This window comes from Mycobacterium sp. MS1601, assembly GCF_001984215.1.
In the GTDB taxonomy this organism is placed as follows: domain Bacteria; phylum Actinomycetota; class Actinomycetes; order Mycobacteriales; family Mycobacteriaceae; genus Mycobacterium.
The window spans coordinates 1-57671 of sequence record NZ_CP019422.1; the positions used below are offsets into that span (position 1 = coordinate 1).

A 57671-nucleotide genomic window follows, 5' to 3' on the forward strand; every position below is an offset into this window, starting at 1 on the left:
CTGGCGGCGGCCTGTCCGGCTTGGTGAGGTGGTCTGGTGGCGGTGCGACCGTGCTGACGATCTCGCGGCTGAGTCGCTGGAGCATCGGCTACTACAACGACACCGCCAATCAAGCCCGGCAAGCCTCGATGGACCGTCAGGCCGCAGGCGGCGGCCTGGGCGAGTACTACTCCGAAGGCGACACCCGGGTCCCGACCTGGGTCGTGGTCGGCGACAAGGCCACCGTCGGTGAGGCCACCGGACTCGACGGCGCCGCGCTCGACGGCGGGTTTGCTGACACCGGGGTAGCGGAACGGTGGCTCGACGACGGCGTGACCCCCAACGGGGAGGCCGGACGGGCGTTCGGGACCAACGGGGTGCACGGGTTTGACCTGATGTTCGCCGCGCCCAAGAGTGTGTCGCTGCTGCGGTCGCTGACCGACGACGTGGCCGAAAAAGTCATGCAGAACGCCCACGTCAAAGCAGTCGAAGCCGCGATGACCTACCTGCACGAGCACGCCGGGTACACGCGGGTGCACAACCCGCTGACCAGCAACAAAGACCTCCAGCGGCTGCCCGGGCTCGTCGCGATCGCCTACCAGCACGAGACGAGCCGCTGCGGGGACCCGCACCTGCACACCCACGTCATCGTGCCGAATCGCCAGGTCAGAGCTGATGGGCGGCTGGTGTCGATCGACTCCAAGTCGCTGTATCACGAAGCCAAAGCCGCCGGGATCATCTACCAAGCCACGCTGCGCCACGAGTTGCACGCCGAGCGGGGCTTCGAATGGCAGCCCGTCGACGAGCATTCCGGCATGGCCGAGATCGCCGGCGTCACCGCGGCGAGCATCAAGGCGTGGTCTCAGCGTTCGACGCGGCTGCGGGAATGGGCCAAAGACAACCTGGTCGTCGTCGACGGTGAGCCGACCGCCGCGCAGTTGGCGACCGCGCAGAAGGCCACCCGGCCCACCAAACCCGAGCAGCTCGCCTGGGACGAACTCAAAGCGATGTGGCGCGCCGACGCGCGCGGTCTGGATCTGGACCGCGACGCGCATTTCGCCGCGCGCGAGGCGCGGCGCGCACAGGCGCGCACTCCCCTGGACCGAGCGCGCATCGCGCACATGGCAGCGCGCATCGACAAGGCCGCGTTCACGCGCGCGGACATGGTGGAGATCGTCGGCGCGCAGCTGCCCGTCGGCGCGGTCGGGGAACCGCGCGCGCTCATCGAAGCGTTCGTCGACGACATCGGTGTGCGCATCAGCGCGCCGCGCGAAGCGCACCACCGCGAGGGGCACGAGAAGTACACCGTCGACGCGATCATGCTCGAGGAGTCCCGCATCCTCGACATGGTCGATACCTCCGACAACCGCAGTCGACTCGATGTGCGCGCTGCCGATCTCGGGGACCTCTCCGCCGACCAAGAGCGCGCCATCCGCAACATCGCCGTCTCCCCGTTTCTGGTGCAGCCCTTGCAGGCGCCGGCCGGTGCTGGCAAAACTCACTCACTGAAAGCGTTGCGCGCCGCCGCGCACCGGGCGAACAAAGAAGTGCTCGTGCTCGCGCCCACCGGCAAAGCCGTCGACGAGGCGATGCAGGAGGAAGCCGGCGACCGCGGCCTGACCGTGGCCAAGGCGCTCAAACTCATCGAGGACAACAATCTGGCCATCGACCGGCGCACCGTGGTCGTCGTCGACGAAGCCTCCATGGTCGGCACCCCCGAGCTGAAAAAACTGCTGTCGGCCGCGGTGGCCGGGCGCGCGAAGATGGTGCTCGTCGGGGACCCCTACCAGCTGGCGCCGGTGAAAGCCCGCGGCGGCATGTTCGAGCATCTCTGCGGGGACCTGCCCTGGTCGCAGCGCCTGGGCGAAGTGTGGCGGATGCGCAGCGCCGAGGAGCGCGACGCCTCCCTGGCGTTGCGGTCCGGGCACGGCAATCGCCTGCGCAAGGCGGTCGGCTGGTATCGCAGTCACGGCCGCCTGCACACCGGCGACCCGATCGCGATGGCCAAAGACGCCGGCGATGCCTACCTGGCTGACCGGGCCGCCGGGAAAGACTCACTGATGGTCTGCGACTCCTGGGAGATGGCCGACGCGCTCAACCAGCGCGTTCACAACGCCCTCGTCGGCGACGGGCCGTCCGTGCGGGCCGCCCGCGACCAGCGCATCGCCGTCGGCGACATCATCATCAGCCGCGAAAACGACATCAGCATCCCCGTGCACCCCGGGGCCGAGCACCCCGTCGGCCAGGCCGTCGACCAAGTACGCAACGGCAACCGGTGGCGCGTGGCCGGCATCGACGAAAAGACCAATCGGGTGGCCGCCGAACGGCTCACCGACAAGGCGCGCGTCGTCTTCGACGGCGACTACCTCCGCCAGAACGTCACCCTCGGCTACGCGGTGACCGTGCACTCCGCCCAGGGAGTCACCGTGGGCAACAAAACCACTCCCGGTGTGTGCCACTCCATCCTGGCCGACACCTCCAGCCGAGCCATGGCCTATGTCGGCATGACCCGCGCCAAAGATGAAAACCATGCCTACGTCTACCAACGGATCAGCGGCGAAGCCGACCACGAACACTCACGCCTGGTCGCCGGGGCTGACATTCACGTCCTGCGGCGCGGCAACAAATGGGCTGCCGCCCACCACTTCCGCACCATCCTGGCCAACGACGACCGGCCCCGCACCATGCACGCCGAAGCTGAACGCACCGAACGTGACCTACTCCCCCAACCCGTCAGCGACCTGCTGATCGCCCAAGAGCAGCGCCGCAGCGCCCGCAGCGCGGTATGGCGCGAGCACAGCGCCGCCGGCCGGGCCGCGGCCGCGGCCTACCAGCGGATGGCCACCGTCGCCGAGACCGTCGCCGAACGCGACCGTGACCGGGGGCGCGACATCGACGGCCTCGAACTCTGATCTGCTGACGCACAGTGCCACCAACGCGCGATAGCGTCAGAACCTGACCGGTTGCTGCGGGGAGCCAGCGGCCAACGACGCAAGGAGTGCACCAGGTGAAGATCACGACCGTGTTGGCGACAACCGCAGCGGCCGCCGGGATCGGTGTCTTGAGCGCACCAATCGCGCTGGCCGACAACCCCACTCCGAACCTGGTGACGTTGGGCCAGCCAGCTGAACTGATCAACGGGCCGGTGGTGCAGGCCTGGACAATCAGCGAGCTCAAGCCCAGCAGCGACGTCATCCCCTGGCATGTTCGCGGAACGCTGTGGGAAGCCACCGCCACCAACACGGCGGTCGCGGGCACCGTTCAGCCCATCGTGTCCGACCTCAACGCGCGGGCCCGCAACGGCGACACTTACCGAACGCTGTTCCTGGTCGCCACCCCCCAGGGGGTCAACCCGGCCGCGCTCGCCCAAGGGCAGCAGACCTCAGGAAAAATCTACTTCGACGTGACCGGCGCCCAGCCCGACAGCGTCGTCTACAACGACGGTGGCCGCGACCTCGCGGTCTGGCTGACCCCGCCGCCCGCACCGCCAGCCCCCGCGGCCGGCGGCTCGGCCCCCTACCGGGGAACCCCCAGTGCCAGCTCGCCAGCGCAAGATACCGAAGCCGCCCCGGCGGCGGTCCCGCCGGCAGCCGAAACGCCCATCACGCCCGCACCCGCCAGCGTGGGCACACCACTGACCCCCGGCAGTGTCGGTACACCCTGCCCACCGGCAGCGCGGGAACTCCCCTGCCGACCGGCGACGCCGTAGCCCCCGGCGGCACCCCAACCCCAGCGGGTAGCCCATCGGTCACGACAACCCCCGACATCAGCACAGGAACCCCGCTGCCGGCCGAGACCCCCGCACCCGCCACCGCCGCCGCTCCCGCGCCGACCGCGACGCCCGCGGGTAGCGCCGGCACCCCCCTGCCCGCGCCCGAGGTAGCCCCGGCCGCCGGTGCGGGAACGCCGGCGGCGCCCGTCACCACCACGCCGGTACCGATGCCCTGATCGGTCAGAAGACGCGGTGGCGCATCTGTTTGGTGTAGTCGGTGACGCGCTGCAGCGCGGCCGACACGCGGTGTATTGACCCGCCGAACAAGCCCGCCTGCAGCGGCGGCCAGTCGTCACCGGCGTCGTTCACCTCAGCCAGCACCGCGCCGTAGCGGCTGTCCTCCAGGCGGACGGTGTGGCTGGCGTCGGTGACGAACAAACCCAGCCACGGCTCGGTGAATACGCGGTCCTGCGCCATCTGGTCGGCCACGACGAGGGAAAACATGATCTCGGTCTCGTCGAACAGCTCGCCGTAGCGCGTCAGACCGTAGAGGCCGGCGAAGTGCGGTTGCAGCGCGTCGAACAGGTACGACGAGGCGACAAACGGCGGCTTACGCCGTCGATGCTGGGCGATGTCGCCCAGCAGGTGCTCCAATTCCGCGTCGTCGCCGGCGACTTGGGCCGCCCGCAGCGTCAACGCCAAGCTGTCCTCGCGCGACAGCGCCTCCCACGGGCCCACCCTCTCGATCACCGTCACCCGCAAATTGGGGTGCGTAAGAGACCACGGCACGGTGGCGTCGGTGGTCAGCGCCCGCAGGGCACCGAAGTTTCGTCCCTGGACCGCAGAGATCGAGCCCGCGTAGAGCGCCAGCGTGGCCGGTAGCAGGGCCAACGCCTGGAGGCGTTCGTCGCGGCCTTCCACGATCAACGCTTGGGTGGCGCCGACCCGCATCTGCCCGGTTACCGTGTCGCTCAACGGTGCCGGCTGGGCCAGCGCGGCCATCGTGTCCGCCCAGGTGCGCTCGTGGTCGGCGTTGGGCCATGCGCATGCGGTGATGAGCTGATCCAGCAGCGGGGCGGTGAGCTCCTGGTAGCTCTGCGCCATCGCCAGGTACTGGCGCAGCTGCTCCACCGGCTGGCGGCTGGCGAATGTGTTCGGGAAGACCTGCGGGTCAGCACGGGCTGCCTGCAGCTGCTGGACCGTGGCGCGCATCAGCCTGGCAACCGCCAGCGGGTTGCCCTGCTCCACCGCGTCGCGGAACTGCTCGCCCAGCGGGCGGGGCGGATCTTGGAGCAGCCGGTCCTGCAGCATGATCAGCTCACGGTGTGTTGCGGGAGCGGAGCTGGCCACGCCGCGGTGAAACACCGTGCCCGACCGGCTCTTGTCGTAGGTGGTGACCAGCGAATGGATTCGGTCGCCGAGACGCGGCGCGGCGACGGTGAACACCGCAACGTCATGGCCGTCGACCTCGACGTAGTCCATCGTCCAGTGCGGGCCATCCACGTAGGGCCGCAGCTTGTCGTGCAGCGCGGCCGCATCAACGCGCTCGACGCCGACGAGCTGGCCCGGCGCGGCGCCGACCACAAGATAGGCCTCCCCGCCGCAGTCACTGGCCGCGGAACCCGGATCGCGGTTGGCAAAGGCGATGATGGCGCGCGCCGCGGCAAAACGATCAGCCTTGGACCCGAAATCCAGCGTGCTCTTCCACTCGACCCAGTGGGTTTCCTGGCTGCCCACCGGAGCGCGCCGAATCGCTTCAACCAAAGCGGTCACGCTCTGCGGTGACCGCAGCGGAGCCGACGTATCGAAGTCCAGAGCCATAGTTGCCAGCCTATGGGCGCGCCGCGACAGCCCCCGGACACAACAGGCCCTTCGCGGGCAACAGCGGCGCGCTGGCGGCAAGCGCCACAGAGTCCCGCACGGTGGCGCGCCAGTATGGACCCATGATCACCGAGCCGATCGACCTCAGTGGCTTCACGGGCTGGGTGCCGTTCGCAGAGCTGCCCAACACCGACGTGCCGACCTCCCCCGGCGTGTATGTGGTCGTACGGCCGACCGACGACCCACCCACGTTCCTGGACACCTCCCCGGCCGGCCACTTCAAAGGCAAAGACCCCACCGTGCCGGTCGACGAGCTCCACGCGCTCTGGGTGCCGGGAACCCGCATCATCTACATCGGGAAAGCCAACGCCGGGCGCACCGGTCGCCGTGGTCTACGCAAACGGCTCGATGAGTTCCGCCGCTCGGGCGCCGGCCAACCCGTGGGCCACAGCGGCGGGCGGCGGATCTGGCAACTCAGCGACCACGCCCAACTGCGCGTCGGCTGGCAGGTAACCGACGACACCGCCGCGGCCGCCACCGAAACAGCGTTGATCGCCCAGTTTCACGCCCACCACGGACGGCGCCCCTTCGCCAACATGCGGAACTAACGAGCCCTGTTACCCGCCCCGGCCCGACTTCCCTGCGATATTGCGTTCCGCGTTTAGGGTGACTTCGAGCTTCAGCGAAAGGAGTTAGACGGGTGGCGACGTCGGTGCATGAGGTGTTCGAGGTTTTTCGGCGTGCCCCTAGCAATTACGAACGCGGCTTGAAATTCGAGCAGCTCATGGCGCAGTACCTGCCGCTGGATTCCGTCTACGGCCGACTGTTTAAGCAGGTCTGGTTATGGAAGGACTGGCCTGGGCGCGGCGGCAAGATCGACACCGGAATTGACCTCGTCGCTGAGGAGATCGACACCGGTGACCTATGGGCCATCCAATGCAAGTTCTACGAACCCGATCACGTGCTGGGAAAACCGGACGTCGACTCCTTCCTGTCCGCGTCAGGAAAGCATCCCTTCGCACACCGGCTAATCATCTCCACCACGGATAAGTGGGGGAAAAATGCTGAAGACGCGGTGGATAACCAGCAGATTCCCGTTCAGCGCATCGGACTGGCTGACATAGCCGAGGCCCCGATCGACTGGGCCTTCGCCGGCCCCGCCGACAGACTGAACCTTGAGCTGGCCCCCGCCCCCAAACGGGACCCCTGGCCTCACCAGCGTGAAGCCATCGACAAAGTGATCGTCGGCTTCACCGAAAACGACCGCGGCAAGCTCATCATGGCGTGTGGCACGGGAAAGACCTTCACCGCGCTCAAGATCTGCGAACAGATCGCCGACGACCTCGGTGGAACAGCCAAGATCCTGTTCCTGGTGCCCTCAATCTCCCTGTTGTCCCAAACGCTGCGCGAATGGACCGCCCAATGCCAGATAGACCTGCGGTCCTTTGCAGTGTGCTCGGACACCAAGGTCTCCCGCGCAGTGGAAGACATTAACCCCTACGACGTGCCACTCCCTGCCACCACCGATCCGGCCACGCTGGTCGCACAAATGGAGCACCGCAAACGCGCTAAAGGACTGACCGTGGTGTTCAGCACCTACCAGTCCATCAACGTCATCGCTGAAGCACAGGCGGTCGGGCTCGACGACTTCGACCTCATTGTGTGTGATGAAGCGCATCGAACCACCGGCGTCACACTCGTCGACGGAGACGAATCCAACTTCGTCAAGGTGCACGACGCAGCCTTCCTCGCCGGGACAAAGCGGCTCTACATGACAGCGACACCAAGGCTTTTCGCGGAGGAAACCAAGACCAAGGCCGCCGAGCATTCCGCGGTCCTCGCGTCGATGGACGACGAAGCCCTCTACGGCCCCACTTTTCACCGACTCGGATTCGGCGAAGCCGTGGAGCGCGGACTGCTCACCGACTACAAGGTGCTCGTGCTCACCGTCGACGAGAAGTACATCGCCGGCCCACTGCAGCAGCAGCTTGCCGACGTCAACAGCGAACTCAACCTCGACGACGCGACCAAAATCGTCGGTTGTTGGAACGGGCTCGCCAAACGAACTGGCAAAGCCGCCGGCGGTGCTGACTTCGGCGGTGACACCCGGCCCATGCAGCGCGCCGTGGCCTTCCTTCGAGACATCAAGTCCTCTAAAAAGCTCGCAGGGAAGTTCGCCACCGTCATCGACGCCTATGACCAGGCCGACGACCACCTACTCCGCTGCGACGTCGAACATGTCGACGGAACCTACAACGCCCTGGAACGCAACCACCGCCTGCAATGGCTCAAGGCGCCACTACCCGACAATCAATGCCGCATTCTGGCCAACGCCCGCTGCCTTTCCGAAGGGGTCGACGTCCCCAGCCTCGACGCGGTCCTCTTCCTCAACCCCGCAGCTCCGTGGTTGACGTCGTGCAATCCGTCGGCCGGGTCATGCGCCGAGCCGAAGGCAAGCAATACGGGTACATCATCCTGCCCGTCGGGGTACCGGCGGGCGTAGCACCTAGCCAAGCACTCGCCGACAACCGCCGCTTCAAGGTGGTGTGGCAAGTGCTACAGGCGCTGAGAGCGCATGACGACCGCTTCAACGCCACAGTCAACAAACTCGAACTCAACAAGAACGCCACGGACTCAATCCTCGTCGGCCACGTACCAAACGCCGCCGAAAATCTCACCGACTCAACATCTACCGGCGACGGTTCAACAGCCCCTGCCGATACCGCGGCTGCCGAGTCGGCTCAGGTCGCTCAACAGCTGTCGATGTTCACCCCCGACCAATGGCGGGACGCTGTGTACGCCAAGATCGTCGATAAGGTCGGCACGCGCACCTACTGGGAGGACTGGGCCAAGGACGTCGCCGCAATCGCCACGGCCCAGCAGACACGCATCAAGGCGCTGCTTAACGAGAGCACCCCCGACATCGCAGCAGCTTTCGATAAGTTCGTCGGAGCGCTGCGCGCCCATCTCAACGATTCGATCAACCGGGATCAAGCCGTGGAGATGCTTTCCCAGCACCTAATCACCAAACCGGTGTTCAACGCCCTCTTCGAAGACTACGATTTTGCGGACCACAACCCAGTTTCACAGGTCATGCAGGCGATGGTCGCTACCCTGCATGACCAAGCGCTCGACACAGAAACCCAACGCCTAGAGGGCTTTTACGAATCAGTGCGCATGCGCGCCGCCGGGGTTGACAACGCCGAAGGCAAACAACGCATCGTCGTCGAACTCTACGAGAAGTTCTTTCGGATCGGTTTCCCGCGTACCGCCAAAGCTCTCGGGATCGTCTATACGCCAACGCAAGTCGTTGACTTCATCCTGCGCTCGGCCAATGACACACTGCACGCCGAATTTGGAACGACATTGACTGAGCCCGGCGTCCACATCCTCGATCCATTCACCGGGACTGGCACCTTCATCGTGCGCCTGATCCAAACCGGACTCATCAGGCCCGAAGACCTGGCCCGAAAGTATGCAAACGAACTGCATGCCAACGAGATCGTGTTGCTGGCTTACTACATCGCCGCCATCAACATAGAAGCCGCCTACCACGGTGCCGTCGGCGGTGAGTACCAGCCGTTCAACGGCATCGTGCTTACCGACACCTTTCAAATCGCCGAAACCGGCGACACCATGGATGCCGAACTTTTCCCTCAGAACAACGATCGGATCATCGCCCAGCAGAGCCAACCCATCCGTGTCATCGTCGGGAATCCGCCTTACAAGTCGGGGCAGGGCAGCGCCAACGACAACAATGCTAACCAGCCGTATCCCACACTCGACGCCGCGATTTCCACCACCTATGCCGCCAAGTCGGCCGCCAAACTGAAAAGCAAACTCTACGACTCGTATGTTCGCGCCATCCGTTGGGCCACCGACAGGATCGGTGACGCCGGCATCGTCGCCTACGTCACCAACTCCGGCTGGATCACCGGCAACACCACCGCCGGTCTCCGGCTTGCTATGCCGGAAGAGTTCTCGGCGCTTTATATCTACGATCTCCGCGGCAACCAACGCCAAAGCGACTGGCGCGCCGAAGGCGGCAAGATCTTTGACGACGGGTCACAAACGGGTGCAGCGATTCTCATCGCCGTCAAGAACCCTGCCGCCACAGGCCCGTGCCAGATCCACTATCACAACATTGGGGACGGGCTATCCCGCGATGACAAGCTTGCAATCATCGCGAAAAGCCAACTGCCTACCATGGTGTGGGAGACGATTTCCCCGAACGACGAAGGCGACTGGGTCGACCCCCGAGACGAAGCCTTCAGCTCCTACACACCAATCGCCGTCAAACGCGGATCCGACCACCTGGCTATCTTCACCGACTACTCGGGCGGACTCAAAACCAACCGTGATGCCTGGGTGTACAACTTCTCTGCCGCGCAGCTGGCCGACAGCATGTCCGCCACCATCGACTTCTATAACGAACAGGTCGACGCCTACCAGCGTGCAGTCGCCGCCAACCCCGAACTCGCCGTCGAGGACGCAGTCACCTACGATGACGCCAAAATCAGCTGGTCTTCCGGCCTGCTCCCCAAAGTGCAACGCGGGCAACGTATCAGCCACCAGCCGACGCATCGGCGCTTGGCCATGTACCGGCCGTTCTGCAAGATGCACGTCTATTTCGACGACGACCTCAACGACCGCCGTGGCCGACTGCACTACCTCTTCCCTCGCGAGGACCTGCCGAACTTCGGGTTCTTCGTTCCTAACCCCGGGAACCTGGCACCACCGTTCCTCAGCCTAATGACCGACGCGCTCCCAGATCTCGGCGCCGCCGGCATTAGCGCCGTCAACTTCTACCCACGCTGGACCTATCAGACCCGCACCGCCGGCGGCCAACTAACACTTGACGACTCAGCACAGGCTGACGCCGAATACCGACGCGTTGACACCATCAGCCCGCAGGTGCTCGCCACCTACCGCATCGCCCTCGGCGACGACATCAGCACAGACGACATTTTCTACTACACGTACGGGCTGCTGCACTCTCCGCAATACCGACAGAGGTTCGCCGCCGACCTCAAAAAGATGCTTCCTAGAATTCCCCCACCCGCAGCCCGCGAGCACTTCGACGCCTTCACCCACGCTGGTCACACGCTCAGCGACCTTCACCGCGGATACGAGACCGCAACCCCCTACCCCCTTCTCGAAACAACGACCGGAACTTTCAATGGCACTCCGCAAGAGACCCTGCGCGTCACAAAGATGCGATTCAAATCGAAGACTGACCGCAGCGCCCTGATCTACAACTCTCAGCTCACCCTCTCGGGAATTCCCGAGGACGCGCACCGTTACCGACTCGGGTCGCGCTCAGCGCTCGAATGGATCATTGAGCGCTACCAGATCAAGACTGACAGCCGCGGCTCCGGGATCGTCAACGATCCCAACACCTGGTGCAGTGAACACGACGACCCCCGATACATTGTCGACTTAATCAAGCGCATCGTCACCGTCAGCGTCAAAACGATGAGCATCGTCGACAGCTTGCCACCAATCTGACTTCGCGGCCGGTACGCCGCCAGCGCCAGCAGATCCGGCAAAGGACCGGCTGCCCGCCCTTGAACCCGCTATCGTTTAGCCTCGATCCGTGGACTGACCTGATGGATGTGGTTCTGAGGTGATGGCGCCGGTCGGTCGTTGTGCTGGCAGCGGGTAGCTGCTGGTCTGCCCAGCTTTTCCTGTGTGCTCCGGTAGGGCCTGTTCGGCGGGGTGGTCAGGGTGTTGCTGGTAGCGGTGGGCTGTGTCCGATGGTGTTGCGCCACAATGTGAGCCAGTGTTGTGTCCAGGGCCAGTGGCTGGGAAGGTGCAGGATCGGTCGTCGTTGGGGTCGGGCCAGCCGGGCCGGGATGTTGACGATGCGTCGTCGCAACGTGGCCCCTCTGGCGACGGCGTTGGTGGCGCCGCCGGCCAGGACGCCAGCGGCGCGCAGCAGATTGTGGGAGATCGCGGCGCACAGGATCCAGGCCGAGTTCGCCCCGAACTGGCCTGAGGGCATGTGGGCCAGGGGTCCGTCGATGAGGTCGGCGAAGACGGTTTCGATGATCGCGTGGCGGCGGTGGGTGATGTCGGCAGCGTCGGCCGGTTCGTCGGTATCGGTGAAGAACGGGTGATACCGCCATACCGGGAACAGTGCGTCGGGGAATCGGGCGTCTTTGACGCGCCGCACGATCAACCGCGCGGTGACGGGCCGGTTGGTGGAACTGAAGGCGGTGTAGGTGGTTTCAGCGACTTCGGCGTCCGAGATCCATCCGCCGGTGTCGGGGTCACGCACCGCGCCGGGATACTTGACCGGGATCCAGTCGTGGTCGCTGATGGAGTCAATGGCTGCGGCGACGGTGGCCGACTTGGTGAGTACCAGCGAGAACTGGGCACCGGCGCGACGGCAGGCGGCCACGACGGTGCTGTTGCCGTAGGCAGAGTCGCCGCGCACCAGGACCTGTCCGGTGACTCCGGCGGCACGGGCGGTGGCGACCGCTTGGGCGATCATCCGGGCCGCGCCTTTGCCGGAGTTGGTCTTGCCTGCCCGCAACCTGGCTCCGGCGATCACCGGGGCGCTGTGATCGGTGCTGATGGTGGTGATCAACGGGGACAGGCCTTTGCGCAGGATCTGTTTCCCGGCGATCTTGGTGTGTCCGTAGGAGGCGCCTTGTTTGGCGTGGCCATAGACTGGGCGCAGCAGTGAATCGATATCGATGAACGCCCGCTCGTTGGCGCCGGGCAACACCTCGACGCGCTGACACAAGCTGCCCAGATGCTCCCGTAGGACGGACTCGAGTTGGCGGGCGTGCCCGAAGGTGAACTCACGCAGCAAGGTTCCGACCGTCGATGGGGCGTACACGCCGCCGAAGAGGGTTTTCATCCCGCCGGCACGCACGATGTCGAGGTCATCGATGCAGTCAGCGCCGGCACACATCGCGGCGATCAGGGTGGTCAGCTTCGGCGACGGATTGGCTGACCCGGACTTGATCCGCGGTGCCGCGATGCGAATCTTGTTGCCCAGCAGGTCAGACAGCCCGGTCTGGCTGGCCAGCGTCATCACCGGTACCAACCCGGCACACGACACGAGATGCTCATCATCGAACAGCGCCGACGCGGCCAAGAAATTGTGCGAGACTTGCACCGGAAGTGCCTTTCTTGCCGGACATGATTGTTGCGTAGAGAACACCAATCATTCCAGTTCAGAGGGCACTTTCCTCATTCCGACACCCCATGACCAGCCAATTCATCGGTGGATCGAGGTTTAGATCTCGTCGCAAGTCACAGCAGCAGTTGCCTTCTTTGTGATGCGCAGCCGGATACGCTCTGATACGACGAGCCACTCTCCCCGATCCGGCAGGTAGCTGTTGCTGACCCTTCGCGACTATCAGCGCGCCGCCGTCGACGCCGTCTCCCCCGACGAGCACCGGGCGCTGCTGGTATCTGGCTGCGGTACCGGCAAGACTCTCATGGCGGTGCACGCGGTGGCCAAGCTGCTCGGTGGTGCCCCCGGCACGGTCCTGCTGACCTTTCCCACCCTCGGCCTACTGGAGCAGACCTATCAGGTGTGGCGCGGCGAGGCACCGATGCCGTTCTCCGCGCTGGCGGTGTGCTCGCAACAGATCAGCGACCCCGAAGACATCGCCGACGACGAGCTATCAATACCCAGCACCACCTCCGCTGAGCAACTGGCTCACTGGCTGGCCGACACCGCCGGTGTGCGCGTAGTTTTCGCCACCTACCAATCGGCGGCGGTCCTGGTCGAGGCCCACCGCGCGTTTAATGCAGCGACCTGGACAGTCATGGTGTGCGACGAGGCCCACCGCACCGCCGGGCGGCGCGGCAAACCGTTCGCCGTCGTGCTCGACGACCACAAGATCCCGGCCGCGCGCCGGCTTTTTTTCACAGCCACTCCCAAAGTGCACGCCCGCGGTTCCTCGCCGAGCCGCGGCAGCGCCAGGCCGCGCAGGAGCGTGGTCGCCTCCATGGACAACCCGGACCTCTACGGCCGGCGGGTGTTCTCACTGCCCACCCGCGACGCGATCCAGCGCGGCATCCTCAGCCCGTTCAAGGTGGCAGTCATTGCCGTTACCGACTCGGCGGTGGCCTCCGCCCTCAAAGATGTCCGCCTGATCAGCCTCGCCGCAGGAGAAGACGGCAGCGCCCGCGCTGACCATGTGGCCGCCGCGATCGCCTTGACCCAAGCGGCCGACGACTACCAGCTCTCCAGCGTCCTGGCCTTCCACAACACCATCGCCGCCAGCCGCGACTTCGCCGCCACCTTCGCCCGCACCCACGCGCTGCTGCGTGCCCGCGGCCTCGTCTCTGACGGACGTGAAGCCCACATCACCCACATCGACGGAGGCTCCCCCCTGCGGGAGCGCAAGGCCGCGGCCGAAGACACCCTCGGCCAGCACCGGCCCGATCAATGGAACATCGTCACCAACGCGCGGTGCATCACCGAGGGAATCGACATTCCCGCCCTGGACGCGGTGTTCTTCGCCGAGCCGCGGTCCTCCGACATCGACGTCGCCCAAGCCGTCGGACGCGCCATCCGCAAGAACCCCCACCACGACCGTCCCGCGCTGATCGTGCTGGCACTGACCGTGGACGACAGCCTCGACGCCGAAACCGTCATCGACATCAGCCAATTCAAGAAAGCGCGGCAAGTGCTGCTCGCGCTCCAAAGCCACGACCCCAGCATCGGCGCCGATCTCACCCGGCTCTGGGACACCCTGGGCGAGACCGGCGCCGGTGACAGCGACTCCGTGCACACCGATCTCGTCGACATCCTCATCCCCACCGACCTGCCCTCGGAGCTGGCTGAGCAGTTCCTGCGCGCCTTCAGCGTGCACACCGTCGACACCTTGACCCAGCAGTGGGAAGACAACTTCGCCGCGCTGGCCGCCTATGCCGCCGCGCACGGCCACGCCAGCCCGCCGCAGCAGTACGCGACTGCTGACGGGCGCCCCCTGGGGCAATGGGTATCCGGACAGCGACGCGCCCACAGCCACGGCCGGATGCTCCCGCAGCGCATCGAGCGACTCGAAGGACTGCCCGGCTGGGCGTGGAACGTCGTCGACGCACGCTGGGAGACGAACTTCGCTGCGCTGGCCGCCTACGCCGACACCCACGGGCACTCCTACCCTCCGCGCACCGCGAATCTTCACCTCAACCAATGGGTGATCGGGCTGCGCCGGCCCGGGCAGCGGCAGCGGCTGCGCGAGGACCAACGCAAACGCCTGGAAGATCTCCCCGGCTGGAGCTGGGCTCACCGACAAACCCGTCAGTGGGAGAGCTACTTCGAGGAGCTCGCCGCGTACGCGGCCGCACACGGCCACGCCAGCCCGCCGATCCGCTACATGACCGCGGGCGGAGTGGACCTGGGCCAGTGGGTGCACGATCTACGGCGACCGTCGCGACGGGCGAAGCTTGCCCGTGCCCGGTGCCGGCGTCTGGAGGCGCTGCCGGGTTGGTCCTGGGAGTACCGAGCCCGGCCTACGTGGGAGGCCGCGTTCGACGCGCTGGCTGCCTACGCTGCCGAGCACGGGCACACCAACCCGCCGGGCGGCGAGCAGACCGACGATGGTCGGTCCTTGGCGTCGTGGGTGACCGCACAGCGTCAGGCACGCAGCAAGGGCAAGCTCAGCGCTGAGCGCTGCCGGCGTCTGGAGGCGCTGCCGGGCTGGTCGTGGAACCTCGCCGAAGCCCGATGGGAGGAAAACTTCGCCGCGCTGGCGGCCTTTGCCGCCACACACCGCAGCTGCAATCCCCCGCCCGACTACGTGTCATCGACCGGTGCCAGCATTGCCGACTGGCTACGAGGAGTGCGCCGCGCCGCCCGCGCCGGCAGTCTGTCGACAGAGCGGCTGAAGCGGGTGCAGTCGTTGCCGGGTTGGTCGCCGGAGGCGCGGCGATTCGACGCCGCCTGGGATGAGAACTATGACCAGCTCGTCGCCTACGCCGATGAACACGGCCACGCCGCACCGGGCCAGCACTACCGCACCGCATCCGGGATGGCGTTGGGGCACTGGGTATCTAACCAACGTGCGGCGTACCGGACCGGGAGGATGGCTCGGGACTTCCCCGACCGCATCGGCCGCCTGGAAGCCCTGCCCGGGTGGGCGTGGAACACCTTCGATGCTCAGTGGGACAGGGGGTTTCGCGAATTGCAGGCGTACTGCGCTGAACACGGCGCGGCCACCCCGGGAAGCAAGTCGGTCACCCCGTCAGGGCACCGGCTTGGCCAATGGGTCAGCGACCAACGCAAAAAGCGCCGCGCCGGTCAGCTCAGCGAGGAGCGGTGCCGTCGACTGGAAACGCTGGTCGGCTGGAGTTGGTGATCGCGGCGCCTCAATAGGTGGTGTCGGGAAGAAAATAGCGGGGCGAGACGCCAAACACCTTTGCTACGCAATACACTTCGTCGACGCGCGGTGCCCGCTCGCCGTGGTAGAGGCGGTACCACTGGGTGCGGGAGGTCTTGAACTCGGGCAGTGATCCTGGATCAGCTTGTGGACCGTGAGGGCTTTCGTCGTGCGGGTGCGGCCGGTATTGAGCATCCGAACCCGGGGGTTGTCCTGGATGAGCGCGGCCAGCTGCTCGGAGAAGTAGGTCGCGGCAATGTGAGGCTTCGAGGCCTGCGCCGGGCCGGTATGGGCAGTCATGTCGCCGGCGCGGCGCTGATATCGCCGCTCTGCGAGGAGGCCAGGGCGCGGGCCATGTCGTCGGTGTTGACCACCAGCAGCGACGGATCGGCGGAGGCCAGGGCGGCCAATTCCTCCGGAGTGTTGCTGCTGAGTCGCCGGGCGCGCTCCCGTTTGCAGGCAATGACCACCTTGCGGGCGTAGCGGCCGTTGCCGGCGATGTCGAGCGCGGTGCCGGCGTCGGTGGGTGTGGCGCGCAAGCGGGTGGCCTCGGCGTGCAGCATGGGCCACGCCTCCTCGGCAATTGCGATCTTCTCCTTGCCTGCGATGTGGCGCCCGATCGCCACGATTTCGTCGGCGGTGTAGCTGGTGAAGGTTAGGGTGAAGTTGAACCGTGACGCCAGGCCCGGATTGGCGGCCAGGAAGCGGCGCATCTCTTTGGGATAGCCGGCGACGATGACGACCAGCCGGTCGCGGAAGTCCTCCATGTATTTCAGCAGCGTGTTGATGGCGTCCTTGCCAAAGCTGTGGCCCTCGGTCTCTGGGACCAGCCGGTAGGCCTCGTCGATGAACAACACCCCGCCCAACGCCTCTTCGCAGACCTCTTTCATCCGCTGCGCGGTCTGGGAGACGTAACCGACGACAAGATCCTCCTCGGTGACTTCCATGACCTCGGGGCGCTGAATCTTGCCCAGGCCGAAGAGGATCTCGGCGACGATGCGGGCGAACGTGGTTTTCGCCGTCCCGGGCGGACCTTCCAGGACCATGTGGTTTTCACCGGTCGACGACGTTTCATCGCCCTGAGCGGCCATCAGCTGATCAATCTGAATTTCGGTGCGCCACACTGCGATCTGCTCTTTGGGGCCTTCGAGTCCGATCAGTTCGTCGAGGCGGCGCTTGGCGTTGGCCAGTACTTCTTTCTGCTCTTCGGCCAGTGCGGCCGCGTCGCGCTGGGCGCGGCTGGTTTCGGTGGCCGGGTCCCACTTGTCTGTGCGGGTGGCGATGGTTTCGGGGTCGGTGACCACCAGGCGGTAGCTGGTGTCGTCGATGGCCTGCTGGGCCGCGGGCAGCAACTGCCCCTCCACTGCGGCGGCGCGGAACGCCGCCAGCGCAGCGTCGGGGTCGTCGAGTTCACGCAGGCACCAGCCGCGGGTGAGCGCCACATCGGCGCTGACGTAGGGGTTGTCGGTGTGGATCTTGTCGGCGGTGTCGAGTGCGGTTTGGAACTGTCCCAGGCTGGCGGAGGCCGCCGCGGTCAGCGCCGCGACGGCGGCGCTGACAGGTTCCAGGACATAGGTTGCTTCCGGCGGTGGGGACACCGCCGTGGCGGCGAGCAGATCCGGCCAACGCCGGGTGCGGTAGTGCAGTGTGGCGGTGATGAATTGACGCCATTGGGCGGCTTGGGTGTCCTCGGTGATGGCCGGGTGGTCGAGCAGTGACGCGGCTTGGGCGTACTGTTCGGCGCGGATGAGTGCTGAGGCGTAGGCCAGGGCCAGCGTGGCCCGTGACCACACCGGAAGCGTCAGGTATAGCGGTGCCACGATCACGGCGTGCAGTTCGCCGGCCTTGAGGCCGATGCGGCGGGTTTCGCGGTAGAGCGCCCGGGAGTTCTCGTGCGCGCCGGTCAGGGTGTCGAGTTCCTGGTCTCCGCACGCCAGGCGACCCAGCCAGGCGTCAGACATGGCGGGGTTGTCGGCGGTGATGCGGGTGAAGATGCTCAGTGCGGTGGCGCGGTCCCCGGAGCGGTAGCTGTCCATCGCGGCGTCGAACGCGCGGCGCTGTTCGGTCGGCGAGGTCATGGGTGGCGCTTCTCCCCTGCTTGGCTACGTGTTGGTGATGGGATTGACGGTAGTCGGTGGCCCGGCGGAAGGTCCTGGCTCGTCGTCGGGTGGTGGAAACTCCTCGTCGTCGTGCGGCGGTTCCGGGGGTGGTGGGACCTCGTCGAGGTACCGCGCCTCGGGGAGGTCGGCCATCGCAGGCAGGGATGTCGCTGTCCCGCCGAGCCCTCCCGGGGCCTCGCCGGGCAGCTCGAAGGTCGCTGGCGGAGACCCGCTGGGAGCCGGGGCGGAGTGGCGGGTGGCCGGTGCTGCGGCGCGGGCGTTGTCGAAGCCGCTGAGCATGCCTTGGATTCCCCCGCCGGTCGGCGGCGGCGCTGACAGTGCCGGCTCTCCACCGCCGGCGGGGGCGGGGTGTGCTGCGCCGCCGGGGTCGATACCGCCCGCTGTGGGCTGTTCGGCGGCACCTCCAGAGCTGCCTCCCGCACCGGGACTGCCAGTGCTCCCGTCAGAGGGAACCGGGTCGAAACCGGGCTGCGGTGCGCCATGAATTTGACGGGCGTTGGAGGTGGCGTCTGCCTCCATCTGCTCCCACGGGGTGTTGCCGCGGTTGTGCAGCCGTGACCCCAATCCTTTCGCTCCGGCGGCGGCGGCACCGCCGACGCCGCCGATCGCGGCGTGCATCCCCATGCCGAGGGCGACACTGCCAGCCTGGCGGAACAGGCCGGGTCCGGGTCGTTCGGCCGACAGGTCGGCGCGGATGTAGCGCAGCAGCATCATCGCCGCGACCGAGACGGCGCCCATCATCAGCACGTGCGCGAACGGATTGGTGCCGCCCAGTTGTGCGGGGAGCCGGCCGGCGACGATTGACTCCACCGCCAGGCCCATGACGCTGACGAAGATGATGTAGACCAGGACTTCGATGGCGTGGCGGAAGAACTGCCACACCACAGCGGTGGCGCGACGCTGGGGGCACCGGGGATGGCTCCCAGCCACAGCGTCGGCAGCAGGATCACCGTTGTGTAGATCGCCTTGACCGACACCTTGAGCACCGCCCAGCCCGAGAGCACCATGAAGGCCCCCAGCAGCAGCGCAACCACAACGAACACCAGCCCGACCCAGATGTTGGTGCCGTCGAGGTGCTGGGCGTAGGACACTGCTGCGGTGTTGCCGCAGGACTGCATGGCACGGATCGGTCCATCGGGTGCGCCGCGATTGACTGCTGCCGACCAGGCGGCCCCGCATCCACCGACCCGATCGACCACTTGGCCGAAGTTCCACAGCTGCAACGGTTCTCGCACGGTGTGGGTGATGAGGCTGGCGGTCAGCGCGTCGACCTGCCCGCCCGAGCCGACACCGTCGAAGGTGCCGTTATGGCCCGGAGTGGCGGCCTGGGCGACGCTGAACCCGACCCGGCGGGCGAACTCGAGGAGCCCGCCTTCCCCGTACATCAGCCCGGCCGGGTTGGCGAAGATCGCGATCGACAGTGCCGGCATGGTCAACGCAATGAGGATCATCGTCCAGCCCCGACCGGCTTCGCCGCGGTGAATGGTGACCACCCCGGCGAACACCCCGATTGGGATCGCGATCGCCAACAGGCCCAACTGCGTGGTGACGGTGATGACCGCGTTAGTGACTGCGCGGGCGATCTCGCCGATGACAGTGAGCCAGTAGGTGCTCACCGTCATCTTCATCAGCCACAGCGCCAACGCGATGATGCCGATGAACAGCCCCGCCTCGGCGGTGAGGATGCTGGCCGAGGTGACATTGAACGCCATCGTTTCCATGGCGTGCAGCGTCCAGGCCATCCAACTATCGGGTGTCCAGCCGATGTCGGGCCCGGCCTGGGTGATCTGCTCGCGAATGGTGGGCAGGCTCAGGTAGTAGTTGCCCAGGGGCACCCCGTAGGTGTCTTTGAGGCCGGTCCAGTTGAGCACCATCGCGTTGGTCGACGCGCTGGCCGTCGGCGCGGTGACGGTCGCCAGCAGTGCCAGCGTGTGCAGGACGCCCAGCACCAGCAGCGGACGGCCCCACCGCGGGTGGGTCAGATACCAGTAGTGCAGGCGGGCGGTCATGATCGCTGCGTGGCCTGGCTGCGCTGCTGAGCTCGGTGGGGGTTGGTGTCGAAGCGGGCGGCCAACGCCGCGGTCGGGGCTGCAAACAGCGCCACCTTGCCGAAGCCACCGAACTCGTCGAGGAACCACGCTTCGCCCTCGCGGCCGGGGATCACCTTTCCGTAGCGGTCATCAATCGCGTCGTCGCCGTGGTCGACCAGCTGCACAGGGCTGGTGTTGTTGACGTAGTTGGCCAGCAGCTCCGGGTGGCGGTCCAGGTCGCGGTCACACCACTGCAAGGTTGCTTTGGCGATGTCAGATCGCTTGAACCCCAGGCACAGTCGCTGATCGATGAACTCGTCCTCCAGCACGGCGAAGTCTTTGATCGGCTGCTGGCTGATACCGCAGAACCCCGTCCAGGCCTTACGGCCCTGGCGGATGATCGTGTTCGCGCACTTCTGCCCGCCCGGAGAGTTGGTCCACGCTGCGCACTCCTCGACGACCAGCATGTCAGGCTGATCGGGGCGGCCGAAAAAGATCGACTGCGCCACTTCGGCGCCCAGCCCGTAGAGCGCTTGGGCGGCGCGCTGGCCCGGCGTGGTCTGCTGATGCAGGTGGGCCTGGTATTCCTCGGTGACCGTGGGCAGCTTGAGTCCGGCGAAATTCCAGATCACGCATTGGGTGGTGGCGATGTCGGGAACGGGCAGGGACTCATCAAACAGTGGCCGCAGCAGGCGTTGGGCGGCTAGGCCTTCCAACCCGATGAGCAGGTCTTCGTCGGCGTCGGTGCGCAGCGCAGTGGGCATGTCGCGGAGATATCTGATCAGCTGCGCGGTGCTGCCGATGCCGTTGGCCTCGCGTGACTCCGGGGCCAGCAGCCCCCACAGTCGCTGAGCGCCCCGGCTCAACGGCGACAATCCCAATTGCGGTAGCAAATGGTCGATGGTGCGTTCTGCGGCTTCTTTATAAGGGAAGACCCGCAGTCCATCGAGGCTGAAATTCATGCGGCTGACATCAATGACGACTTTATCGTCGAAATCGGCCAACGCTGTTTCGTGTTCGCGGGCGTCGGTGGGATCGAATAAATGCAGACCGGCGCCGAGTTTGAGCCACGAGCGGCTCAAATTCTTCGTCGCGTGCGATTTGCCGCGGCCCGGTGAGCCGCAGATCACCAGGTTCGCCGGGTTCTCGCGGGCCGGCGCGTTGAGGACATCGAGGAGAACGACGTCGCGCAGCCCGGGGCTGGTCAGGTTCATCCCCAGCGGGACGCCGGTGTTGTTGCCGAGCTTGCTCGCCAGCAGCGGGACGAATGGCGCGAACCGCTTGGTGGTGGTGGGGTTGCGGAACTCGTCGAGGGCGGCGCGGCGCTCCCCTCCCGGGGCGAACGCCCGCCACAATGTGGGCTGGCTGCCGCGCCACCGTTTCGAGCCGATGTTCTGGCCGCGGTAGGTGCGGGCGACATCGGCCACGGCCCGGTTCACCGTGTCCGGGTCACCGGCGGCCGCGGCGATGACGATGGCGGCGTTCACACCGCGCTCGGCGCTGCCGCGTTTGAGTTCTGAGGCCAGCTCCCGCCCGGAGGCCAGCTTGCGCAGCAGCTCGTCGGAACTCGATGCGTGGCGGCCGCGCTGGCGGTACTGGTCGCGAATGTTGACGATGACGTTCTCTGCGGTCGACACGGCCACATCCGCGCTGGTGAAGGTGATGTTGATCGTCCAGTCCAAGACGGTGGTCGGTGTCGTGAGGTCATCGAGGACCTTGAACAGTGTCGAGCGCGGCCAGGCAATTCCGTTGTCGGGGAAGCTGTCTAAGGGCAGCAGCGCTTGATAGGAGTCCGCGACACCGTCGGTGCGATCCCGGAAGGTGCGTACGAAGACGTCGGTGTCGGTGCGGGCCGCCCGCCAGCGGCGGTCGCGCAGCTGAGCTGCCCCCGGGTCGAGGTGGACCGGGGTGAACGCCGACCCCGGCAGGGTGGCGTCGGGATTGAACGGTTGTGTCGGCAGCGGCGCATCCCAGGCGCCGCGGCTGGCGATGTAGTTCCAATGCCACCAGATCTGTTCCACCGTGGCCGGTTTGGGAAAGAACACCGCAGGCAGCGCGGCGACCATCTGGGCGGCCAGGTCCCGGTAGTAGGCGATGGAGGAGTCGGTGTCCTTGTCGCGGCCGAGTGCGGCGTCGACCATGCGCCGCCACGTGCCGCTGGGGGTGCGCCCGGCCAGTCCGTAATCCAGGGGCAGGCTCAGCCAGTAGATACGGCGGCGAGCGCGGTGCCCGGCGATGGTGGGTTCCCAGCTGCGGCAGTGCTGCACCCAGGGCCGCGCCGCCTCGGACACGCCCTCGGGGGCGGCCGCGCCGGGGCGCAAATCGGGGTGGCTGTACAGCATTTTGCGGACGGTGGCGCGCGGGGCCACCGGCACTGTCAGGCCACTGATCGACGATCCGGACGGCAGCGCACGCCACAGCTCGGCGTGCTCGGCAGCCACCCGGTCCTGCCACTCTTCGGAGAGGAAGATGAACGGCTGTCCGGAGAGCAGATAGTCGGCGTAGACCCCGTGCGGGGTCAGCCGCAGGTTGCCGATCGCGCGCAGCGGGGCGGGCACAGACATGGCAGGACCCTTCTTAACGGGGAGGGCGGTGCGATGAGATGACCTGCGGGCGCAGGTTCTCCCACCACCAGTGGGCGCGGGTGCGCAGCGACGGGCGGGTCGCCGGCAGCTTCGACAGCAGCCACACCGCAGCCACCGTGATCACCACGCCGAGAATGAGGATGCGGAACGCACTGGCCCCGTTGGTGATGTTGGCCGTCACCAGCGAACCGGTCACCACGAAGCCCAGCACCGCGGCGATAGCGTCGGGGGCGCGCCATTTCTCCTTGAACGGCAGCGTGAATCCGTCACCGGAGTCGCCCAGATGGATGGGCAGCGAGCGTTGATCGGAGTAGATCTTGGCCGAGGTGTCGTTGCCCATGCGCTCAGCGATCCCACACGCTGTCGACGCGGACCGGGTTGCGGATGCCGGAGTCCTCGGCTTCCTGGGTGAGCGCGGAGGCGATGCCGACCGAGAGCCCGATGAGGACCGCGAAGACGATGGCACCGATTTCGGCGGTGATGGCCGCCCCGGAGCCCTCTTTGAGCTTGCGGATGGCCGATCCGGCGCCGATGACCAGTGCGGCGAGCGCCAAGAAGCCCAGCACCGCCAGGCCGAGCTTGTTGCCGGCCTCAAAAAGGCCTGACGCCGCGAGTAATTCGGTATTCTCCGCCATATTCGTCTCGCCTTTCTTGAGGTGCGTTAGCTATGCGGTTTGGCTACCGGATCGGCTTCTGATTGACCGCCGACCTGTGGCACTAAGTCTATGGCCGCCACCATCCAGGTCCCGCCGCTATTTTCCAGCGTCAGCGGGTACACCAGATTCACTGTGGCAAATTGTGAGGTTTGGGCGACGACTGTGGCCCGCACATGCAATTGCTCTCCCGGCGCTGGCGCTTCGGGCACGCTGCGACTGGTGGCCGCTGAGGAGACCACCGCGCTTTGATAGCCGCCGATCGGGCGCAGGGGGGCACCGGCAACCACGTAGCGATCCAGCCCGTTGGTGGCGGTGAGGTAGGTGCGGATGAATCCGGCGACCACGGCGAACACCGGGCTATCCGGGCCCAGGGCGTTGCGGTAGTCGAGCGCGAAATCCGCGCCCGGGCCGGGATCGTTGATCTGGGCCGGGAAGTCCAGGGCGCGTGGCTGACGGTTCCACAGCGACACCGGCACCTGGTAGAAGGTGCGGGTCGGTTGGGCCGAGGCGTAGGGGCGTTCGTTGACCGAGATGACCGCGGTGTAGAGCTCGGTGTCATCGAGGGTGCCCATCCGCAGCACCGGGCCCACCTGGGGCGCGGTGATCACCGCCGCCGGCGTCGAGGGCAGCGCCAGTCCCTGCTCGGGCAGGGTGATGAAGCGCGCCAAGCTGTCGCGCTGATTCGCCGTCGCAGTGCGCCAGGCCACCACGAAGTCCGAGGCGAACGCGCCGACAACGCTTTGTTGGTTGCGTTCACGCTGAGCGATCCCGATGAAGTCAGGGCGATCGGGGGCGAAGAACACCTTGCAGCCCGCGACGGCGCCGAAGACCGCGGCGGCGACCAGGGCGATGACACCGGCCCGATGGGCGCCACCGCGCCATCGGCGGAGACGCCCTTGCCAGGTTTTCGACAGTGCCACAGTGGTCTCTTTTCTTAGGGCTGGTAACCGAGAAACTTCAATGCGCTCATCGCGAACGTGTTGTCCACGGGGTCGCTGCCGTTGTCGGGCACGGTCAGATCCGGATACGGCTCAGGGTTCTGCGGTGTTTCCGACAGCGGCCCGCCACCCTCGCCGAGCAGCGATTCCACCAGCCCCGGCTGCGCCTCAGGCAGGGCAGCGGGATCGGTGGCCGGCAACGGTGAGGCAGGTGGGCGGGAGGTCTGCAAGACCACCACGTTGACCCGGGAGGCCAAGACCCGGCGCGGCAGCGCGGCGGTGACCGGGCCGTGGGCGTTCCCGGTGTCCTGAGTGAAGATGTCAGAGACCACGTTGCCGTTGAGGAAGATGTATTGCAGCCGCGTCACCACCCGATGCTGGAGCCATCGGTCCTGTCCCCCAGGTGTTTTCGCCACCCATCCTGGCGTGACCTCGACACCGGAAATCATGTAGCTCTTGCCGAAGTCGACAGTGAGGACCTTGCCTTCGAGGGCTTCATCACGTGAGCCGCGGGCGCACACCCACGCCGAATCGGTGGCGGTGTCGGTCAGCGACTGCGCTGAGGTTGACCCGGCTGCACACGGGGCGCTGGCGGTGAAGGGAATGGACTGATCCTGAGGGACGGTCGGGGCGGCGGAGGTAGGAACCGGCTGCGGCTGGGCCACGGGCGCGGCCGCAGCCGCACTGTCCTGACGGGGCGCGGCAGGTGCATCGGTGTCGCTGAAGGTGACCAGCGCGGCGACGATGGCGCTCACCGCCACGACCAGCCCCGCCCCCAGCGCCACGGCAGTGCGTTTGGCGCCCGCGTCGGCGCGGGCCACCCCGGATTCGTCGCGCTCGGCGGTCAAGGCTGCTGCGGTGTCGAGATGCACGGGCGGCACCTCGTCAGCGATCCCGGCGCCGGACTGCAGCCGCGGATCGGTCGGAGCCTCGGCCGAATCGTCGTACTGCTCAGCTTCGGGCTCAGGCTCGGGCTCGGGTTGGGCGGCGTCGAGGTCGGCCACGCCTGGCTGCATCGTCGCGGCGGTGGGCACCGCGGCCGGGTCGGGCCCGCCCATCAGTTCATCGACCCAGCTCTCATCGGTGATGATCGGGGTATCAGCCACGGTGCTCGCCCTCCACGTCGGCGTCGATCACGGTGGGCGGGGGCCGCCACGCCACCGGCGCGGGCCCCATCCACACCGGCAACAGCACCCACCCGCCGGGGGCCTGCGGCGCCCATCCCACCGGTCGTGGCGGTGCGGTGACAGCGGGGGTCACCCGCCGGGCCGGCGGCAGCGCCGGCATCAGCGGCGGGGGCGGACGCCGGCGAGCCTGCACAGCCTTGGCGACGACCACCGCCACGGCGAGTAGCACCAGAAGCGGGGCGAGTTTGATCACGAGCTGCACCACGGCGAGAACGGCGACCGCCGCGAGGGCGGCCAGGACGGCAAACAGGGCCAGAAGAATCTTCATGCGGGCAACCTAACGTCGGCATATGACATATATCGGGGGTGAAAATTCGCTGGCCGACTTTGCCAATCGGGTGCGGTAAGTTGGAAAATATGACGGTTCCCGCCGACGGCGTTCCCCGGCTTATGCACTTCGTCGACGCCCGGCTGGCCAGGCTGCGGATGTCGAGGGAAGAAGCCAACCGGCGAGGCTTCCCGAACTTCAGCACGTTGGCCGCGGTGCGCGACCGCGATACTCAGAACACCCCCCGAGTGCGCACGCTGCTGCGCATCGATCGCACTCTGGGCTGGCAGCCCGGCTCGGCGGCGGTCGTGCTGTTGGGCGGCTATCCGCTGAGCATCACCGCACGCGCCACCAAAAACGTGCGGCTTCAGGAGCAGGCCGCGACGCCGCTGACCGAAGACGACATCGCCGATCGGCTGCTCACCCAACTGCACGAGGAAATCGAGCGCGCGCACGACGACCTGCGCGCGTTCGACGATCGGATCAACCGTCTCTACGCCGCACATGACCGGTTGGCCGAGGAACTGCGCGTTGACCGCAGCCTGGTCGAGGAGTTCGCCGACCGCGACGTCGCAGCCGAGAGTGTGCAGCGCTGAGGCGCCGGCGGCGCTCACCATCGCGGCATCCGCTCGCCATGGTCGGGCAGCGGGCGGGGCTCTACCACCGGCGGTCCGGTGATCTCGTAGGGCCCCAGAATCTCGGCGGCATCCTCGGGGCTCAATGCGGGCTCTGCTGGAGTCAGCGGCCACCACTGATCTGAGCCGGGGATCGCCAACCAGCCCTCGGCGATGCCGTACACGCCGGCGATCACCGGGGCCGCAGCCAGTTGGACACACAGCCACGGCACCACCACCATCTGACCGAACGTCGGTGCAGGGTCATACAGAGCCAGGATCGGCGCACCGAGTGCAACCCCCGACCACAGCAGAGCAGCGATCGGAAATGACCGTAGCGTCTGCGGAATCAGGTTCACCAGAACGGATTTGATCGCCACGCCGGCCAGCCAGCCCAACGGAACACACACCGCCAGGATCGCCACCACCACCAGCTCCACCTGAGAGGTAGGCGACTTGGCGGCGCGCAGAATCAGCGGCGGTAGCGACGTGTCGTCATGCGGATCGGGCAGGGCGGCCACGGTGCTGCGCTGACGGGCGCGGACTCGGCGGCCCAGCTGCTCGGCGCGGCGCCGCTGGATCAGCGACCACCCCTGATGGCGGGCGACCCACGCCCGCCGCACCTCATCAAACTTGTCGCTGGGATCAGCCATACTCTGACCCTAAAACGCCCCAAAGGGTCGCTCGTGCACTATTTTTCCGGCTGCGCGCGGCTCTCCAAGCACAGCGCAGCGACTGCTGTCAGCAGTCACACCCGGCAAGCCAGGCACGGAAATGGGGCTGCCCCCGGCGCGGTGGGGCTACCTGCCAACGCCTTTAGCTGGCAGCCGGGTAGCCCTCGCCGCGGTCGCACATCACCGGGGTGGCCCGCGCGTCTAAGAAGCGCTGCGCGGCTTCGAGATAAACCCGGGCATGGCGCAGTTGTCGGGAGCTGGCATCGGCGGCCAGGAGCACCGTGGCGGCCTCATCGCGAGCCGAGAGGGCGTACTGGCGGCAGCGATGCGCGTCGACACCCATCACGATTGCGTGCTGAAGATCCCTGCGTGCTCGCGCCAGAGCCGTTGCCGTGGATGCGGACACGCTCAGTGACCGCAGCGAGGTCTCCTGCGAAGCAGCGGGAATCATCTGTGCACCAACGGTCGTCATGCCGTCGCCGCCGCGTCGAGGCCGCTGAATCGCTGGCGGCCGCCGCTGCTGCTGTGGAGCCGCGCTGCCCGCAGTTCGTCGAGGTACTTCACGAACTCGGTCCAGTCGATAAGGGTGACCATGCGCCCGGGGGTGCCGCGGATCAGCAGCCGCGCGAACGAGTCATTGGGTGGCATAAGTTCCTCAGGCTCAAGGGCATTGCCGAAGGTGCGGCTCGTCGACGTCGAATCCAGGCTGTGGTCGTAGGACAGTTGGCTGCGGGTGGTCTTGCCGCTCCAGAACGACGCCGACTCCATCAGATCCTTCTCATGGGAGCCGTACATCAGCAGCGACGCCGGAACGACAGCGCGAATCGCTGCCCCCTGCAGCGGGCCGTAGATCGCGTCGAGCTGCTCGCCGGCCTGGGCGGCAAAACACAGCGAGACGCCCAGGCCGCGGGACTCGGCGATGTATTGCGGCAGCCGCGGCAAAGGCGTGTTGGTGATCTCGTCGAGAAACATGCCCAACCGGGAAAACTCGTCCCACTGAGCGACTTTCACGCGTTGACGGTTAATCAGCTGATCCATCAGAGTGATCGCCTGCGCGGCGACCGTGCCATCAAAGGGTGTCAGCAGATAGATGGTGGCGTTGGGGTCCTCCAGGAACTCCTCATCGAGGACTGGCAGGCCTCTGTCGCGTTCCATCGTCTGCAGCCAGGCAGTCAGGACCTTGGTCACGGTGATTTTGACCGAGTCGCGCTGCTTGGCCTCCATGCTCAACACGCTGCGCACGCGGGCCTCGAAGTAGCGGTTCGACGACCAGATGGCCGCGGTCACCCAGGAGGCGTCAGTGCTCATCTGCGGCGAGGTGGGCCAGGGGTTGGGCAGGGTCACGTCCTCGGCAGCCTCGATCACCCAGTCGATGCCCAGCCCCAGCCCTTGCGGACTCGCGGCCAACAGTAGGCAGGTCAGCGGGGCGAACGCCAGGTCATCCCACGGGCCGGGGTCGCTGCCGCGAAAGGAACTGCCCGACAGCGCGACCGCCGAGGTGCTCAACAGCGTGCGGGCGACGGCCTTAGCATCCTCAAGTCCGGTGATCCATGCGGTGGGATCGAACCGGTACGGACGCAGGTCAGCCGGATAGTACGGCGCAGCGATAGGCCGCAGATCCAGCAGCGCGGCAGGCCCGTAGCGCCGCGAGGCCACCATCTGCATGAGGTCGTCCTTGGAGGACGACACCACTGCTGGGCCCGGCCACAGCACCGCCGACTGCGCCAGCCACTTGCGGGTCTTGCCGGTGCCCGGCGGGGCGAACGCGCCGATATGCGGGGCTGTCTCCAGCGGCACGAGTCGGCCGCGGTCGTCGTGGACCCAGCCGGCGAACGGGGTCACCGGTGGCCGATAGCCGCCGGAGGCGGCCGGTGTCGCACTCATAGTTGGAACAGTAGGGCTGTCGCAGGGGTGCTCCGTGCACTATTTTCGGGCGCTGGTTAGTCCTGCCGCGGTGAGACGTACTCCCCGGCGCGCACGTCAGGCCCGATCTGGACTGCAAACTGCAGTTGGTCGGCGGTGTACATCCAGCCCGCATCGGTCCAGGTGCGCGGAACTAGTTGCGCCACAACAGGTTGTGGAAGACCGCACGCGGCGGCGACATCAGCGATCGTGAACTGAGCGTGCTCGCTATTGATCGGCGCCGCCGCTTTGCGGCGGCGAAACGACTCCAAACACAGCGGCGCGGCGAGCTGCTCATCGGGCATGGATATAAGGCTACGGCCGACCGGGGTGCCCGACAGGCACAAAATGCCGAACGACCATCAGATCGTCATGAGTCGAGACGAGAGCGCGGGCGCTACATCGGCAGCGGTGAACAGCCGTACGGGTCCGGTGCTCGCACCGTCAGGCGTTCGGACATAGCCAAGGCCCGGAGGGGACATCGGCAGCTGCCACGCCTGGGGTCCACCGAGGGCATCCATGGACGTTTGTGCTGTCGCGGTCCTCAGCGCAATCACGACGTCGCTGGTTGCCTCAACGGGCCGACCCACCCGGGCGCCAACCGCGAACGTCGAGGTCTGCTCAGTGCTCGACATGAGGAGCCGGACACGCTTGTCGCGGCCTTCGTCGGCGATGCGCTGCAGCGTGCCCGCCACTTGTGGGTGCGACCCCAGCAGCTCGTCGACGGCATCGACGACGACGAGCAGTTCGGGCTGGGACTGCCCTGTGCGCTCATTCAGCGCGGCCTCGACCTGGGCGCACCAGGTGTCCCAGTTCGCCGGAGGGTCGGCTGCGCGCCGGTAGCCCGCGCAGTGGGCGACAACGTGAGGAGGAGGGCCGGTAGTGGCGTTTGCGCTGGTGATGCCGTTCTGTGTGTCGGCGATCGCGAGCTGCACGCGTGTCGGCGGATACAAGGTGCACACGCTCAGCGCAAGCGACAGCAGCGCTGTGGTTTTCCCAGCGATGCCCACGCAGAGCGCGACGTTGGCGTGATTGCCGAGCTCAATCGACACCACCGAGTCGGGCGCGTCCACTGGCGCACCGACCGGGATCGCCAGCACGTCATCGTCGGCGCGGCGTCGCCACCCCGCGCGCGGGTCGAACGTGTCGAGGTCAGTGACGCCCAGGGCGTCCAGAAGACGCCGACCCGGCCAGGCCGGAGAATGTGTCTGCGCAGCGCTCATAGGCCAAGCCAGGCCTGTTCCTGGTTGAAGGCCACGATGGCGACCTCGACGGTGTCGCGGGCGGTGCTGATCCGCACCGATTCCCGCGAGATCTGCTGAAAGTGGATGTCGGGTTGCTGCCCGCCAGGCTGGGCACGCCCGAGGGTGATCACGGTGGCCGACAATCCGGTGGGCGGCGCAATGAGGGGCCGGTCGTTGACGATGATCGAGGGCACGAACTCTGCGGGCCGGCGGCGGTCGACCACGGCGATATTGGGTTGGGCCAACCTCGCCCACCGGTTGGGTTGGCTGGAATAGATGGCGATCCGCTCCCCCACCGCGGCGGCGCGGATGAGCAGCTGGCGCACGTAATACTCGCTGGTGTCCATGACGATGCGGGTGGCCTGCTGAGGGTCGGTCAGCGACAACATGACCAGATCGTCGCGCTGCACCGGCGGGTCTGCGCGGCGGTCATCGCGCAGTGCAGCTCCCACCAGAATGCCCGTCGAGCCGATCGGGATCTCCAACGCGCTGGGCTCCCCCAGCGGGCGCGCGGGGATGTCGAGGTGGCCCGGACGCGCCGTCGGGGCCGGCCGCAGTGCGGCGCAAAACTGGTCACCGGGCAACGTGTTGAGATACAGCGTCGGTGGCTGCTGCGGGGGCTGCGGATCGTTGGTGCGCACCGTGGCCGCGATCATTACCGGGCCATCGCCGTCAGGGGCCTCCCCGTAGCGGCGCTTGAACAAGCTCAGCGTCAACACCACCTCGTCGCTGCGCAGCGCCCACATCTGATGCAGTGACGCGGTGGTGATGTCCTCGGGCGAGAAGTAGTACGTCGTGAGAAACCCGGGGTGGCCCTTGATGGTGCGCCAGCCAACCTCGTTGCTGACCTTGCTGCGCCGCTGCGCTGGGCTGGTGGAGCGAAAGGGCACCGGGTCGGCCGGGCTGTCGGTGCCCTCGATGACCGGGGGCGCCGGCGCCGGCTGCAGCCGCGCGCCCAACCGGTCGAGCGCGGTGTCGAGCTCGGCGGCGGTCAGGGCGGTGGCGCGGATGTCGCGTTCTAACAGGGCATTGATGATTCGCTCGGTGGCGGCGGCGGCTGCAGCCCCGACCGATTGCCGATACTGAAGGCCGGGCACCGAGTTTCGGATGTCGAGGCGCACCACGAACTGCATGGTGCGCTGCCCGGCCGCGGGCCGGTCGGCCAGCAGAGTGCTGTACAGCGGGGGGTATTCGTTGCCGCGGCGCACGCGGTGTCCGGCGGGCACGACGTCAATGGCCGCCAGCTGAATCCCGCCGGGCTGGTCGAGCAGCTCGGTCAGCACCTCCAGCGGCAGCAGGTTGCGGGTCAGCGACACCGTGGAGCCGCGCAGGAACGTCAGCGAGTAGGGCTTTCCGGTCACCTCGATCATCGTGAGGGCTTCGTAGGCCTCGACGCGCACACCGCACACGATGTTGCCGTGGGGCACATCCACGGCCGCAGCCGCCGCCGGGTATTTCCCGCGCCGGGAACGACGCCAGCGCCGCACGGCCGCCAGCCAGCCCGGCACGTTGCGGCGGTGCACAGTGGGTACCAGCAGCAGCAGCGCCACGGCGGTGATCACCGCGGCCGGCCACCATCCAAACCGCGCCGGCGGTAGACCGATGAATGCCACCAGGGCAACGACTTCGAGCGCGACCACCACCGGTGTTCCGGCGCGCACGCCCACGGTGCGGGCCTTCATCGCAGCCTCCGTCGCATGCCGACTACCGCCACGGCGACCGCGGCGACCAGCAGGACCGCGGCGCCGGCGAGCAGGGCGCTGTTACGCGGGCGATGATCCGGTCCCGGCGGGGGCGGAGGTACATACAGGTCGGTGCTGAGCCGCTCGACTGGCTTCGGATCGCCCAGCGGCACATCAAAGGTCAGCGCAGCTACCGGATCGACCACGCCGTAGCCGACCTGGTTGTCGACCCCGCGGGCCGGATTGTGGGCGGTCTCGGTGATGCGCCGCATGACTTGGGCCGCGGTGAGATCGGGGAATTTGGCCCGCACCAGCGCGACCACGCCGCTGACGTAGGCAGCCGAGAAGCTGGTCCCCCAGAAACCGGCACCCAAGCCGGGTTCATCGGGTCGGGCGTTCACCGCGGCGCCGTTGGTGTTCGACAGGCCCATGATCCGCCAGCCAGGGGCGGCCACCGACACCCACGGGCCGTTGATCGAATCCGGCAGCGGCAGCCCCTCGGGGGTCACCGCGCCGACGGTGAGCACGTAGTCGGAGAACCACGCCGGAGTCACGATCGTGCGCACCCCAGCCCAGTCCCGGGGATCGTTGGGGTCCAGCGCATTGAAGGCGGGGTTCTGTCCGCAGTCCTGTCCCTGGTCGCCGCCGCCCTGATTGCCGGCGGCGGCCACGATCACGATGTCCTTGTCCACCGCGGCGTAGCGCACCGCCGCGCCCAGAGCGTCCTGGTTGACCGGGGCGGCGGCGTTGATGCACGACGCCAACGACACGTTGATCACCTGAACGCCGGGCAGATCTGCAGCATGGCGGATCGCCTTGGCCAGGGTCGCGATGTCGCCGGCCTTGCGTTGGCCCTCGATGTCGCCGGGGGCTGGTCGCGCCGGGGTGAACGCCGTCGAGGACTGCCGAATCGAAATCAGCGAGACATCGGGGGCCACGCCCACCACGCCATCCGGTCCCGTCGGCGGCGGGCCCGGTACCAACGGCTGCGCGGCGCCGGTGTCTCCCGGGCCCTGCGCGGGGGAGGTCCTGCCGGGGGCGGTCCACCCGGCGGCGGCTCAGCAGGAGGTGGCGGCGGCTCGGGCGGCGGCGCGGGCGCGGTCACTGTCGCGGTCGCGGTGATCGTCGGCGGCGGGGGAAACGCTGGTGGCGCCGGGTTGGCCGGCACGCCCGGGGGTGGAGGGGGCGCCCCTGCTCCCGCAGGGCGCGGCGTGGGGCGGTCGGCCGGGTTAGCCGGGGCGGCGCCGATGATCGAGGCGACGATGGTGCCGTGGCTTTCGCAATCGGTCAGCCCGCCGTCGGGTAGTCCCTGCACGAAGTCGCCGCCGGGGAACAGCCGCGGGAACCGCGGGTTGGGGGTGACGCCGGTGTCGATGATGGCCACCGTCACTCCGGCGCCCGTCGAGTACTGCCAGGCCTGTTCGATGTTGAGCATGGTGTTGCCCGGGTCGGGCTGTGCCACGTTGGGATCGCCCACCACCACCGGGGTCACGCACGCCTTGGTTTGGCGCATCTCCTGGGGCGGGCCCGGAGTCTCGTCCGGCGGCAGTGCGGCCGGGTCGATCACCGGCGGGGCGACCGCCAGCGCCGCCGGGGGCGCCAACACGTTGGCGCTGAGCAGTCCGAATGCGGCCAGGCCGGCCGCCACACTTTTGCCCCGCATCAGTGCAACCTGATGTATTGCAGCAGCCCGATCGCCCACGCGGCGAACGGCACGATGAGCGCATAGCCGAGGTACTCCAGCCATTCCACGACTTGGCGGATGGGTTCAGAGAAGCTGCGGGAGGGAATGACCGCCCCGGCCAGCAGCCCGGCCACGGCCACGGCCAACACCGCGGCCGCCGACACCGCCACCGCGACGGTCGCCGAGGCCGGAGCGCTGAGGCCGTAATGCAGCGGGATCGCCATCAGCGACAGTGCCGACCCGATGACGATGGTCACCGCGTGACGGCGGTGCCGCAATCCGCGGGCCCGCAGAATCAGGCACAGCGCCGTCACCACGACGACGACGATCGAGGGCCACTGCGAGCCCGACCCCGGGGCGATCGCCCACCAGGAGGCCGCCAGCTGCACCACCGCGATCCCGAGCAGGGTCCCGGTGAGCACCCGGTTGGACCGGCGGGCCACCTCGGCGACCTGCTCCCCGCGCAACGTCACGTCATGGGCCGCCGACTCCACAGGTGTCAGCGTGTCCTCGGGTTGACCGGGGGCGCGGGTGAACATGTCGCGCCCGGTGATGGACTCGAAGCTCTGGCGCGGAACCTTGGACATCCACAGCCCAATCGCGGTCGCCGCCCGAGAAGCGATGAGCACCGCCATCAACATGACAATGGCGATGCGTTGAGCGGGAACGTCGAAGAACATCCGGGTCAGGCCAGCGGCGATGACGGCCGTGGTCACGGTGACGATCGCCGCCGCCGCGGTCCAGTGGCGGCCCGTCATCCGGGCCAACAGCAGCACCCCGACGGTGGCCACCACGGCGGCCAGGAAAGAATGCGGGGCCCCGGGCTGGTTGCCATACGGCGCGCTCGCGCCGGCCAGCACGAGACCGACCAACGCCGCCCAAGCGGCGCCGTCGACGATGACGCGGCTGGCCCCAGCACGCGCCGACAACATCGCTGTCGCCAACAGGATGCCCGCGGTGACAGCGAAGATCGCGGGGCTCAGCCAAAACGGCTGGGCCGCCCAACGCAGTCGCCACACCAGCAGGGCCGCCCGAGCAGTGCCGCCGCGGTGAGCGCCCCGGCGACCACCACCGCGTCGTGGGTCGACACCGGAGGAAAGTGGGCATGGGCCCAGCGGGCCAGCGCAGTCGAGACATTCTCGATCAGTGGCGTGTACCTGCGGGCTGTCTTCTCGGGCACGAACGCCAACAGGTCACCGTCGGCGACACCCTGCGCCGACAACGACACCTCCTCCGAGAGCCGTGTCATCCCCACCGCGCGGGCGAACTCATATGTCCCTACAGGGAGTTCGTCTTCACCCTTGCTGCGCAGCAGCCGATTGACCGCCCCGAGAGTTGAGTCGGTCAACGCCGAGAGCGGGACTGCGGCCGGTAACACCAGATCAATCTGGTGAGCGTCGCCGACCAACAGCGACACCCTGCACGACGAGGGCACCAGCGGCCCACCGGGGGCTGACGATCCTGACGTGGGAGTCGACGGGCTCACCGTGGTCACCGGCGCCCCCGCAGGCTGTCGCTGGTCGTGGGAAAGTGCTCGGCGATCGCCGCAGCGATCTCGATGAACCGTCGACGCGTCACCTTGTCGATTTCGTTCTGCACGTCAATCACACCGCCGGGCCGCAGATGTCGATCGAACGGCACTTCCACCACGCGCTGGCCGCGCTGGCTGAACTGCTCGTGGAGCACCTCGCGGGTGCGCTTGTCGGCGTGCCCGTCACCGTCGTTGAGCACGACGACCGTGCGATGCAGCAGCCCGGTATGGCCGGTGTTGGCGAGCAGCTCCATGGTCTGTGCCGCGGCGGAAGCCCCGTCCACCCACATCGAGGACACCACGATCAGTGCGTCAAGATCGCGCAGGACCTCCCGGGTTACCGGGGAATCCATCGTGGAGCCGCAGTCGATGATCGACAGCGTGAAGTGGTTGTCCAGCCGGCCGGTCGCCTCACGGTAGATGTTTGGCTCGAGTATCCGGCGGCGGGCGGTGGCAGATTCGCCGGCCAGCACGAATAGGCCGGCGGTGTTGTTACCCACGCGGGAGCGCACGTCGGCGAAGGTGCGCAAGTCCTGATCGGCGGCGAGCTCCCAATAGGACCCCTTGGCGTTGGGGTCCACGCGCAGGCCCAGCTTGCCGAACGCGGTATCGGCGTCGATGGCCACTACCCGGTCATCCTGGCGGAGCTCGGCGAAGATCGACCCCACCCCGGCGGCAATCGTGGTCTTGCCGACGCCGCCCTTGCCGAGCACACCGATCTTGTAGCGGCCCCGCAGCAGGGAGCGGATCTTGGCCTCCAGCTCCGCCAAATGCCGTTCATCGGGCGACTGCCCGAAGTTCAGCAGCCCAAAGGTGCTCTTGTACAGCACTTTCCGCCAGCCCTTGCCCGGGGGAATCTTGCGGGTCGGTACGAGTTCAGTAGGCCGAATCGAGTCGACGTAGGAGTAGTTGGCCGGCCCCGTGGCCGCCGGGGCGGGGTCGCCCCACTGGCGCGGGTCACCGGCAGGAGGCGCAGAACGCTCACCGGGCCAGCCTTGGGCGGGCGACGGGGGACGCTGCGGGCCGGATTGCTGCGGAAACGGTGGGGCCTGATGCCGTGGAGGCTCGCCACCCCACTGAGAGGAGGTGGGCGGCACCGCCTGCTGGCCCGCACCGGGGTCACCGAAACTGCCGCCGCCGGAGGGGCTTTCGCGCAACGGCGGGGGCGGGAAATCGCGGCGGTCGAAAAACGTTGTGGTCTCAACATCCGACGGACGGTACGGCGCGCCCGGGTCAGGATCTTGCGGGGCCGCCGCGGGTCGCTCCGAGGTTGACTCCACAACCTCCGACTCGCTGGATTGTGCGTGCTGACCCCACGGCGGAGCTGCGTCGGATCGCGATGCCGGACTGGGCACATCCGGGGTGCGGCCCGGCCACGGCGGGGGTGGGGGCGGCACTGAGGATTGGGCGTGAGCGCCCGCGGATTCCCCACCGCTCGCCGGTAGTGGGGGCCAGCCCGGCACCGCCGGCGGTGCCGGCGGCTCTGCGGCGTGCGCACCGGTGTCGCCCTCGCTCGAAGGGTAGCCCGTCTGCTCAGGGGGAAGGTCGCGGTCAGTCACAATCTGATCCTATCAGCGTGTATGTCGTATATCGGCACTAGTTTTTCAACCCTCGATTTTTAACAACTAGCTTCCCGGCGACCTGGTGGGGAGCGCTTCGGCGCCCCCGACGGGAGCGAGCGAGTCGTGCTGGACCAGTGCGTCGGCGCGGGTGAGTGCTGGCCCTGGCGCAAACGCCCGGATCAGCGGCCACGGTGCCTGCTGCGACCGATCCGGGGACACCCCGAGGGCCGTGAACGCGTCGTCGGACAACTCGATGCCGTAGCGGACCCCTTGATCTGAAATCCACCACATCGCTTCGCGCGAGGACGCCGCTGGGGCCGCACTGGTCGTCATCACCAAGTTCGTGGCACCGGGGCCGATGTACACCTGGTCAGCCTCCACCGATTCGGGATCACGCACGCCCTTCGGGAGTTTGACCAGGCGGTTATCGGCGGAGCCGAGCGGGATCGGCAACCCTTGCCCCGACAAGATCGTGACTTCGGCAGCGCGGTCAGTGGCGCCCTTCGACCACGCCAGGCAGGTGGTGGCGTTGACGGCAGTGTCCACCAGGCGCAGCCGAGTGGCCGGGTAGAACGACACCGGCAGCTTATCCACCACCGGTATCGGAGCGAGTTTGTCGGGGGCCACCTGAATCGGGGCCACATCACCGAACGAGTTCGCCGACCGCAGGAGTGAGGCGACGAACGGCGAAACCCGTTGCACACCATCACGTAACAGCACATACAGCGATTCGGCAGCGTTGGGCTGGCCGAGGTCGCGGACGGTCAGCACTGACCCGATCACCGCGCCGTCGGCGACATTCCATCGTGACGGTTCCCCGGCCCCCGGAATGGCCGGGCTCACCAGCGGGTCGGTCGCCGGAAGGGCATCAAAAAGCGGTCGCGACAACGGAATCGGTTCCGGCGCAGTCGAATCGACGCCCAAGGCCAAAGCGACCGCCTTATTGCTGAGGTCAATCTCGGAGCGGTGTCCCTCCCAGATCACATAGGTCCGATCGCCGTAGCGGCCCAAGATGGCATCGGGCATCTGCAGCGGCGCTGAGCGCTGGCCTAGCGTCAGCTGGCCGGCGATCGCCGTGACCACAGGTTCCGAGGCGGCCGAGGTCGTCGACGTCGGTGTCGGTGCGGTGTCGCACACGGTCCAGTCCGAGGACGACGCCGTACGGATGGGCATCGCCGCGGGAGCGCCCACGATGCCCACCAGCGGCCCTTGCGGGTATTTCTCCAGCTCTGCGGCCTTGACGAACGTCGGATTATTCGGCTGGCCGGCGATCAGCCGGGCGCTCATCAGGTTCAGCGCCGGGTGTAGTCGACCGTCGACCATCACGTAGACCGCGCCGGTGTCGCGGTCGGCCAAGATGGCCGACTGGCCGACCTGGCCGGCCGGCTTGAACCACGACAGCACGAACATCAGCGCCATGGCCAGCAGTGTGAACATGACCCCGAGGATGAGCGCGGCGCTGCGGCGCTGTTCGGGGTCGTATTCCAGCCGAACGCCATGATGGCTGAGCGCCGCCGCGTTGCGGCGGTTCCAGAAATAGTGGGCCGTCACCTGCAGCCGCGACGTCAAATTCAGCGCCATATTGCCCACCCTACTAGGGGCGATGACCCTAAATCGGCACCAATTTCATGCCCCCCGACATATGTACGCATGGCGTTTTAGGCGGCCGCCCGCGGCGCGGAAAGTAACCCGTAGAGGTCCTCGCGCACGGCGTCGGTGGTGGCCGGCCACAAGCTCAGCCACTGCTTACCGTCAGCCGACGTGCTCGTGGTGATGCTCACGCGACCAAACTCGGTGTCGGCCACCGTGACCACCCGGGGATGAACATGCTGGGCGATGTCGTGGTCAATCACCATGGCGACGGCCATGGCTGAGTCGTCCAAGCGTGTCGCCGCGGCCAGGACCTCGGCCTGCTGGGGTTGCAGTCCCAGCCTGCTCATCGCGGCGATCGTGGCGTCTCGCCCTTGCGGGACAGCGGCTTCCAGCGTCGATTGCATCAGGTCGGCGGGGATGTTGACGCCGTCGATGTCCGCGGGTGCAGCCACGCCCAGTGCCGGCATCAAGGTTTGGCACATCAAGTCCGCCTGGACTGCGGGGTCATCGGTCTCCCCCACCGCGTCAACGACCATCTCGTTGCCGTCGCGGGCAGCCATCGCCAGCCACCGCCGGTACCGGCACACCACGACCACCCGCTCGTCCACCGTCGGCAGTTCACCGTTGTGGACGGCCTGCCCTGACGGTCGCCGAATGGTCAGGACGGCCTGCCGATCAGGGCGCCCCAGCACGGTCATCCAGTCGCGCACCGGTTCGTCGACCGCGCCACTAGGGGAAATAGCGCCAGCCTGCACCAGGCTCAGATACTCGGCGGTTTCGGCGATCGGGACCGGCCCTGCTGTGGTCTCAACAATCAATTCGTGATGCACTGACGGAATAAATGGCTTGAGCCGCAACGCTGTTGGCATGGATTCCACACCCAGCAGCGCCTGCAGTACCCATACGCCCCCGACGGTTGTCGTCAGCGCCATGTCCTAATCCCTTCTGTTTCTTTCGAGCAGCAAAAAGGGGGGCCAACTGCAGTTGGCCCCCCTTTCGGCAGTGTCGCTACAGCACCCCTGGTGGGCCGTCCTAGACCATGAATGTCTGGGCAGAAGCCCCGTCCTGGGACACGAAGTCCACACCAGCCTGGTCGGCGGCCTGGCCGTGGCGGTGGATGACTTCCTTCCCCTCGTTGGTGGCGTCGATGATCATCTGCTGCGCCTGGGCGTAGGTGACCGACGCCTGATCGGTGGTGAAGTACTCGGCGATACCGCCGAGCAGGTTCTGCGCCTCGGAGGCGATGTTGTCCAGCTCGCCGCTGAACGTTCCCAGGGCGGCGTTGTAATCGACGATCGCGCCGGGATTGACCTTGATCATTCCGTCCATTGTGGTGGAGTCCTTTCGAATGTCTGTGGTGGTGGAAGGGTCAGGTGAAGCGCAGGCCGCCGGCGACCGACTGGATCTGCTGGGCGCTCTGGGTGTCGATGTTGGTGAAGTCCGGCGCGCTGTTACGCAGTGCCGCGATCAGCGACTCCCACCGCATGTTCATCTCGCGCTGTGCCTGCGAGATCTCTTCTGCCGTGGCCACGTTGGCGATACCGGCCTGGCCGTCGAGGCCGCCGGAGGCCTGCAGTTCGGTCGAGTGCTGCTGGTAGCGGCTGAGCACGTCGAGGGCTCGCATCTTGAGATCGTCGAGCTGGTCGGCGGTGGACTGGATCTGCGCCGCCCCAACAACTTGCTGTGCCATGGAAACTCCTGTTCTGGAAGGTGTTTGGTTCTAGACAAAGTCTATGGGCGTCTACACACCCCGCCGTGCGCTAATTTTTTGTTACCTGTCCCCCCTGTCAGCAGCCGATCGGGCAAGCGTGACCTGCATCGTGCGTCCCTGCCGCTGCTCGGTCGCTGCCCCGCCGTCGCGCCCCATCGCCGAGGCCGGAGCGCCGTACAGACCACCAGTGCCTGCACCCCCTGACGGGCTCGGTCCGGTGGCCACCGGTTCGACGGCACCTCCGAATCCGCCTGGCAGTTTGGGGGCATTGGGGGTGCTGAAACTGCCCACCGGGCGGGTGTAGGAACTGGTGGGAACGACCCCGCTGCCGCCGGCGCCGATGCCGCCGCCACCGCCGCCGCCCCCGCTGAGCGCACTGGCCAACCCCGGCGTCGCCACCGGTGTACCGGTCAGCGGAGCTGCTGACGCGGCCCCCTGGGCGCCACCGAGACCGCCCATGCTCGATGACAGCGGGCCGAGCATGCCCATCGGCATCTGCATGAACTGGCTGAGCATCTGCGGGGCCTGGCCCAGCATCTGCGGAGCCTGGCCCATCATGCCGGTGACCGACGAGAGCTGCCCCATCATCCCCATCGGTCCGCCCATCGCCGACATGGCATCGGCCGGTGCCGAGACCGCTTCACTGGCCGGTACCGCGGCGGTGCTGGCCTGCTGCATGCTTTGCGAGCTGGCCTGCAATGCGCCCTGCACACCGGCCTGCGCCCCAGCGTCAGCCAAGGCGGCCAATGCTGCGGCCGGGTTGGGTGCCATCGGTGCGAACGGCGGCGGCGTCGCCAGTACGCCCAACGCCGCGGTGACCACACCTTGGTAACTCGTCATGATGGTGGCGTTCTGAATCCACTGTCGCTCATATTCGGCGACCAGGGCCGCGATCGCCGGACTGTTCTGCCCGATGAAATTCGTGGCGACCAGCGCCTCAGTGTCGACGAGGTTCTGATCCGACACCGGTCCAGGCACCATCGTGGTTTTGGCCAGGTGATAGGCATCTACGATGGCCGTCGCCTGCACGACAGCTTCCTCGAACCAGGCCACCGCCATGCCCAAGATTCCGGCGAACGCTTGAGCGGTCATCGTCATCGCCGCACCACCGGCGCCCTGCCAGCCCACCGCGGCCGTGCTGGTCGTGCTGGTGGTCATGGTGGCAATCTCAGCGCTGAGCATCGCTGCGGTCGCCTGATGAGCCGCTGCGGCTGCCGCAGCAGTAGCCGCCTCATCGCCGGTGACCAACTGGTAGTAGTTCACCTGCGGCGGATTGAGCGCCGAATCCCCGAAGCCTGGCATTGCCCGAAAGCGGTTCTAGATCGCCAGAGCGCTCTGCTGCAGCACATCCATGGCGGCGTAGCTGGTGCCGTTGACGCCGACGTTGCCGGCGAACATTGCCCGCGTCATCGTCAGCTGCGTCAGCGCGGCTACCGCGGCTGCGCCGCGCGCGTTGAGCGCCGCCGCCACCGCCATCGACGCCGGATCGCTACCCGGGGGCAGCACCGCCGTCATCACGGGGGCAGCCCCGGAGGTCCCGGCGGCCATGGTCGCCGCGCCTGCGCTCTCGGCAGCCGACAGCATTCCGACCAGCGCCGGCTCGACACCAATGATTGGAACGGACATTTGTTTGCCTCTCCCTTCGTGGGGGTGATCTGAACTCAGTTTAAGCCCAGTACTAGGGGGCTACCTGCGCTAAATTCCGCAGGTCAGCCACAACCCGCGATGACCTCGACGGATGGCCGCAAGTCACACCGAAATTCGCTGATTTCGGTGCCCAGGCTACTGATTCCGTAGCCGGATGTAGCGCAGAAGTCACGGGTGAGCGCATTAGCTCGGGCCGACCGGTGAGGAATGTCGACCCGCCGTCGAGCGCACCGGCTCGGGTGTCCAGGCCACCAGCACACCATCGGTCGTGCCGCCGGGATGTACGTAGATGCCCTTACCTTGACGTTGAGGCTCGGCGTAGACACCGCTGATGATCGGGCCGTGTTCTCGGCGGCCGTCCAGAATGATCGTCGGTTGCAGGGCGCCGGCCAGTCGGCCGAGCATGCTGTTGCCCGACGCCTGGAAGCTCCACAGCTTGATGTCGGCCGCCGCGATGATGTGCATGCCCAGCTGGTCGGCCGTTTCCACGTAGTCGGCCAACTCCATCAGCGGATTCTGCGCCGAGTTCCACGACGTGACGTCATCGGCGAACACGAAGATCTTGCGGCCGGTCCAGAACTGGCGTTTCAGCATCTCCGAGGGACTGGTGCCCGGCGGCGGGGTGCGCTTGTCGAACAGCTCCTTCAACTCCCCCGCAGCCTTTTTGATGTCGTTGAGGGTGTAGGCGTAGCGCGACAGCCACGTCTCCTCCGGCACCACGCCCATGTGGCGGCGGCGCGGATCAATCAACACAATGGTGGCCTCATCGGGACTGTAGTGGGCCATGACGCTGTGCATCATCGTGCGCAGGAACGCCGAGCGTCCCGATTGCGCGCGGCCCACGACCACCGCGTGGGGGTTCTCAGCGAAGTCGACGTAGGCCGGGCCCAGATCGGACTCCGACAGACCGAACGGAACCAGGTCGCGTTGGGCGCCGCCGTTGACCCGCGCCAACACATCAGATAGCGGCACCATCTCCGGCAGGCGCTTCACCTCGGCGAATTTCTCCACTCCGGCCACCCGGCGCACCACTGCGCCGACACCGCGAGCGTCGATGTGGCCGGACGGATCATTGGCCAGCACCGGCTCGCCGATCATGATGTGGAATCCGGCGGCGCTGAGGCCGTGTCCTGGCTTATTCGGAACCTCTTTGCCCCGGTTGACGGTGGGGTCGCGCCGGCCCAGCTCGGATTCCCGCTCATCGGTCATCCGCAACTCGATGCGCTCCGTGGACAGGTTCTTGACCTGGGTGTTGATCTTCGACAGATAGCTGGTGTGGGTGACGATCGTGCGCACCCCGTAGTTGCCCGCGCGCATCAGCGACATCACCTGGTCGACCCATTTTTGGTTGGCGTCGTTGAAGTTGCCCCAGCCGTCGATGACCAGCACCACATCACCGCCGGAGACGCCGATATCGGTCGGATTCGGGCCGAACTTCGCCGCCCGCACCTGCTCCATATCCAGGCCGCGGGTGGCGAATAGCCGTTCACGCTCCTCAACAATGCCGCGCACGGTGGCCAACAAGCGGGTGACGCCCTCGGTGTCGTGCAGAGCCGCCACTGCTGCCACATGCGGAAGATCGTTCAACGCTGCCAATTGTGGGCCGCTGGCAGCAATGCAATAGAACTGCACCCGCTCCGGCCGGTACATCAACGCACCCGCGGTGATCATGGTCATGATCGCGTTGGTATGACCCATACGGGGGGCGCCGACGATGAGCGCGCTGCTTTCCAGCATGTTCAGGTAGCAGACATCCTGGCGGTGCTGACGTGGGCGATCCTCCAGCGCCACCGGCAACACCAGGCCCGGGTTCTGGCCGTAGTCGACATCCCACGGCTTGCCGCGCAGTCGAGCCACCAGATCGTCGGCGGCCGGCGGAGCGCCCAGTGGGGGCAGCCACAGCTGGCGTGGCGGGGCGGCCCCCGTGGCCTGCAGGGAACCAATCACGGCGTCGATGATCTTCACGCTGGCGGCCTCCGGGACCGGCGCCGGGGCAGCGTCGCGTTCGACCGGCTCGGCCAGCAGGCCATCGATGTCGGCGGCCTCTTCGGCCGTGAAAGCGCGGGGCTCGAACCAGGTGCCGGCCTCCAGCGGACGGCTGTCGTCGGGCCCGGTCTGCGGAACGAAATCAGCCGAGGAATAGAAGAATCGGAACTGGCGTGGCTGGCGCTGCGCCACCCGCAGGAACGCAGTACCCTCCGCGCCTTTCTCGTCGATCTTGGCGGCGATCCCCACACCGAGGGCCTCGCGAGAATCTTCCTCGGTGCCGGTACGGCCGGCGATGGTGAAGCCGAGCAGCTTGCGGATGTCGCGCAGCTTCTGGGTGTCGACGGTCTGGCCGACCAGCTGCAAAAACATGTGATAGGCGCGGCCCTGGCGCATGATCCGCCAGAACAAGCTGCGGAACTTATCGCCCCAGTCGCGGTCGCTGAGCAGCTCCTGGTACTCGTCGGCGATGACCCACAGCACCGGCACCGGCGGCAGCGAGGGATCAGTGAGCCGCCGCTGGTTGTAGACCGTCAGATCCACCACGTCCGGGCCGGCGGCGTTGCACAGCGCGCCGCGACGATCAAGCTCGCCTTCCAGCGCCTCATACATGCGGCCGACAAGGTGGCGCTCATCGCCGAGGTTGCTGACACTGGCCACCACATGCGGGAACTGTTCGAGCACGCCGGCTGCTGATTTCAGCTTGAAGTCGAAGAACACCACATTGGCGACCTCCGGCGAATGGGTCAACGCCATCGAGGCGACCTCGGTGATGATGCCCTCAGACTTGCCCGCGCCGGTCGTGCCGATGAACAGCGAATGCATGCCCATGCCCTGCTGGCTGCCCTCTTTGAGATCCAGGTCGACGACCTGGCCGCTCTCATCGAGACCGACCGGGAACCGCATCCACTCGGGGCCCTGGCTGCGGCGCGGCGACCACAGGCGGTCCACGTCGAGGTTGCGTGGGTCCCGCACCCCCACCGCGTCGAGCAGCGTGCGCTGCTGGTGGCCGGAATCGGTGACCGTGGTGACCCCGCCGGAGGCGCGGAAGCGGGCCATCGCCCGAGCGAACCGCTCCGCCGCGGTGATCGACAGCTGGTCGGCCTTGGCGTAGAAGGCGTCGTCGAGCTCGTCGGAGGACGGGTGCTGCACACCGCTAAACGGTGTGAGGTCCTCGGCGGGCAGTCGCTTGCGCAGCGCACCGCCCACGAGGCGGTACGTGGTCTCCGGGGAAAACCCGATCCAACTCTTCGTCCCGAACGCATCATGCGGCGAGGGCGGCGGCACCGACGGTGCCAGGCGCACAAAGCAGGTGCCGGCATACCCGGCGCTGCCAGTCAGGCCGGCCCAGTCCTCGGGGGTTCCGCAGTTGTCGTCGATGATCACCCGGAACGGCAGAACGGTGTTCCCCGCGCCGTGCAATCCGCTGGCCGGGGGTGTCCACTCGCTACGCGGAAGCTCCGCCTCGTCGAAAAACTCCTCAAGCTGAGCCGGGGAGGAAAACAGCAGGCGGCGCTCGCCGCAGCCGTCGCGCTTGCTGTGATGCTGCATATGTGGCAGCCACTTCGTCCAGTCCCACACCGACGGGGCGTCGCTGACCACCAGAATCTGGAGGTCGGCGGGGCTGTGGAATGCCGCCAGCTGGCACACCATCGCCCGCAGCAGAGCGCGTGCCTCGCCCATATCCCCGATGAACGAGACGCCCGCGAAGCGTTGCAGCCAAATCACCTTGGCCATGTCGTCGATGTATTCCTGCTCCAGCAGGAACTTGCGCAGGGCGTGACCGGTGGCCGGTTCGATCTGTGATGCCTCGGGAATCTTCGGCTTCTCGATCGTCATGGCGAGCTTGACCTTGCCGACCCCGACCCGGACCTCGCCGAATTCATCCGAACTCGGTGAGCGTTCCCACATGCGTTCGGTGCCGACCGCGGCCGCGAGTTTGGCTGGGTCCCAATGGAAATGCTCGCGATGGTCGAACTGGGCGCGGCGCTGCACCTCGATCTCATCGCGCACATCATCCTGGCGGGCGAAGTAGTTGGCCCGGTACTGCCGCAGCTCACCCCAGGACATCTTCTGCGCGGCTCCGCGGCCGCGGAACAGCATGCCCGCCATGCCGATCAGCATCATGATCCCGAAAATGCCGAAACCCGATGCGAAGCTTCGCATTCCGGACATGTACATCGCGACGATAAACCCGATCACACCGACAATCAGAACGATCGGCAGCACAATCCCCCACACACTGCGCGGCGGCGGGATCGGCGCCGGAATCGGCGGATCAATCGCGATCTTGCCGCCCGCCGTCGCCGGCGGGCGTGCAATCGGGCCGGGCCGCCTGAACTGTTGAGTGGTCACGTAACTGACCCTAACCCCGTCCAGGGGGCTATATCGGCGCCAATTTCAGAGCGCCCGATAATCAGACAACCCACGATGCTGCGACCCCCTTCACGCAACAAGCGGTGACCGAACTGTCAGGGGCCCACCGGGGCAAGCCCGCCGAAACCACCCCCGGCCGCGCCGCCCGGATCAATTGGCTCGACGTCATCGACCCTGACCATCAGCCCGTTGTGGTCATATTCCCAATGCCAACTATCCGCGCCGGTATTGCTGACCGGGCGGATGCTCGGTGCGCCCCCGCCGCCGCTGGCCCCCGGCGGCGGCATCGGCTGCATAGTCTGAGCGACCGACCTGATGTCGGCGGCGCTCTCAGTATCCTGCCCCCGAAGCTCAGTCGTGGCGGTCTCAGCCTTCTGAACCCCTTCGATGGGCTCCGGCGCCAGCGTCGCCGAGCAGTGCGCGACATTCTCGGCCACCGCGACGGCCACGGCGTTGGCGGCGACATCGATCGGCGAAATGCCCCCCGCAGGCATCGGCACAGGGCCAGGCTGTGCCGACCGGCTCACCTCCCCAGCGATCGACTGGGCAGTGCCAGTGACCGCCGCGGGCAACACCTCGATCGGCTTCGCGCCCCCAGATACTGCAGGCATCTACACAACTCCCCTCATGCGGCCATCGTGGGCCATAGTTCAGCTTCCTTCGCGATATGCCTTGCCGTGTAGGCGATCTCGACATAATCCGGTGTCGTGCTGCGCCACCACGACAGCAGCTCCGCGGCGCGGGCCACGTTGTGGAAACACCGCGCATAGGCAGACGGGCCCACGTCGCCAGCCACCCGACCTGGCCGCTGGCCCGCGCTGTCGAGGATCGCTGCGCGCATCGCCACGTCAAGATCGGCCCACAACTCTTCGGTCACCGGCTCACCATTCTCGATCGCCGTAGCGATCTGGCGAATGGCCGGAGGAACCTGGAAGCCCAGCAGCTCAGAGGCGCGCGAAAGGACCGCGCGCACTGCGGCAACCGTCAACGCCCATAGCTGTGAACGATCAACCACCCCGCCGGTGGTCAGGCGCGCGTACTCGGGGCGGTCAATGGTCTCCAGCCGATGAATACGAGTTTCATCCAGCGCCGGCGGTGCTGAGTCGGCCTTGATCGGTGACGTGGTCAACGCGCAATTCTCGATATGCCGTACACCGGCATCCCGCGCCACAGCGGCGTTGCCGCCATAGTCCGTCGACACCGCCAGCGCCCACAACTCGACGTTCGGGTTGCTCGCCATGCACATCTGCCCGTACGCGGTCATCGTCTGGGCTGGGTTGACCCAGCCGAACCAGCGGGCGTGAAAATCCTTGTCCAAACCAGGATCTGAAAAAACTAGCCGCGCGGAGCTGGGCAGAAACACCCCCGGCGGGATGAACCCGCTGCCCTCACTGCTCACCACCCATGCCTGCGGCCCTGACGGCGTCTTGAACATCCCGACGCACCAGTCGATGCACCCATAAACCCGCGAGGCGTGCATCAGCTCGTAGACCAGTTCCGACGCCTTATCGAGCAACGGGTCAGGCGCCCCAGACTGCGCCCCTGCGATCGCGCCCGCCGCTGTGGCGCCGACACCCGAGGCGACCACACCCGGCGGAAGCGCTGTCCCCTGGCCCGGGCTCGCAGGTGGAGGTGGCGGTGGCGCGGGCGGCGGGCCGCCCGCCGCCGCAGGCGCGACCTGCCTGGGCTGCAAATCAGAGTTAAACGGAGGCAGCGGGCCAGCCGGAGCGGCCGCTGGCGGCATCATCGGCGCACCCATCGAGCCCATATGCCCGGTCGGAACACTCGCCGCCGACCCTGGCGACGCGACGTGCGCAGGCCCGCCAGCCGCCGACACCGGCGCGGGACCGGCCGAGACCGGCGTACTCGACGCACCCGTAGTCGAGCTCAGGGGCTGCGCCGGAGGAGGAGCAACAGGCGGCGGCAAGACCGAGCCCGTACCTAAGCCCGCATTGAACCCGCGGGAGAAGTCAGACGAGGTAGCCGCGCCCGGTGCGCCACCGCCACCCGCAGCCGCAGACGGAAGACCGCCCGCCGCCGGCGACACAGAAGACGGCAGTGACGACGACAGCCCCGCATTCGACGACAACGAACTAGGCGACAGACCACCGGTCCCCGCCGGCGACAACCCGCTCGCAGACGGCGGCTTGAACCCACTCCCCACCGAGCCCAGCGACGAAGCGCCGCCGCTCCCGCCAGACGACACAGGCGTCATCGGCGGAGTCATCGCCGGAGTGTTCGACGAGCCCCACTCCGGCATCTTCCCCGCTGGATCCCCCTTTGCCGGGTCGACGGAACTCGCCGGGTTACCTTGGGCGCCGTCGCCAGGGGCGCCGGAGCCAGCGCCCGGCTCTCCCGGTGTTTTCCCGGGTTCGGACGAACCGGGCGTCTCCCCGGGTTGCGGCTCCGTGCCACCCCCGCCAGGCATCTCGTCAGCCGGGGATTTAGGTGTCTGACCCCATTCGTCGAATTCGCTGGCCGGCGCCTTTGGCGTCGTGCCTCCTTGGCTGCTTGGGTTGTCGAGGGCCTGGACGTTGTCGCCGTTGCCGCCGGTTTGGGTCGTGTGGTCGGCCGGGTTGATTTGGCCGCCACCGGGCATTTGACTTGAGGGGTTGCCGCCGATGTTGGCTGCTTGCTCTGCGATAGACGCGGCGGTGTCAGTACCTACAGCCAGCGCTTCCCCTTGCGCTGCGGTGATGACGGCTTCAATCGCTGCGTAGATAGCTGCCATGGCCGCACCGGCGCCTAACGGTGATAGGGATGCGGCTTGAAGTTGTTGCTTGAGTCGCTCAATTTCCTCATGTGCTTTGCGGTCGATCTCTTCGAGCCGGCCCCGGGCATGCCAGATCAGCTCAGCCGTTTCCTTGACCGCCTTAGCCATGTCGCCGTACAGGTCCGAGTGATTGATCACCGTCTGCGCCGTCCGATACGAGCGCTCACACATCGCGTCGATCATCTGCCCAGAGTTAGATCCCCCGAGATCGTCGGCTGCGCGACGGATCGCCGCTGCCGACATGCTCAGATCAGCACTTTTCTTACTCAGCGCGCTCGCGGTGTCCGACCACGACTCCGGCGACGTCGACGGCCAGGACCCGCCCAGAATGCGCATGGAGTACGGCCGTGTCGGCATCCCCGGGCCAGCGGCAACCGCTGCTGAAGCCGGCATCAGCTAGTCCCCTTCATCAGCTACCAGCCAGCACCAAGAGCATCGCAGATTGATTGCGGACCACCAAAGGCAACGAGGCCGTCAGTCCACGCGGCGCCGTCATACGTCCTCTCCGGCCCCGGTTCGATGTTGTTCGCAAACAGCCACAAGTCATCGAGGTAGCGCTGCAGCGTGCGCTCGAATCTCGGCTGAACATTCGGGTGCTCGGCCAAAACTGCATCCGCGCGGCGGACCCAGCTTTCCGTATCGTCGATAAAATTGGGCAGAGCCGCATCCCGCGCGGGAGTCCCTGGTTGCCCGAGGGCGAACCACGCTTTGGCGGTGGTGCTGTACTCACTCATCAGCGGTCCGATGGCTGCGCAGAGTGCGCGGTCGGCCTGCTCAGTGGACGCGGGGCTGGATGACGCGGCCGGGTCTCCAGCAGATGGAGCGGCGCTGTTCGAGTCGTTGCTGTCGACGCGGGTTGTCAGGGCCACTACCAGCGCGGATGCCGCCAAAACCACGGCGAGGACGATGCCCGCGGCGGCGAGTGCCGTCCGCAAGCGTCCCGGGCGTAGGGGCTGCAACACCGGTGGAGGCGCAGGCGGGCCGTAGCCGGATGGGCCGGGGCCAGGGGGCGGCCCATAGGGACCACCGTTCGGCGGCGGCACATATGCTTGGGTCTTCCCGCCCGCTGTCATACATCCAGGGTAAACGGCGCCGGTGGGGTATGGCACCGCCAAATTCGGCGCCGATCCGCTCGGCACCCCCCGTCGACACATGATTCGTGGCCTTCACAGGTTGGCTGCCTAGAGCTACCCCGGATCTGTAGCGGGCCCGCGCGGCACCTCAACGAGCCGCTGCGACGGCACGGCATGGCGCCGCCGAATTTTGTGCACGGAGGGACGTGGGCGCTGCGGTAGCGTTCGTGGTGTTCCGGTCGCACCCCCCCGAGGTCGGAACCGGAAGGGCCCGACTCCTCCCACCTTTGGTCGGGCCCTTCCACTTAAAACTTTCGAACGACATTTGTTGCCAACACTTCTCGCGATTCGCAGTCAGTCTGTTTGCCCGGGCCGTGCCCCGTGCGTTAGTCAATCGGCGCGGGGTTTTGGCTATAGGCCCGCCAAGGCCAATCTGAAAACATCGGTTCTGGCTCAGCGCTTTTCGGAGCTAGACCGGCGGATCAGATGTCGGTAATGCTGTAGTGGTCCCAGAACTCTTTGCGGGACAGCATCATTGCCTCGTTAGCGGCGGCGAACAGATCGTTGAGCTTCTTTTCCAACGCCAAGTTGGTCAGTGATGTGCGGGCAGCCTCGTGGATGAACAGTTCGAGGAGGCGGCCGTCGTCGCCCAGGGTGAACCGCACATAGCCATCGGGGTCTTCGACCTCGGTGCGCAACGCCCCGAGCTGGGCGATCATCTTGTCGAGACGCTCCAGGGTCGCGGCTTGTTCCGCTTCGGAAAACTTGACCTTTTCCTCGTCGCCGAGGTCATCGAAGCCCGCGCCGCCCAACATTAGGCGCCGTCCTTCGGTGCGACGGTCGTGATACGGCGGATCAGCGGAGCGCTACTGCGCTGAGGTGCGTCGTCGTTGGGCGGTGGGTCGTCGTCTTTGCGGTCCGGTGCGGTTGTCGACACTGCGATCCTGTCAGCGGTCACCTTGCCGGTCACCGATTCTGTGTGCGGAAGAGCTTTGCCCACAACTTGTTTGGGCTTTGCGTTGCGTTCGTCGGCCCCGCCGCCTTGGCCTGCGCCCCCTGGCATGCCGGCCATCGGCATGCCTCCCATTGGCATCATGCCGCCGCCCGGGCCCATCGTGGGGCTCACCGGCGGAGGCAGCGAGCCGCCGGTGGGCAAGGTTGGCGGGGTGGGGTTGGGGCCGGTGGAGGGCATCACCGGCGGCGTCGACGGTGCCCCGCCGGAAGCTGGCGACGTCATGCCACCCCCGCCCCCTCCGCCGCCGAAGCCGCTCATGTCGTCCAAGGGCGCATCGTCTAGGCCCAGGTCCTCGGTGCCGATGTCGTCGAGCTCGGGTTGCATCAACCCGGATAGCCCTTGAGTAGCCGCACCCATCGCCTGCGTTCCGGCCTGAATCAGCGATTCGGGCGCCTTCATCACCGATGACATCGCGCCGCCCAGTAGTCCCCCGGCCGCCCCGAGAACCGTGGGGATCATGCTGGGAAGCATCGAGGCCAGCTGACCGGCCATATCCTGTGACCCGGGCTCTCCCGGCGTCGCTTCGCCCGGCAGACCCGCTCCTTCCCCGGCAGCGGCCGCGGCGGCCGCCTCGTCGGCGGGAACGTCGGGGATACCGTCGCCGTGCAGATCACCCTCACCGGCGGTGGTGGCCTCTGTGCTGGCGTAGTAGCCGCCGAAGCCTTGCGCGGTTTGGGCCTCCATCTGAGCTTTCTGCTCCACCGCGTTGGCCAGCGGCACCGCGTACATGCCGCCGGTCTGCGCGTTAGCCTGCGCCAGCGTCTGTAGCTGGTGGTTCATCGCTTGAAACGCGTCCGGGCTCGGAATGTCGCTGCGCGCCTGAGTGACCTCTTGAGCATGGCGATTGGCCTGCTCAGCGACCGTATCTGCGCGCTGGCCGGAGGTTTCCAACGCATTGGCGTATTTGATCAGGTGCCCGCGCACCACGTCGGTGGCCACCGGGCTATCCCAGCTGTCAGGGAGATTATCGGCGACCAGCCGTACCGCGGCTGAGGCGTCGCGGGCCGAGCCGGCGACCTGGCGCCATCCCGAAATGAACGCTTCGCCGCTGGCGGGGTCGCCGGAGTGCACCGCATTGGAGATGATCTCGGCGGGCGCGGCGGGTGGTGCGGCCAGCACTGGACGCGCGTCGGGAGGGATTGGTGGCGAAGGGGGCGCCCAGCCCGACACGGCGGCGCCCTCACTGGCGGTGTTGAGGCTGGAGATTTTGGTCGCGTTGGCTGCGTCTTTGGCGGTGAAACCTGCTGCGACGTTGGCCAGCTGTTCGGCGGTGGCTGCCAGCCCTGCCGCCTGTTCGACCAGGACGCTGGCCAAGGTGGTTCCCGCAGTGGTGAGCCTGCCCGCAGCGCCCACCGACGCCGGATCGGCGGCCAGCGGGGGATGCTCGGGGTTAGCTGTCGTCAGATCCGACAGCGCTGCGGTGATCCGTTGCGCTGCCGAGACCAGTCCACTCGGGTCAACAGAAACCATCGGTCTACAGATTCCTCAGTCGGTCACGGGCGGCGGAAAGGTCCCCTTGGGTGGGGAAATCTGCGTAGCAGACAGGATCGAGCTTGGCGTTCTCCATCTGCTCGCGCAGTGCCACCTGCCCCTGAAGATACGCCACGTCAGCACAGGCCACGATTCGCTGAGCTAACTCAAACATGGGGTCACGCATGGCTTTGGGTTCGAGCTGAACGCCCAGGATGTGCCCCTTGACGGCGTTTCTGACCAGGACCGCATCGTCGCGGGTCCTGGCCAGGAACGCCTGCTCGCTCAGCGGCAGGTTGTCATTGTTGATCAACTCGGAGGTTTTCTGCGTTGATTTCGTCGCGGGTGACGAAGTTGGCCGCTTCGCGGCGCAACCCGATCGCGGCGCTGCGGTGGGTGTGTTCGTGGTGGAGCAGCGCGGCGTCGCGGTTGACCATCAAGTCCGACACCGCCGACTTGAACTGGTGCATGATCGGGCCGAAGGTGTTGACCGCGGCCAGGATCTCGGCGCTGGCCTCGCGGGCGGGCGCGATCTGGTCGGCGACATCGTCATGCTGGTTGGCGACGGTGCGCATCACCTCAGGGTCGATATGAATCGGGTCGGTCATCTCATAGCTCCTTCGATCTAGATATTGTCGCGATTTTTTGCCGCCGCGTCATACGTCAGCCGCTATCCGGTGGGGGTGGGCACCGGTGCGCTGGCCAGCGGCGCCGGGTTCGCCGGGTCGGTGGCCGGGGAGGTCGGTGGGATAGGCACCGGCGCGGGAGCCGGGGTGGGCGCTGGTGCGCCGACCGCGCTGGGATCGAGCCAGCCCAGGAAGCCCGGGCTGGAGGCAATCATCGACGCCGGCACAACCTGGCCATCTTGGAGCGCCTTTACCGAGCTCAGCGCGACCGCGTAATGGTCGTTGAACACCGCGAGCATGCCGGCCGACAGGCGCGACGGATCGACCGGAGCGGTCACCGGAGTGCCCGGCGGGGGCAGCTCGAGGTGCTGTTCGCGATAGGCCTCCTCGAGTGGCTTGCCGTCGATGTGGGCCTTGACGGCCTGGGCCAGCTCTGGGGTGCGTGCGTTGGCGGTCGAGCCGTCCGGCAGCGTGATTGCCGTCGGCGGCGGTGGGGGCGGGCCCGGGGCCGCCGGTGGGGCGCCCTCCCCGGGCGTGCCCGCGGGCACCGGCTCGGGCGGAGTGCCCGATTGCGGCGTCGTGGCCGGCGGGGTTTCCCCGGGCACTGGCTCGGGTGCGTGGTCGTGGTCGTCCTTACCCTCGTCCTCGTCGAGCTCGTCGTCCTTGTCCTTCTCCGACTCGACGCCGGGGTCGGGTTCCTCACGGCGGGCTTGCTCGCCCAGCTGGGAAGCCAGACCGGCCAGCGGCGCAGCGGCTCCGGTGAGAGCATCAAGCGGGCTGCCGCCACCCAATCCGCCACCCGGAGGGAAAGCCCCCATCGCGGCCGGCAACGCGGAGGCCAGCCCCGCCAGCGGGTCAGCACCCATCGGACCGCCCATCCCCAAATCCGACAACATCGGATCGGGCATCGGCTCCATCGGCCCCAGCCCCGCATCCGTGAGCGCGGGATCGGCAAGCGCGGGATCGCTGACCGGCGGCGCCGGAGCCGGCGCCGCAGGTCCCGGTTGGGCGTTGGGATCAGTGGGAGTCTCGCCCCCGGTGTCCGGGGAGGCTCCGTCCATGTCGTAGAGGGCGGCCAGCGCCGACGCCGCCTTGGCCTGATCCTCGGCAGTCAAAGTCCCCGACTGGAGTACTTCGCCGATCGCGGCGACCTGACTGCGCAAGAACTTCAAGAACGCCTGCTCGCCCGCCGGAGTGTCCAGCGACATCGCCGGGTTGTTGACCGCCTCGACGATCTTCTGCTGAATGTCGTTGAGCTTCTGCTGGCCCTCGGCGGTCGTGGTCCGGGCGCTCAGCATCGCCTCGGTCAACTTGCCCTCAGCCTCGCTGAGTTGGCTGTAGCGGTCCTTCATCTCGTCGTGCAGCTTGCGTACCGCGTCAGCCGTGCGCCCCGACTGCTGCTCATCGGTCGCCACGCCGGGCTGGCTGCCCGGAGGCGGTGTGGCGGGCCGCTGCTCAGATCCCACGACGTCTCCGTTGGCGTTGTAGTAGGTGCGCTTGCCTGTCGCTGGATCGTCCACGTAGGAGGCGGCCAGTGGGGCGACCTGCTGGCCTTGAGCGTTGACCGGCACATACTGGCCAGCCTCGTTGCGCCGGAACTCCGGGAAGAACGGCTGACCGGCCTTGCCGTCACCACCAAGTAGCGACACCGAGCCATCGTTGTTCATCACGTAGGTGTTGCCGTTGTCGCGATAAGCCAACGAGCCATCGGTCGGTACCCGCGTGCCGTCGCTGAAGACGAGATAGCGGTCCGCGCTCGGTTCAGAGGTGTTGAACCGCATACCAGGATCGCCATAAGCCGCTTGGGCCTTGTCCAACACCGTGTTCCAGTACGGGTCCGAGGGGCTGATGTTGGGGGCAAACGCTCCCCCGTCGGCACGCCAACCCGGATCCCAGCCCATACCGACCCCGGCGACCGGCTTGGCATGCCAGGACACCAGCTCATCGAACTTGCGAGCGTCGGTCATCGTAACCTCTTCTGCATCAACATCATTGACGGAGATAGGCCCGCCGCCGCATTGAAATCAGAAGTAGTCACGAGAGATCGTCTCTTCGAGATCGCGCGGCGCTGCGAACTCCGGTGGCCGCTGCGGGGTGGAATCACCGCCGAAGACTTTCTTCGCCCGCGTAGCGAGATCCAAGATTTGACTGGCTTGTTGCTGCAACCCAGACTCCACGGCCACATCCTTTCCTCGGGCGGATAACTACGAGCCTAAAGCCGCGCCGATCCCCCTCCGTGCACGATTTTCCGGGGCTAGGTGGCCACCGGGCGGCGCGCGATAAACCCTGGCGGCATCGGCGCGATACGCACCACATCACCGGTCTGAGGGGCGTGCACTACCTGTGTCGACGAGATCGCCAACATGACATGGCCCGGGCCGCGGCCGTCATAGGACGCCTTGGGAAAGATCAGATCACCGGCGCGCACTTCACCAGGAGGCACCGCCACCCCCTGATTCACTTGCGTATAGGTGTCGGGCCCCAGCTGCACGCCGGCTTGACGCCACGCCCACCCCGTGAGCCCCGAGCAGTCAAAGACCGAAGGGCCCTTCGCGCCCCACACATACGGGCGGCCCAGCTTGGACAGCGCCGCCTGGACAGCTTGCCCACCCCTACCGGGAGGGATATCGCGGCCCGTGTCGATCCTGGGCGACGGTCGTCGCCCACCAGATCCGCCACCTCTGGAGCCGCCACCAAACCCGCCGCCGCCCAATGGGATTCCCCCGAATCCCCCACCGCTTTGTGGCATCGACAGGCCCGAGCCGCCGCCGAATGGTGAGCCGCTTCCTGCGCCCACACCGCCGCGGCCGCCGTAGGCCATTGACCGCAGCATCGCCGCCATCTGTGCGTCGCGGGTTTTGTAGGCCTGCACGACTTGTTGTTGTTGGGCGACGCGTTGGCGCAGGGCGACCAGGAGTGCTTTCTGGCCGGCGGGGGTGTTGGTGAACGGGGCCAGTCCGTTGGTGTCGGCGGCGGCGCCGTTGACGACGGTGCCGGAGCTGGTGCGGCCGGTGCGATCGGCGCGGGCGGCTTCGTCGAGCTGGGTGCTCAGTGCCCGGTCGTTGCCGGCCAGGGTGTCCAGGGCCGGGCCCGCGCCGCCGGCGAAGGTGGAGTAGTTGGTGGCCAGCTGCCCCGACAGTGGTGCCATCTGGGCCTGACCGGAGCGCACCAGGTCCCCGGCGCCGGAGAGCTTCATCACCGAGCCCGCGGCGGGTCCTTGCCCGGAGGCCGGCGGGTCGCCGAACAGTGAGTGCGCGCGGCCCAGCACCTCACCGACCTGAGCCACCACCGCGCCAACCGACACGAAACCAGTATCAGCGACCCAGACCCACCCCCCAGACACAAAATTTGGCAGCAGGTGGCACCGTGGAGGCCGCTACGCGTTAGGTACGCACATACCCGCCACCCTTGGTCGCGATGTGCACGTGGTCGAAATGGTTCGCGGTGGCCCCGCCACGGCCTCCCATCGGTTCACCGCCCCCAGGGCCGTAATACATCGCTTGACGCCAGATCGCGTGGTCGACGCCGAGTGCCTCTTTGTTGGCCATCACAAACGACAGCACCTCATCCCCCAGGGCCTTGCCCTGAGGGGTATTCCAGTTGGGGATCATCACATCCAGCGCGAGCCCGTTGGGGTGCCACTTCAACGAGTCGGCGCGCACGCCGCCTATCTCCCGGATCTGCGGAAACGCCGCCGAGACAGCGCGATTGGTGAGCACGGTGAACTTCTGCAGCCCGTTCTCGGGGCCTTGCCTGGTGGCAGCTGGCCCTGGATGGCTCTGGCGACAATGCTGCCGGCGTCTAAGGCTCCCAGCGGCCCGCGGCCTCCCGGTCGCGTGCTCGACATCAGGCGCGTGCCGCTGCCGCCCAGCCCAGACAACCCGGAGAGCCCTTGAAGTCCGCTCAGCGGCGACCCCATTTGTGGCATCGACAGGCCCGAGCCGCCGCCGAATGGTGAGCCGCTTCCTGCGCCCACACCGCCGCGGCCGCCGTAGGCCATTGACCGCAGCATCGCCGCCATCTGTGCGCCGCGGGTTTTGTAGGCCTGCACGACTTGTTGTTGTTGGGCGACGCGTTGGCGCAGGGCGACCAGGAGTGCTTTCTGGCCGGCGGGGGTGTTGGTGAACGGGGCCAGTCCGTTGGTGTCGGCGGCGGCGCCGTTGACGACGGTGCCGGAGCTGGTGCGGCCGGTGCGATCGGCGCGGGCGGCTTCGTCGAGCTGGGTGCTCAGTGCCCGGTCGTTGCCGGCCAGGGTGTCCAGGGCCGGGCCCGCGCCGCCGGCGAAGGTGGAGTAGTTGGTGGCCAGCTGCCCCGACAGTGGTGCCATCTGGGCCTGACCGGAGCGCACCAGGTCCCCGGCGCCGGAGAGCTTCATCACCGAGCCCGCGGCGGGTCCTTGCCCGGAGGCCGGCGGGTCGCCGAACAGTGAGTGCGCGCGGCCCAGCACCTCACCGACCTGAGCAACCGCCGCGCCAACCGACACGAAACCAGTATCAGCGACCCCACCGGGCCGTCCGGACACAAAATCCCGCAGCGGGCTCAGTACCCTCTCGGCGACCTCCTCGGGTCGGCCTGCTGAATCTTCTGCGCGAGATCCGACCCGTCAGCTGAAACGTTGTACCGGCCCATGGCGTAATTGACGAACGCCGCGGCCTGGGCCACTGGGTCTCGCAGATTGGTCGACGTGCCCGGCTCGTGATAGTCCCGGAAGGTCGGCTCGATGAACTGAAACGCACCCTGCGAGGGAGTTCCTTTGGCGGCGTTGCTATCTGAGTTGTTCTGCGCATTCGGATTGTGGCCAGACTCCCGAGCCGAGACCACCATCATCCCGTTCTCCCAGTACTGACGGGCTCGCGGATTGGT

43 protein-coding genes and 3 pseudogenes (1 of these 46 running past the window's edge) are annotated in these 57671 nt (G+C 67.2%); 6 read left to right on the top strand and 40 right to left on the bottom strand.

Features of this window, described 5'->3' with window-relative positions; translation table 11 throughout:
• Positions 1–50 precede the first annotated feature (50 nt).
• Positions 51–2891, top strand: coding sequence for a MobF family relaxase (gene mobF / locus BVC93_RS31795; protein ID WP_083741820.1), 2841 nt, complete (start codon positions 51–53; stop codon positions 2889–2891).
• A gap of 95 nt (positions 2892–2986) precedes the next feature.
• Positions 2987–3927 (top strand): annotated as a pseudogene (locus BVC93_RS31800) (MPT63 family protein).
• 4 nt (positions 3928–3931) lie between these two features.
• Here BVC93_RS31800 and BVC93_RS31805 read toward each other — a convergent pair.
• Entirely contained in the window at positions 3932–5512 is a 1581-nt protein-coding gene (locus BVC93_RS31805; protein ID WP_083741708.1) for an RNA-binding domain-containing protein, read from the bottom strand.
• A gap of 122 nt (positions 5513–5634) precedes the next feature.
• Here BVC93_RS31805 and BVC93_RS31810 point away from each other — a divergent pair, with 122 nt between their 5' ends.
• Both BVC93_RS31810 and BVC93_RS31815 read left to right on the top strand, forming a co-directional pair.
• Positions 5635–6120: a hypothetical protein gene (locus tag BVC93_RS31810; protein WP_083741821.1), complete on the top strand. Its 486-nt coding sequence runs from the start codon at positions 5635–5637 to the stop codon at positions 6118–6120.
• 92 nt (positions 6121–6212) lie between these two features.
• Positions 6213–11020 (top strand): annotated as a pseudogene (locus tag BVC93_RS31815) (DEAD/DEAH box helicase).
• A 214-nt stretch (positions 11021–11234) separates the two neighbouring features.
• Here BVC93_RS31815 and BVC93_RS31820 read toward each other — a convergent pair.
• Positions 11235–12641, bottom strand: coding sequence for an IS1380 family transposase (locus BVC93_RS31820; protein ID WP_083740161.1), 1407 nt, complete (start codon positions 12639–12641; stop codon positions 11235–11237).
• Positions 12642–12864: 223 nt separating this feature from the next.
• Here BVC93_RS31820 and BVC93_RS31825 point away from each other — a divergent pair, with 223 nt between their 5' ends.
• Positions 12865–15840 (top strand): DEAD/DEAH box helicase, encoded by a 2976-nt coding sequence (locus BVC93_RS31825; protein ID WP_236950549.1) that lies wholly within the window; start codon positions 12865–12867, stop codon positions 15838–15840.
• 317 nt (positions 15841–16157) lie between these two features.
• Here BVC93_RS31825 and BVC93_RS31835 read toward each other — a convergent pair whose 3' ends face one another.
• The 9 genes from BVC93_RS31835 to BVC93_RS31870 are packed head-to-tail and all read right to left on the bottom strand — an operon-like array spanning position 16158 to position 25645.
• Complete coding sequence (locus tag BVC93_RS31835) at positions 16158–17939, bottom strand: AAA family ATPase (RefSeq protein ID WP_083741711.1); 1782 nt, start codon at positions 17937–17939, stop codon at positions 16158–16160.
• Positions 17940–17963: 24 nt separating this feature from the next.
• Positions 17964–18791, bottom strand: a complete 828-nt coding sequence (locus BVC93_RS34315) for a hypothetical protein (RefSeq protein WP_236950550.1) — start codon at positions 18789–18791, stop codon at positions 17964–17966.
• On the bottom strand, positions 18722–19990 hold the full coding sequence (locus BVC93_RS34320; RefSeq protein WP_236950551.1) for a hypothetical protein: 1269 nt from the start codon (positions 19988–19990) through the stop codon (positions 18722–18724). Before BVC93_RS34320 ends, BVC93_RS34315 begins: the two co-directional genes overlap by 70 nt.
• Positions 19987–22575: an ATP-binding protein gene (locus tag BVC93_RS31845; protein WP_083741712.1), complete on the bottom strand. Its 2589-nt coding sequence runs from the start codon at positions 22573–22575 to the stop codon at positions 19987–19989. Before BVC93_RS31845 ends, BVC93_RS34320 begins: the two co-directional genes overlap by 4 nt.
• Positions 22576–22588: 13 nt before the next feature.
• Entirely contained in the window at positions 22589–22936 is a 348-nt protein-coding gene (locus BVC93_RS31850) for a hypothetical protein (protein WP_011767720.1), read from the bottom strand.
• A 4-nt stretch (positions 22937–22940) separates the two neighbouring features.
• Entirely contained in the window at positions 22941–23231 is a 291-nt protein-coding gene (locus BVC93_RS31855; protein ID WP_011767719.1) for a hypothetical protein, read from the bottom strand.
• Between the two features lie 26 nt (positions 23232–23257).
• On the bottom strand, positions 23258–24172 hold the full coding sequence (locus BVC93_RS31860) for a conjugal transfer protein (RefSeq protein WP_083741713.1): 915 nt from the start codon (positions 24170–24172) through the stop codon (positions 23258–23260).
• 14 nt (positions 24173–24186) lie between these two features.
• Entirely contained in the window at positions 24187–25296 is a 1110-nt protein-coding gene (locus tag BVC93_RS31865; RefSeq protein WP_083741714.1) for a discoidin domain-containing protein, read from the bottom strand.
• The gene (locus BVC93_RS31870) at positions 25289–25645 is read right to left on the bottom strand and encodes a hypothetical protein (RefSeq protein WP_083741715.1); all 357 of its coding nucleotides are present in this window, start codon (positions 25643–25645) and stop codon (positions 25289–25291) included. The genes BVC93_RS31865 and BVC93_RS31870 overlap by 8 nt, the downstream gene beginning before the upstream one ends.
• A gap of 89 nt (positions 25646–25734) precedes the next feature.
• Between BVC93_RS31870 and BVC93_RS31875 the strand changes: the two genes are divergently transcribed.
• Positions 25735–26241 (top strand): hypothetical protein, encoded by a 507-nt coding sequence (locus BVC93_RS31875; protein WP_192860457.1) that lies wholly within the window; start codon positions 25735–25737, stop codon positions 26239–26241.
• 14 nt (positions 26242–26255) lie between these two features.
• Here the strand turns inward: BVC93_RS31875 and BVC93_RS31880 are convergent, their stop codons facing one another.
• The 29 genes and pseudogenes from BVC93_RS31880 to BVC93_RS32010 all read right to left on the bottom strand — a co-directional run.
• Positions 26256–26912: a hypothetical protein gene (locus tag BVC93_RS31880; protein ID WP_083741717.1), complete on the bottom strand. Its 657-nt coding sequence runs from the start codon at positions 26910–26912 to the stop codon at positions 26256–26258.
• 163 nt (positions 26913–27075) lie between these two features.
• The gene (locus BVC93_RS31885; RefSeq protein ID WP_083741718.1) at positions 27076–27405 is read right to left on the bottom strand and encodes a hypothetical protein; all 330 of its coding nucleotides are present in this window, start codon (positions 27403–27405) and stop codon (positions 27076–27078) included.
• A complete protein-coding gene (locus tag BVC93_RS31890) occupies positions 27402–28817 on the bottom strand; it encodes a type IV secretory system conjugative DNA transfer family protein (protein ID WP_083741719.1) in 1416 nt (471 codons plus the stop codon). Before BVC93_RS31890 ends, BVC93_RS31885 begins: the two co-directional genes overlap by 4 nt.
• Positions 28818–28873: 56 nt before the next feature.
• Positions 28874–29140 carry a hypothetical protein gene (locus tag BVC93_RS31895; protein ID WP_041322019.1) on the bottom strand — a complete coding sequence of 89 codons (267 nt, stop codon included), beginning with the start codon at positions 29138–29140 and terminating at the stop codon, positions 28874–28876.
• 57 nt (positions 29141–29197) lie between these two features.
• Positions 29198–30058 (bottom strand): hypothetical protein, encoded by an 861-nt coding sequence (locus BVC93_RS31900; protein WP_083741720.1) that lies wholly within the window; start codon positions 30056–30058, stop codon positions 29198–29200.
• Positions 30055–31761 carry a type VII secretion protein EccE gene (gene eccE, locus BVC93_RS31905; protein ID WP_083741721.1) on the bottom strand — a complete coding sequence of 569 codons (1707 nt, stop codon included), beginning with the start codon at positions 31759–31761 and terminating at the stop codon, positions 30055–30057. The genes BVC93_RS31900 and eccE overlap by 4 nt, the downstream gene beginning before the upstream one ends.
• A pseudogene (locus BVC93_RS34875) lies at positions 31758–33424 on the bottom strand (S8 family serine peptidase). Before BVC93_RS34875 ends, eccE begins: the two are co-directional and overlap by 4 nt.
• Positions 33424–34464, bottom strand: coding sequence for a type VII secretion integral membrane protein EccD (gene eccD / locus BVC93_RS31915; protein WP_236950554.1), 1041 nt, complete (start codon positions 34462–34464; stop codon positions 33424–33426). The pseudogene BVC93_RS34875 and the gene eccD overlap by 1 nt, the downstream one beginning before the upstream one ends.
• Positions 34425–34940, bottom strand: coding sequence for an EsaB/YukD family protein (locus BVC93_RS34335; RefSeq protein WP_236950555.1), 516 nt, complete (start codon positions 34938–34940; stop codon positions 34425–34427). The genes eccD and BVC93_RS34335 overlap by 40 nt, the downstream gene beginning before the upstream one ends.
• Complete coding sequence (locus BVC93_RS31920) at positions 34937–36535, bottom strand: MinD/ParA family ATP-binding protein (RefSeq protein ID WP_083741722.1); 1599 nt, start codon at positions 36533–36535, stop codon at positions 34937–34939. Before BVC93_RS31920 ends, BVC93_RS34335 begins: the two co-directional genes overlap by 4 nt.
• A 66-nt stretch (positions 36536–36601) precedes the next feature.
• Positions 36602–38119: a type VII secretion protein EccB gene (gene eccB, locus BVC93_RS31925; protein ID WP_083741723.1), complete on the bottom strand. Its 1518-nt coding sequence runs from the start codon at positions 38117–38119 to the stop codon at positions 36602–36604.
• 77 nt (positions 38120–38196) lie between these two features.
• Positions 38197–39063, bottom strand: coding sequence for an ESX secretion-associated protein EspG (locus tag BVC93_RS31930; protein ID WP_083741724.1), 867 nt, complete (start codon positions 39061–39063; stop codon positions 38197–38199).
• Positions 39064–39163: 100 nt separating this feature from the next.
• Entirely contained in the window at positions 39164–39460 is a 297-nt protein-coding gene (locus BVC93_RS31935) for a WXG100 family type VII secretion target (RefSeq protein ID WP_048424368.1), read from the bottom strand.
• 40 nt (positions 39461–39500) lie between these two features.
• Entirely contained in the window at positions 39501–39821 is a 321-nt protein-coding gene (locus BVC93_RS31940; RefSeq protein WP_083741725.1) for a hypothetical protein, read from the bottom strand.
• Positions 39822–39902: 81 nt separating this feature from the next.
• On the bottom strand, positions 39903–41144 hold the full coding sequence (locus tag BVC93_RS31945) for a PPE domain-containing protein (RefSeq protein WP_083741726.1): 1242 nt from the start codon (positions 41142–41144) through the stop codon (positions 39903–39905).
• A gap of 15 nt (positions 41145–41159) precedes the next feature.
• The gene (locus BVC93_RS31950) at positions 41160–41468 is read right to left on the bottom strand and encodes a PE domain-containing protein (protein WP_083741727.1); all 309 of its coding nucleotides are present in this window, start codon (positions 41466–41468) and stop codon (positions 41160–41162) included.
• A 204-nt stretch (positions 41469–41672) separates the two neighbouring features.
• Positions 41673–45830, bottom strand: coding sequence for a type VII secretion protein EccCa (gene eccCa, locus BVC93_RS31955; RefSeq protein ID WP_083741728.1), 4158 nt, complete (start codon positions 45828–45830; stop codon positions 41673–41675).
• A gap of 116 nt (positions 45831–45946) precedes the next feature.
• The gene (locus BVC93_RS31960; RefSeq protein ID WP_236950556.1) at positions 45947–46351 is read right to left on the bottom strand and encodes a hypothetical protein; all 405 of its coding nucleotides are present in this window, start codon (positions 46349–46351) and stop codon (positions 45947–45949) included.
• A 125-nt stretch (positions 46352–46476) separates the two neighbouring features.
• Positions 46477–48960 carry a chemotaxis protein gene (locus BVC93_RS31965; RefSeq protein WP_335583147.1) on the bottom strand — a complete coding sequence of 828 codons (2484 nt, stop codon included), beginning with the start codon at positions 48958–48960 and terminating at the stop codon, positions 46477–46479.
• Between the two features lie 77 nt (positions 48961–49037).
• The gene (locus BVC93_RS31970) at positions 49038–49559 is read right to left on the bottom strand and encodes a hypothetical protein (RefSeq protein WP_236950557.1); all 522 of its coding nucleotides are present in this window, start codon (positions 49557–49559) and stop codon (positions 49038–49040) included.
• 620 nt (positions 49560–50179) lie between these two features.
• Positions 50180–50512, bottom strand: coding sequence for a hypothetical protein (locus BVC93_RS31975; protein WP_083741731.1), 333 nt, complete (start codon positions 50510–50512; stop codon positions 50180–50182).
• Positions 50512–52182: a PPE domain-containing protein gene (locus BVC93_RS31980; RefSeq protein WP_083741732.1), complete on the bottom strand. Its 1671-nt coding sequence runs from the start codon at positions 52180–52182 to the stop codon at positions 50512–50514. Before BVC93_RS31980 ends, BVC93_RS31975 begins: the two co-directional genes overlap by 1 nt.
• Before the next feature lie 4 nt (positions 52183–52186).
• Positions 52187–52495, bottom strand: coding sequence for a DUF2694 family protein (locus tag BVC93_RS31985; RefSeq protein WP_083741733.1), 309 nt, complete (start codon positions 52493–52495; stop codon positions 52187–52189).
• Complete coding sequence (locus tag BVC93_RS31990) at positions 52482–52790, bottom strand: type VII secretion target (RefSeq protein ID WP_048424360.1); 309 nt, start codon at positions 52788–52790, stop codon at positions 52482–52484. Before BVC93_RS31990 ends, BVC93_RS31985 begins: the two co-directional genes overlap by 14 nt.
• A gap of 62 nt (positions 52791–52852) precedes the next feature.
• On the bottom strand, positions 52853–54775 hold the full coding sequence (locus BVC93_RS34570; RefSeq protein WP_083741734.1) for a DUF4226 domain-containing protein: 1923 nt from the start codon (positions 54773–54775) through the stop codon (positions 52853–52855).
• Positions 54776–55062: 287 nt separating this feature from the next.
• A complete protein-coding gene (locus tag BVC93_RS32000; RefSeq protein WP_083741735.1) occupies positions 55063–56151 on the bottom strand; it encodes a C40 family peptidase in 1089 nt (362 codons plus the stop codon).
• A 40-nt stretch (positions 56152–56191) separates the two neighbouring features.
• Positions 56192–56527 (bottom strand): hypothetical protein, encoded by a 336-nt coding sequence (locus tag BVC93_RS34345; protein WP_236950558.1) that lies wholly within the window; start codon positions 56525–56527, stop codon positions 56192–56194.
• Positions 56476–57291, bottom strand: a complete 816-nt coding sequence (locus BVC93_RS32005; protein ID WP_236950559.1) for a hypothetical protein — start codon at positions 57289–57291, stop codon at positions 56476–56478. The genes BVC93_RS34345 and BVC93_RS32005 overlap by 52 nt, the downstream gene beginning before the upstream one ends.
• 56 nt (positions 57292–57347) lie before the next feature.
• Positions 57348–57671, bottom strand: the end of a protein-coding gene (locus BVC93_RS32010; RefSeq protein ID WP_083741736.1) for a lytic transglycosylase. 798 nt of this gene lie beyond the right edge of the window; only the last 324 of its 1122 coding nucleotides appear in the window; its start codon lies off the right edge, out of view — the gene reads right to left on this strand; its stop codon occupies positions 57348–57350.

Coding starts and splice junctions, on each gene's coding strand:
- BVC93_RS31805 (WP_083741708.1), bottom strand. CDS start 5,512: ATGGCTCTGGACTTCGATACGTCGGCTCCGCTGCGGTCACCGCAGAGC.
- BVC93_RS31810 (WP_083741821.1), top strand. CDS start 5,635: ATGATCACCGAGCCGATCGACCTCAGTGGCTTCACGGGCTGGGTGCCG.
- BVC93_RS31835 (WP_083741711.1), bottom strand. CDS start 17,939: ATGACCTCGCCGACCGAACAGCGCCGCGCGTTCGACGCCGCGATGGAC.
- BVC93_RS34320 (WP_236950551.1), bottom strand. CDS start 19,990: ATGACCGCCCGCCTGCACTACTGGTATCTGACCCACCCGCGGTGGGGC.
- BVC93_RS31845 (WP_083741712.1), bottom strand. CDS start 22,575: ATGTCTGTGCCCGCCCCGCTGCGCGCGATCGGCAACCTGCGGCTGACC.
- BVC93_RS31850 (WP_011767720.1), bottom strand. CDS start 22,936: ATGGGCAACGACACCTCGGCCAAGATCTACTCCGATCAACGCTCGCTG.
- BVC93_RS31855 (WP_011767719.1), bottom strand. CDS start 23,231: ATGGCGGAGAATACCGAATTACTCGCGGCGTCAGGCCTTTTTGAGGCC.
- BVC93_RS31870 (WP_083741715.1), bottom strand. CDS start 25,645: ATGAAGATTCTTCTGGCCCTGTTTGCCGTCCTGGCCGCCCTCGCGGCG.
- BVC93_RS31875 (WP_192860457.1), top strand. CDS start 25,735: ATGACGGTTCCCGCCGACGGCGTTCCCCGGCTTATGCACTTCGTCGAC.
- BVC93_RS31880 (WP_083741717.1), bottom strand. CDS start 26,912: ATGGCTGATCCCAGCGACAAGTTTGATGAGGTGCGGCGGGCGTGGGTC.
- BVC93_RS31885 (WP_083741718.1), bottom strand. CDS start 27,405: ATGACGACCGTTGGTGCACAGATGATTCCCGCTGCTTCGCAGGAGACC.
- BVC93_RS31890 (WP_083741719.1), bottom strand. CDS start 28,817: ATGAGTGCGACACCGGCCGCCTCCGGCGGCTATCGGCCACCGGTGACC.
- BVC93_RS31895 (WP_041322019.1), bottom strand. CDS start 29,140: ATGCCCGATGAGCAGCTCGCCGCGCCGCTGTGTTTGGAGTCGTTTCGC.
- BVC93_RS31900 (WP_083741720.1), bottom strand. CDS start 30,058: ATGAGCGCTGCGCAGACACATTCTCCGGCCTGGCCGGGTCGGCGTCTT.
- eccE (WP_083741721.1), bottom strand. CDS start 31,761: ATGAAGGCCCGCACCGTGGGCGTGCGCGCCGGAACACCGGTGGTGGTC.
- eccB (WP_083741723.1), bottom strand. CDS start 38,119: ATGGCGCTGAATTTGACGTCGCGGCTGCAGGTGACGGCCCACTATTTC.
- BVC93_RS31930 (WP_083741724.1), bottom strand. CDS start 39,063: ATGGCGCTGACGACAACCGTCGGGGGCGTATGGGTACTGCAGGCGCTG.
- BVC93_RS31935 (WP_048424368.1), bottom strand. CDS start 39,460: ATGGACGGAATGATCAAGGTCAATCCCGGCGCGATCGTCGATTACAAC.
- BVC93_RS31940 (WP_083741725.1), bottom strand. CDS start 39,821: ATGGCACAGCAAGTTGTTGGGGCGGCGCAGATCCAGTCCACCGCCGAC.
- BVC93_RS31945 (WP_083741726.1), bottom strand. CDS start 41,144: ATGCCAGGCTTCGGGGATTCGGCGCTCAATCCGCCGCAGGTGAACTAC.
- BVC93_RS31950 (WP_083741727.1), bottom strand. CDS start 41,468: ATGTCCGTTCCAATCATTGGTGTCGAGCCGGCGCTGGTCGGAATGCTG.
- BVC93_RS31965 (WP_335583147.1), bottom strand. CDS start 48,960: ATGCGCATTCTGGGCGGGTCCTGGCCGTCGACGTCGCCGGAGTCGTGG.
- BVC93_RS31975 (WP_083741731.1), bottom strand. CDS start 50,512: ATGTTGGGCGGCGCGGGCTTCGATGACCTCGGCGACGAGGAAAAGGTC.
- BVC93_RS31980 (WP_083741732.1), bottom strand. CDS start 52,182: ATGGTTTCTGTTGACCCGAGTGGACTGGTCTCGGCAGCGCAACGGATC.
- BVC93_RS31990 (WP_048424360.1), bottom strand. CDS start 52,790: ATGACCGACCCGATTCATATCGACCCTGAGGTGATGCGCACCGTCGCC.
- BVC93_RS34570 (WP_083741734.1), bottom strand. CDS start 54,775: ATGACCGACGCTCGCAAGTTCGATGAGCTGGTGTCCTGGCATGCCAAG.